The sequence below is a fragment of the Pedobacter ginsenosidimutans genome (assembly GCF_001442625.1).
Classification (GTDB): domain Bacteria; phylum Bacteroidota; class Bacteroidia; order Sphingobacteriales; family Sphingobacteriaceae; genus Pedobacter; species Pedobacter ginsenosidimutans.
In genome coordinates, this window is sequence record NZ_LMZQ01000004.1 from 1 (window position 1) to 57,671 (window position 57,671).

A 57,671-nucleotide genomic window follows, 5' to 3' on the forward strand; every position below is an offset into this window, starting at 1 on the left:
AAAACAGTTTTTCATTTTCAGGATTGCAGGGTGCACAAACCTTTGTTCATAAACCCGATTGCAGCGAACATACCGATTCTTCATCGGTATAAAGCGTAAAGCGGGACTGCAAGCCTCCAAGAGCCACAAGCCACTCATTTCCTAAATCTAAAATGCTTTTGTATGGAGCGTAAGGCCAGTGCAAAACATTAAGCTTCTTCCCGTTTTACGCTTTTACGCTTCGCTTCCTCGTGCCTCGTTGCTGCAGGGTAACGCTGCAACCGGGGCTAAATGGCTAAAACAGTTTTTCATTTTCAGGATTGCAGGGTGCACAAACCTTTGTTCATAAACCCGATTGCAGCGAACATACCGATTCTTCATCGGTATAAAGCGTAAAGCGGGACTGCAAGCCTCCAAGAGCCACAAGCCACTCATTTCCTAAATCTAAAATGCTTTTGTATGGAGCGCAAGGCCAGTGCAAAACATTAAGCTTCTTCCCGTTTTACGCTTTTACGCTTCGCTTCCTCGTGCCTCGTTGCTGCAGGGTAACGCTGCAACCGGGGCTAAATAGCAAAAACAGTTTTTCATTTTCACGGTTGCAGTCTGCACAAACCCTTGTTCATAAACCCGATTGGAACGGATGCCGATTTTTCTTCAAAACTGGCAGGAGGGAAAGCGGGACCGAAGGCTGCCAAGAACTGCTGCACCTTCATTTTCTAACCATAAAGAAATTATCCTTAAAATGTCTTAAATGTCGGTTGGTGAGAACACCAACCGACAGCGTATTATATCTTATTTAATCAGGTTATAAAGTTCATCCAGCTTAGGTGAAAGTACAATCTCTATTCTTCGGTTTTTACTTCTTCCATCTGCATTTGCATTGGTACCTAATGGCTGGAATTCGCCCTTACCTGTAGCCGTCATCCTTACACTTTCTACCTTCTCATTCTCTGTTAAATAACGTACTACAGAGGTAGCCCTCAACACACTTAAATCCCAGTTATCTTTAATCTGTCCCAGGTTATTTATTTTCTGGTTATCGGTATGACCTTCAACAGCAATGTTTATCTCCGGTTGTTGTTTTAATACGTTGGCCAATTGGGTAAGGGCCTGTTTTCCTTTTTCATCAATAATAATACTTCCGGAAGGGAACAATAGCTTATCCGTTAGCGAAACATAAACCTTACCATTTTTAATCTCTACGGTTAAACCACTTTTGGTAAAGCCCAATAAAGCCTGCTGAAGTTTTTCTTTCAATGCATTGGTTGCCTCATCACGTTTACGCAAAACTTCTTCTACTTCCTTTAAACGTTTTTCGCGGGCAGCTAAATCTCCAGATAGTTTGGTAATTTCTGATGACGAATTATTTTTAAGCTTTTTATAGCTTGCATCCATTTCATTGTAATTTTTTTGCAGATCGCGAAGTTCTTCAGCCATTAAGGTCGTATCCTTTTTAAGCTTACCTACTTCTTTTTCTAAATTTTCGATTTTAATTAAGCCTTCGTTAAAAGCAGTATATAACGAATCTTTAGTACCCAATAAGGCTTTGTACTTTTTAGGCGAAAGAACAACACAAGAGCTAATTGAAGAGATAAACAAGAGAAGCGCAAATGCAAAAAAGGTATTTTTCATATTTATTGTCAAGATTTGAGTATCAAGTATCAGGAACTTTTATAGTTTGAACATTGACTATCGGTTATTGATTATTTTGGGTATTGTCATTAAAAATTAACAGTGATCATTGCTCAATGGCATTCCGTAAAAATGCAACTAATGGTTGTACTGTTTTAAAAGAACTTATCAACTTATTAACGAGGTTTGGTTTTAAAAATTCTTCATCTTCGATTTTTGTGGTGGCCTCGAAGCTTTTCAATTTTAAAAATTCGATATTTGGATCTGCAGGATCATAACCCTTGGGTGCATTTTTAAGTGCATTATCAAAACCCAGTTTAAAGTTTTTCTTAAAGGCTGCGTTGTTAATAATTTCTTTAAAATCGCCAATATTATAATCAATCTCTTGTCTGATCAATTTTAAATGAGGCGCATCTGGCATCCAGTATCCACCGGCAATAAAGCTTTTCCCTGGTTGGATATGCAGATAATAACCGGGCTCGTTTCCCCCTTTTTTGGTGGAGAACCATATGCCGAAGTTATTTTTATAAGGATCTTTATTTTTGCTGAAGCGCACATCACGATAAATGCGTAAAAGGCACTTCTTTGGATCCATCTCTGCCGAAAGCATTGGGTCTGCTTTGGCCAACTCTGGAATAATACTGGCTACAAGCTCGAGTACATTAGCCTTTGCATTTTCATAAACTTCTTTGTTGGCGGCAAACCATTCGCGGTTGTTATTCTCCGCTACATCTTTTATAAAACTAAGGGTCTCTTTTTTTAACATACAGGCATTGGGTTAACTGGTTAATCGGCTAATTGTTTAATCGCTGAATTTAACAATTAACCAGCTTATACGATTTAAACGATTAACCAATACTACTTATCATAATAGGGTTTATACTTAATGTTCGGCGATAAAACATGGAGCAGTATAATTCTCGAATAGCGATAGTTAAACGGATACAGGATAAAACAACCTGCAAAAATAACAATCAGATAAGGCCAGAAAGTTTCATCGGTAAGTGGGCCAAAAATTAAATAGGTGATGAAACTGGCAAAAAGCATTTCGATTACATTCATCGCATAACTTACGTACATAGCGGCATAAAAGTAGCCTGGTTCGATCTCTATACGTTGAGCGCAATGCCCACAGATTTCTTTGGTATGCTGAATGTTCCAGCCATACATACTGCCTGTAAAAATATCTCCCCTACGGCAATGCGGACACTTACAATGTACAATGGCGTAAAGTTTTGAGGTAGTTTGCTCAGACATACTTTTAATTTAAATTAAAAGGCTCCTTTTTCATATTAAGGTGCACATTCTTTTTGCGGTATTTTTTATACCATACCACACCAACAATAACGGCCATTAAATAAGGAAGAGATAAAAGATACAATACGCCTGTATTTAAGCCTGCTGTTTGTGTATTCCCGTTTTTAACACCTTGCTCGGCATTAATGGTACACATAGAACATTGGGCATTAACATTGGGGCTTACCGCGAATGTAAATACCAATACAAACAGGATAAAAATTGCTTTCTTCTTCATTCGTTACAAATATAAGCATAAAACGGTTGGAGGGGTTTAAAAATTATGTCATAAAAAAACCCTTGCTTTTTAGTGCAAGGGTTGGCTCACTGATATAGTTTATATTGGAGAAACTCACTTAAATTATTTTCGTGCAGCTATGCTACTATTTAAATAAACTTCCATATCCAGCATTGGTAAACCAACTTAACTGTCGGTAATAATCTATATTTTTATCCTTAACCAAAGGCAAATAAGTACTTAAGCCGCCAAATTGATCTATAGGATTATCCAAGAATCTTTCTGTGGCCCCCTTATAAATAACAGCTTTATTAAATTGCTGTTCAACGGGAGAATAATCACCAATGTTAAAATTTTTATGCAAAAAATCTAAAAAATCATATGCTGGCACAGGAGAGTTAATATCAAAACTCAGATTTTGAACTCCGGCGCGGTTATCATTAATATTTCTGGGTGGTACTAGATCTAATAATTTTTTCACAGCTGTAGCTAGATCATTTAATTCATCAGTCTTAATTAACGAAACCGAGGCCGATTGATAAATACCTGACCTGCTCTTATACGATTCTAAATATTGCTGACAAATTAATTTATAGGCATCTACGTTACCAAATAGCAAAGGTGTAATTTTATCATAGGGAAAACTATAAGAAAGTGTTTCAGTTGGCGATGCTATGATATATCCTGTATTATGCCTTAACTCATAAGCTACTTCTAGGCTGCCCATTGAGCAGGCATCAAAGAGAATAAATTTCAAGTCATCTGGCAAAACCCTTTTCAGGTCGATAACATCCATTACTTCCCCCCGATCGTATCCAAATGATTTTAATAATACTCTGCCACCATACAAGATTGGTCGTACAGGTGCATTCTTTTGAGGGGGAAACCAGGAGCTACCGTGCGACCATAAAACTAAACCAAAAGAATGCGACGGATAATCCTTTTTAGTATCTATTATAACTTTTTTTAAAAAATCGGGATTAGAGGTATTTTCGTTTCCATACGTTTTAACCGTATCACTTACAATATCATTTGTTTTATCATATTTTATCTTCAAAAGATCTGACCGATATCCAGATGTTTTTATAAGTACAAATAAGTCACCATCTAGGTCTTTTGCAGACATTTCCATTTCATTTATACTATTGATAGCAGCATTTCTTAGATTATTATTCGCTGCCATATAAATAAGCACAGTGTTGCTAGCAATTTTTATATTCCCAGAAGGTATATCTTTTCGACATCCAATTAAAATTATAGCGCATAAAATAAATATTATTTTACATACTTTATATGAAAATTTTATTATCACTTATAGTAGTTTAAATTTGTATTATAATTTATTGATTTATAAGTAAAAATACGAATAAAAATTTTACATTGAAACAATATTGTTATATTCGCTTTAAATATTTAAAAATAAAATTTATGAAAAAAAATCTATTAATGCTCTTCATTGTATTATTAACGATGAACTCATGTAAAAAATCAACCGCTCCAGAGCCGGGAGACAAACCGCAAACAGTCGCGAAAGACGTAAGAAACTTTGCTAATTTTTTAGAAAAATTACGTATATCAAATAACACAAAAGGTATACTTCTAAAAAATGAAAACCTTGAGCAAGGAGAACCAATACTATCGTTAGGAGCAGATCAATATCTTGAAACTTTAGACCCATCCGCTCAATTGCAATATTCCGAAATGCAAAACTTAACTGAGCAAATTGTTCCACCATTAACTTTAGATAACGAAGTAGATGAAAATTTAACTACAGCTCAAGCGCTTATTGAAGCAAAAGCAAATGTGGCTTCAGTTTTAAATATTCAAAACTTCACTGCACAGGCAGAAAATCAGGATATTGCTTTATCTGCAAATCTAGACGAATTGTCATCAAGTATAACAAACATTGCTAATGATGAATTAGAAACTGCTTTAAATACAGATGAATCAACAATTGTTAATGAAGAAGCTGCGGTGGAGGAAGTAACAACGAGGCTAAACAATAGAATTCAGACCTGTATTAATAATCATGTCCAAACCTCAAATTACAACCTTGGTTTGACATCTACTCAAAGAACTAGAATTGCCGTAAGCTCGCTATATGCGCTAGAAACATTACAAACGCCACAATTATTGGAAGAAGTAAGCATCGCAGTAAATAATTCTTTGGATGAAGCTTTGGTTTTAGCAACGGTTTCTGTTCGTGATCAGGTTCTAACTAAAGGTTTTTTTAGTAAAATCGGGAATTTCTTTAAAAAGGTTGTAAAAGTTGTAGCCGTAGTTGCATGGAGTGTAGTATCAATTGTTGGAGTAACAGTATTGGCCTATCTAGCAGGAGAAAGCAATGGTGGTCCAAACTATAACCCAAATAACGATCCAACTGTAATTGGAGCTTTTATTGCTGGCGTAAGTTACGTAGCTAAAAATTCCAAAAAATGGTGGAGATGGGCGCTTAGATAAAAGGCTCTTTATTCATAAACGCTATAACTTCATTTAAATCTCCAATTAAAATAAATGAGAATATTATTTAAAAGATTGATCTTTATTAGCGCGCTCTTTACGTTTAACAATGTTTATTCACAAGAAGCTAAAAAAGATTGGAACAGGCCTAGTTGGAGTATATCTTACAAATTTGGTATAGCAGATGGAACTACAAATGATTATTTTAATAATATTCACATTGTAGAGTTGAAAAAATCTTTTAATATTTCTAAACCAATTTCGCTAAATATATTAGGAGGCTATACACATTCAAGTGGCCTGAAAGGTTCAAATATTAATATTGTTTCGTTAGGAGGGGGTATTTCATTATACCCCATCTATTTAGTAAGTCTCATTTTTAGTGAATCTTATGACATTAAGAATGATAACATATATGTGGATTTTGGACTACAGGCTTTATTAAATAAAAATGATTTTGATCTTATTTATTCATTGGAAGCTAATGTATACAGATTTAAATTCAAAAATAATCAAAGTTTATCGCCAAAACTGGCTTATAATATTATTATGTCAGATAAAGAGATTAATCCAAATCCAATCTATAAGGATTTAAAATATAATATGCTTGGATTTTATTCTATAGGTATTGCATATAGCTTTTAGCATTACACAAAGTTTTCAAGAGCCTGCATCATATAATGATCAGGCTCTTTTTTTAACCTTACCACCAATAAAACCACCATTAACTGATTTCAATAGGAAAGTTGTCATTTCAAAATCTTCCTTTGTTTTTTGGAGTAAGTAAGGCCTACACGAATTTCCGAGGAATCAATCTTCTATTCTAGTTGGTGCTACCATAAAGATGGCACATCCAATGAAAAAGTGGCTTAGCAAAGATTGATCCTACAAACCTATCATTTCCTTAAACACTTTGTCATTTATATTGATTTATGAAACAAATAACCTTGAAAAGAAGTTTTCAGATTTATAAGCACATAAATTGAGCAATTAATGTCGTATATAATTTTTAGAAAAAGAAGGAGATATGCCATAAAAGCATCATAAAACTAGCTGCCATCGTTACTAATCAATGAACAAAACAAACTCTCGGGGATCCAAAGATAATTTACAGTACGCAATACCCGATCCAGAATTCACAAATTACTTATATAATGAAAATGCATTAATGATGATAAATTAAGCTTTTGAATGATCGTATTAAAAGCAAGAACTAAGTACAAACCATTGAGTATACTTACATAAAGCAATGTTTTGGTTAGAGGTATTACTTCCTAAGTAGGTCAATTTTATATTAAAAAACCCCCACTTTTGAGGGTGAGGGTTCGGAGAGAGGTGTTATTAGTACTTATTCAAATGTGATCCAGCTCCTTGCATCTGCAACAGCTACCATATCGTATACCTTAGTATCAGTTTGTATAACATAAAAACCACCCTGTTTCAGAAAATTATTAGTTGTATTAGTGATAATAGGTCGTATAGCAACTGGTGCAGTACCATAACTACCATCTTGTACATAAGAAATCTTTCCATCAACGCTTACCGTTGGTATTATAGCAGGCCCATAGGCTCCATAAGCTGTACCTAACCAAAACCTAACAGCCCCATAGTTTTGTCCTGTAATTTTTGGATAATAATCAATAGAAAAGAAATTAGGAATTGTTCTTACTCCATAGGCATCAATTACGCCATCAACAGTAAACCCGGTATAACATTCACTATAGGTTCCATAAACAGGGTTAGCTAAAAATCTAGCTGCAACGGTAACATCATATTTTAATGGTGCAATTGCTTCTTTTATTTGCAGTGCCGCACCACTATTTGTACTTGCATTAATAAATCCTGTGGCTGCATCAAATGAAACCCCATTTAAACTAGTTATAGTTGATGTTCCGATAACTAATGGTTCAAATAAAATTAATGAACTACCAGAAACAAAATAATTACTTTTAACGGTTTTTAAAACTCCCGCATCAATATAACTAAATCCAAGAACTCTCCCATTCGGTTCTAATCTTACCTCGCAATCTAAATCACCTACCCTAGCACGTTTAAAATAGGTTCTTAGCCTTGATAAGGTTGCCTCCATATTATCAGGTGCTTCAAATGCCGAAGAATTATCTGTAACAGATTTTGAACGTACCAAAACCAATTTACTTTTATTAAAAGTTCCCTCGAGCTTTATGGTATCAGCACTTGCAGAAAGAAAGGCAAACTCAAAATCAGAATAGAAGCCTTCACCTGTTTCTCCGCCAAATTTACTCGGTGTTGGATCTGCAATAAGGTGTAAGGTTGAATACGTATCAAATAACAATGTTGGTCTTTGTAATGCTTTTAAACGATATGAGCTTTCACTTGGTGTTGTAGCATAATCTGCAGACATTGTAGTTCTGTTTTTATCGGTAAAGCTGAACAAGAAGGTGGCTGTAACTTTAGAATCTGTTAACAAGTATCCTTTCCAGCCAAATTGTGCTCCAGCCAACTGAGTTTGATATGCCTTTAGTGTTTCAGATAAACGGTCATCAACATTGCCAAGTATTGGCTCTGTTTTGTCTTTTTTACAAGAGCCTAAGGCCAGTGCAAATAAGAATAAATATAATAAATGCTTTTTCATCATTTTAATTTTAGATAATTTACAATGTGCCAAATAAGTAAGAAGTTGCGTCTGCGGTTTTTACAAGCCCACCAAATATACTTTTCGATTGAGGCACGATATCATCAACCCAACGAACGTTAAATTGTTGATTATTAAAATAAGTCAATAATGTTGGTATGCTGGCCTCGATTGCCCTAGCATTTGCATTTGTTGGTTGTGGATTTGTATACGTTAAGGTAAGTACACCATTAACATTGGTGGTAGTGTAGTTAAAATCAGCAACAAAACCAGCACTTAACGCAGCAGTTGGATCCATAAAATTCACTCTCAAAATCATTCTGTTTGCCGTAGTAAAAATTAATGAAATATTATCAATGTAAAGTCCCATGCCATTTTGCATACCGGTATTGGCCGTATTATAAGCTGTTAAGAATTTAGCTGACAAACCTGTCAATTTTTGAGGGTTTACGGTAATTGTACCATAAGTTTTTCCTGGGCCTAATAAGCTATTAAAATCTGCGGTTGGAGATTGTGCTTCAATTGCGGCCTGTGTTCTAGTCTGTAAATCAGCCAAATCTATCCCCCAACTATCTTTCATATAAGAAATTACGATAGCTTTTTTTCTTAGCAACTTAGATCTGGCATCGGTGTTTTGTTCATAAACACCTTTACCATTCCTTTTAATATACAAACCGTCGTAAACAAAAAGATTGTTGATAATATTATCAAAATTGGCAGCGCCACCTTCCAGTAATGTTGATAGCGTCTCAACAAAATCATCGTCTTTATTTGATCTTGAATATGGTGTTACAAAGCCCTTACCCCAGAAATCATTTTCATACAGTATTTTATCTAGTGCAGCTGTAGATGAATAAGCACCTCTAAAAATATTAAACCATGTAGCAGTATAATCTGACGGTGTTATTCTTTGATAATCAGGTGTTACAGCAATGTTCTGATTTAAAATATGCCCAAACTCATGGTGCATAGTATGTAAAATTTGTTTAACCGCAGGTTTATTTGCAGGATTAAAAGTGTTTAAATCAAGTAATACAATTTTTCTGCCTGCTTCCGCTGTTCCCAAAGTGATTGTCCCATTACTATTGTAAGATGGACTTCCCGCTAAATAAAACTGTTTTTGCGTATAAGTTTTCATAAAGTTTGCGCCTTTTACAGCAACATAAGGATCAATCCAGGTTTTCTTTATGATATCCATTATAGGCACTACTAACTCCTCTTTAACTGGAACAACATTTTTATAGATTTCACCTAATTCAGACCGATCCCATTTATACTTAACTTCTATATTATATGGAGTTGTATAATTTGTACTGATCCACTCATCTACTGGGCCCTTTGTCCAGGTATCTCCTCCAAGGCCAACCAGGTTGGCACTTAAATCGTCTTTTTTGCTACATCCTGCTAAAAAGATTGTTGCCAAAGCAACTATGGATAATAATAATTTCTTTTTCATAATATTCTTATATTATAACTAACGCGGATTAGCAGTCAAACCAGCCGCTATCGCATCTTGTGGAATTTGAATTAATCTTTTTGGATCATTTACACCCAGGGAAATTGTAGTCTGACCATTTGCCGACACATGTGATATTGGAATTTTTAATCTTACAATATCTAGCCACCTTAAACCCTCATGCATATATTCTTGGCGTTTAAAATTCAGAACAGTTCCTACTAACGCATCTTTTACGGTTAACGTTGGGAAGAATGACGTTGCTTTAGTTTCGGTGAATTTGTCAGCCGTAGCAGAATAACCAACAATTCGTTTTGATAAATAAATATCAAGATCAGCAATTGCTTGACTATTATTACCTAACATGATATTTGCCTCTGCCCTGTTAAATAATACTTCTTCTGCCGTTAATAAAGGCACCATGTTATAAGCATCTCCAAAATTGGCGCTGATGGTTTGTTTTACAAAATGTTCTCTAAATTTTGGAATATTATAAACGGTTTCATTACCTCCAAAGATTTTAGTTGTCATGGCTAAGGCTTTTCCAGTTGGGTTATTACCTGCATTAAAAACCGTTGCTCTTACACCAGAACTTAATCCAAAATTGTAGCCGGCATAGTTTCTCCCCCAATAAGAATTAGCCTCTTGCAACAATAAATTTGATGGTTCCGTAGAATTCGTATATAGCGCTTGTAATTCATAATATCCTAATACATTATAGGTAGTATTCCATGCTCTCAAATTGTCTGCAATCGTCGTTCCTGGAAAAACCGCATTTGCATGGTCAATTACCTTTTGGTAATCTTTCTTAAATAAATAAAACCGGGTCGCAAATGCATGAGCTGCTTGTGTAGTAAAGTGATACTTAGGAACTCTATATGAATTGTTTTTAATTAGAGGTAAGCCCTCCAATAAATCCTTTTCTATATTTGCATAAACGCCAGCAACAGTTCCCCTTGTGTAATTACCTTCAACTATTTTCTGTGGCAATGTTACATATGGAATTCCAGGATCAGACGCTGCAGTTGCTGGATCGTAGGCTTTAGCAAAAAAGGTTACTAACATGAAATGCACGTACGCCCTTGCAACTAATGCCTCTCCTCTACTTGCAGAGTATTCTGCAGTATTGCCAGCCTTATCAATTGCCTCCAATGCATAATTTGCCGCAGCAATAGCTTTATAACAAGAATTCCAATAAAATGGCGGCGTGTCTTCCGATGTAGCATCTATCTGATCTATATAATTCCATGGAGAAGAATTTGGTAAATCTCTACCTGTTGTACCCTTATCACCAGCATTATCACTCATTGCCTCTGCAAAGGCAAGATAATTGCCGTGTGGATATGCGTTTGCTAATAATTCTGCTACTTTAACAGAGCTGTTTAACTCAGTTCGATCATCTGGTTGATGCTCCAAAAATTTCTTACAGCTCGAAGATAGCAGCAAGCTTGAGCATACGATATATATGAATATTTTATTCTTTTTCATTTCTTTTCAATTTAATTAGAATCCAACTTTTAGAGAAAGCGTATACTGTTTTGGAATTGGTAACGCTACACCACCTGAGGCAAAAAATTCCGGATCCTGTCCTTTAAGTTTTTTATCAGAATAAATCAACCAAAAATTATTTGCCACTGCACTTATTGATGCATTGTTTGCGCCAATAGTTTTTAGGATTCTTGCAGGCAATGCGTACGACAGCGATAATTGTTTTAAACGAATAAAACTTCCATCTGCCACCCTGGCTGTTGAGTAGTTATAAGTATTATAAGGATACGTTCCGTCAATATTAGCTGCTGCTTCAACATCAAGAATAGATGGGATGTTTGTTTTCAATTCATCGCCTGGTAATGTCCATCTATCTTTAAACTCATTAGGCAAGGCATCTAAATCTGAATAAGAAGTGGCAAATACAGGGTTTAGCCTAATTTTATTTCCTGCAGAGAAAGTAAATAAAGAGCCAAAAGTAAATCCTTTATAACTTACACTATTGTAAAAACCACCTGTCAATTTTGGGTCTGTTGGACCTTCATACTTTAAGTATTTAGTTTCAAGGCTCTGCATATAAACATCACCACTTTTCTCACCCTTTTCATTGATAAATTCAGGAATTCCCGTATCATGATTTAAACCTGTAAAATCTACAGAGTACAACCCCCTGTATGGAAAGCCTTGCAGTGGTCCACCATCTGCAGTTACCAAACTGAATATACTTTGAGGGCTTGAAAGTTTAGTAACCTTGTTTTTGTTATAGCCAAAGTTAAAATTACTTCTCCAGCTCCATTCAGCAGTTTTAATAATTGGCCCACTTAATGTTACCTCGATACCTTTAGTATTCATATCAGCATAATTCGCAGTAGTTAAATACTGCCCGCCAATTCCTGAAGTTCTTAATGGACTGATTAAATCGAACCCGTTCCTGTTATATAAATCAACAGTTATATTTAACTTATCTTTAAAAAAGCCCAGATCAAGACCAATGTTAGTCTCATATTGTTTTTCCCATGTTAAATCTCGGTTCTCAATATATTCGATATTCATAACAGATTCAGTTTCATTCGTATACGGCCTTAAAGAACTTCCATTCCTTAAAACTAATGCCGAGTTGGTAGCGCTACCCAAACTTGCTGTTAAACCATATGTCGCTCTAATGGTAGCACGGTTTAGGATCTTCATCAGTCTTTCATTTTCGAAAAACTTCTCTCTATCTATATTCCAGGCACCAGAAATATTCCAGGTAGGTAACCACCTAGCAGTAGCTGAACTTCCCAACTGATTTGAACCATCATATCTACCAGTAGCATTAAATGAATATTTACCATCGTAAGAATAGGCCGCCCTTGTCATAAATGCGGCGAAACGATCGTATCTATGATTCATTGAATAATAATTCAAATTATTCAATGTAGCCTGTTTCACAATATTTGGATCAATAAATGGAACTCCGCCTTTATCGTATTGATAACCATAACCGATCATGCTCTTGGTTTGGCGATCAGCCATTCTCATTTCCTGAAAAGCATAAACATTAATTAAGTGCTTCTCATCGATGGTGTTATCATACTCTATAGAGTTCCTAACCATATACGATTTAAGAAAATCATCAGTTGTATTATAAAAGCCACCATAAGGAAGCACAACAACAGGTTGTAATTCTGGATGTTCGGGATCACGGAACAAGAATCGATTATTATCTTGAATATAAGAATCACCATTCGCTCTATAGGCATTTGCCATATTAGAATTTTCTTTTACTTTATGTTCATTGCCACTTTTTACATATCGCATCGATGCTAAGAAATCGTACTTAAAGTGCTTCACAAACTTATAGCCCAAACCACCTTGGAGTTTAAAATCCAACATACTTAAGTCCAACGAATTATTATCCAGCTCATTCAGAATATTAAAATTGGCAAAGTTTCTTGTAAAGTTTTCCCTGTTCCCGTTTTGGTCAAATGCAGTTAAAGTTCTACTTGTATTTAATGCATAACTAAAAGGATTAATATCAAAATCTCTAGAGTATGTTCCTTCAACAGGGTTACTAACACGGCCCACAGTGCCAGGAGCCTTTTGGTTACGGATTGATCCTGTAGTAATAAAATTAACTGAAAGTTTATCTGAAAGATTAAATACAGCGTTAACATTTGCAGTATAACGTTCTACATCATTTCCAATAGCCCAACCATTATCGTTTAAATAACTGGTTGAAAAATACAGCTGAGATTTTTCAGTTCCTGATGAAACACTAATGGCGTGCTCTTGCATTAAAGAGTTTTTGAAAAGTACATCAAACCAATCTGTATTTGCAGTTGCATAGCGAGATAAGAATGAATTTCTTGCTTCAGGGGTATTTGCTAAAGCAAATGTACCAGAACTTGCATCGTATGTATTAATTAATTGATACATTTTGGTAAAAACACCTCCGTCTGCAGCTCTCGAAGCACTAGAATGATTTAACCATCCTTTGCGTGCCAATTCTGAATAAACAGACATTTGATCAGAAGAATTCATAATGTTATAACTGTCATACGTAGGCTTTAAATAGGTAGAAAAATTACCTGTATAAGAGATTAACGGTTTACCAATACGTCCTTTCTTTGTTGTTATAACCACAACACCGTTCATTGCGCGTGCACCATATTGTGCAGTCGCAGCCGCATCTTTTAAGATATTGAATGATTCAATATCGTCTGCGTTTATACCAGCTACAGAGGATCCAATCAACGTACTTACATCTCCTGATGATAACTGTTCATTGGAGATATTAACAACATCCTCCAAAATCACACCATCAACCACCCATAATGGTTTATTATCTCCAGTAATTGAGGTTGCACCGCGAACACGGATTTTTGGTGCCGCTCCAAAAGTACCAGAAACATTTTGTACTGAAACCCCAGCTACACGACCTTCGAGCATACGACTTACGTCCGTAATACCATCTTGTTTAACATCAGCTCCTTTTAGTGCTGTGGCAGCTCCGGTAAATAATTTCTTATTTAAATTCTGATAACCTGTTGAAATAATATTTACATCTTTAAGTTCATTTGCATCTTCTTCTAATACTACATTTATAGAAGTTTTAGATCCAACTTCAACCTCTATTGTTCTATATCCAATAAAGCTAAAAACTAATGTGGCTCCTTCTTTTACTGAGATAGAATAATCACCAGAACTACTTGTTGATACAGCGTTCGCAGCGCCTTTTTCTCTTACACTTACACCTGGAAGTACTGCGCCATTTTTATCTTTAACTTTTCCGGTTACTTTAACAGCAATAAAATAGCCTAATACTTTATCAAAAACCGACTTTTCCTTTAATTTGATCAGAATAGTCCTGTCTTCTACTGTATAGGTTAGCTCTCTACCTGAAACAATTTTGTTCATTACCTCTTCTACCGTAGAATTATTAAAATCTACATTTAAAGTAGTTGAGGTTTTAATTTTATTGGTCGATAAAAGAACGTCATAACCAGATTGTTTTCTGATCTCTCTAAAAACCTTTTCGAATGTTACATTTTTTTCTTTCAACGTAACCAGCTGGCCAAATGAAGCTGCACTAACCTGCACGAGCGAAGCAAGCATTATGACCGTAATTAACTTCATCATTCGTAAAAATTTAGGTATGTAGCCTGGAGGCGTACATAAATTTTTAATATAAATTTTGTACATTTATTAGTCTGTTTTTGTGCGAAGCGCAATTAAGTTTAGACGCCAAATAGCGTTTCGCGGTTAATCCAAGAAATAATTAATTAATCGGCTCCGGTATACCGGAACGAACGAACAGATAAACAGAAGGGGTGTTAGTAGCACTCCTTTTTTGTTACCCTTGTTCTTTGATAAGGCTAGATATTTTGTCGAGGTATTTTCATAGTTTGATTAGGTTAATTAGTTGATTAATTTAAGATCTTTTATTTTAAGACAAAGGTTAGTCAGGCCCCTGTCTGCTGGTTCTATTCTTTATAAACTATAATTTTATTGGCCTTAATATCAAAGCGGACCTGGCCAGTTTGTTCCAGCTTTGTTAAAACTTTGGATATTTTCTCAAAACGGCTTACCGTTCCATAGTACATTACATTTTTTGCATCTGCATCTGCATATTCCACCTCAACATTATACCAACGCGCAACTTTACGCAGAATACTTTCCTGTCTTTCATTGTCGAACATAAAGTATCCGTTTTTCCATGCTATTGATTCATCTACATTCACTTCCTTTATATCAATGCCAGAAATAGATACTAATGATTGCTCTCCTGGCTTTAAGATTTCGCTTTCATTGGTACTTTTATGAGAAACACGTACACTTCCTTCAAGCAAAGTAGTTTTAGTTACAAGTTCATCCTTATAGCTATTAATATTAAAATGCGTACCCAATACCTCAACAGACTGCTTATCGGTTTCTACAATAAAAGGATGGGTTGCATTTTTAGCTACTTCAAAATAAGCTTCGCCGTCTAGTTTAACAACACGCTGTTTAGCGGCTCCGATATTTAACGAATACTGAATTGAAGATGCTGCATTTAGCCAAACTGTAGAGCCATCGGGCAACTGGATTTGCCATTCGCCACCATTTGGAGTCGAAATGGTATTTAATCTGGTATCATTTGTACTTTCTGATCCAGCCACGTTATATACCAACTGGCCATCGGCAGTTTTGGTGATAGAGAAACCGGCTTCTTTGGCAACGTCGCCATTCATCGCATCTGAAAGTGAAATTTTCTTTCCATCGGCCAAAGTAAGAATAGCTTTATTTTTTCCCGGTGCTACATCAGTAGCAAAAACGTGTTCTTTCTTTTTCTGTAAAGAGAGGTAAGCGGTGAACGAAAACACGATAAAAACAACTGCAGCGGCAGCCCATTTTAAACTCCTCAGTAAAATCCGCTTAGGCGATCGGGTTGGTTTGTCTACCGCCAGAATTTTATTTAGAACCGGATTCCATTTTTCATCAACAACATTAACCGCATGTTCTTCTTCTGCGATAATCATTTTCACGATTTCGTCAGAAAGCAATGATGTGCTGTTTTCTGCTAAAACTAAAAGTTCTTCCCTTTCGGCCTGGCTTAAGGTCTTAGCTGTAAACTGTTGTAAGAGATAATGTATACGTTCTTCCATAAAGATTCTGATACTAAGAAGCAGCAAAAGAAAATTAGGACTATCGGGACATCAATTTTTTCTATTTTATTTTCAAAAAGAAAAAAACTATTGGGAAAAAGAATACAATCCCATGCTGATCGAGGTGTATACGTATCGATTTAAGGGCAATTACAAGGGCATTTTTAACAGTATTAGGCGAAATATTGAGCATTTCTGCAATTTCAGGTATAGTTTTACCATCACGTCTGCTCAATTGGTATATATTTTTACGTTGATCAGGTAATTTTTCGACAGCAATTGCAATAATTTTTGTTACCTCGTTTAAATTAATAGTTTCTGCGGTATTGTTATGGCTATTTTGTTGTTTGGCCACAAATGCATCAACAACTCTATCTTCTTTTAATTTTTTACGCAGGTAACTTAAACATTCATTAGAAACGTATTTATATAGATAAGCCTTCACATTCGCTACATCCGATAATTTATCGCGATTTAGCCAAACCCTTAAAAATGAATCTTGAATAATTTCTTCGGCGGCATCATCTGATTTGGTAAACTTGGTGGCAAAAATTTGGAGTACAGGAAGGTATTTGAAGAACAAAACAGAAAAAGCCTGCTCATCCCCCTCTACGATTTTTTCTATAAGCTTACGTTCATCTTCTATCCTTCCTGGCGCCATAAATTAGTCGATCTACCTCCTCACCTACAAATTTATAAGTGTTTTCTGTGAGATGTAATATACATAAAAGTGAAAAAAAAATTGGGTTAAAACAAATATCTTCCGTCGGCAAAAACGACTATAACTAAAAAAGCCTTACATTTTAAGTAAGGCTCTTGTTATTTTGTTTAGACTAAAAATCCTTTAATACTGATAATATGGCGAAATCATCAAATAAACCACTACGCCTGTAATGGCTACATAAAGCCAAAGTGGGAAAGTAATTCTTGCAATTTTTCTGTGACGATCGAAACGCTCGGCCAATGCCCTTACATAAGTTACCAAAACCAATGGAATAATGGCTATCGACAATAGGATATGCGTTAACAAGATAAAAAAGTAGGCATACTTAATAGCTCCATCTCCGCCAAATTTGGTAGACGGGGTAGTCATATGATAAGCAATATACATTACCAAGAACAACAAAGAGCAGCCTATAGCCGTTTTCATCAGGTTTTGGTGCAGGTTAATCTTACCATTTTTAATGGCCCAAACCGCAACGATCAGCAGTACAGCTGTAATTCCGTTAATGGTTGCATATATTGGTGGCAAAAAAGGTAGAGTTGGCGCATCTATTCCCAGATCCTTTAACTTTACCACAAATAAAAAGGCCACAGCTACCGGTATAAAAATGGAAAGAATGATGATCCACTTGTTATACTTTTTCTCAATTGGGGAATTTTCCATGAGTATTTAAATCTCTTTTATATTATTATTTTTTGTATCGACTTCGGGCTCCAAATGCTAAAGCCCTAACCGCTAAGCCAATTACCTGCCGTCTTTAACGTTCCTTAAATACTCGGCAATAAGTACTTTTATTTCATCCTCCAACCTGGCATTTGCTTCAGCATTGTCGGCATCATAAATGCCGCGTATACGGTGTAGATTATCGATAAGTACTATTTTATTGCTAAAAATGAAATTGGCTTTCTCTTTCGTTTCATCTGCAACTACATCAAGTAACAAGCCTTTTCTGATTAACGAATAAGTTTGAATGGTATCACCAATCAGAAAATCCCATTTTCCAGCTTTTGCCTTAAACTGTTGGGCAAAATCTTTTATTCTACCTTTATCAAGTGGATCAACAGACAGGCTTAAAAACTTAACCAAAGGTTTTTGTTCATACCCATCGGATAATTTCTTGATGTATTTACTTGTTTCCTGGTTGTTGGCACTAGTATAAAATAAATTTAGTACCACAATCTTGTTCTGCAACGATTTCCAGGTAACGGTATCGTTATGCTGGTTTATGAGTTTAAAATCAGGAATCTTATGGTAAATGGTATCTGGGATTTTCTTTCCTTTTACACTGTGGAAAGTTGATGCAACTACTTTTTCACCAAAGATGGGTAAACTCTTATACCTGTTCTTTGCAAAGTGTGGCAATAAGTAAAAAAACAAAAATCCCGGTATAGCTAAAATGCTTACCAGGATTATTACCTTTTTGATAGGACTTCTTTTCATTAATGGTTCATCATGTGGATGTTTAAAAACCCACCTTCTATCAGCATTAAAACAATAAAGTAAATAATGAAAATAAATGATACCGTTAATGCAAGCTGTAAGCCTAATTTCTCAAACTTTAAGTGCATAAAATAAGCTACGATATAAAATGCCTTTACCAAAGTTAAAGCGATATAAATGTAGTTACCGATATGCTGAGGAATATGATGCCCTGGAATAAGCCAAAGTGCTATAATAAACTCAATACCTGTAATTAGCGATAAGATACCGGCAACTTTCCAGATTTTAGCTTTATTCATTCCTGCATGTTCGCCATGCTCGTGGCCTTCTGTTGTATGTGCGTGCTCTGACATAAAAATATTTTTATAATATGATAAATTAAACCAAATAGAAGAATGTAAATACAAACACCCATACTAAATCAACAAAGTGCCAGTATAAACCCACTTTTTCTACCATCAAATAGTGTCCTCTTTTCTCAAAACTCCCATTAATGGTCATCACTAATATGATGATATTAATTAAAACACCAGTAAATACGTGAAAACCGTGGAAACCGGTAATGGTGAAGAACAGGTTAGAAAATTGTTGCGCCGATACTAAAGATACCTCACCTGTAAATAAATGATGTAATGTTGCCATTGGAGGAATTTTTCCCCATCCAAAACCTTCATGAAATAAGTGTGTCCACTCCAAAGCCTGGCAACCCAGGAACATAAAACCACCAATAATAGTAGCAACCATCCACCAGATTACTTCTTTTTTTGCACGACGGTGACCAGCCTCAACAGCCATAACCATGGTTACAGAACTAAGAATTAATATAAAAGTCATGATACCTACAAAAACTAACGGGGCACCGCTTTCTTTTAATCCAGGGATTGATTGGAAAACCAAATCCGGATCTGGCCACGTTAATTTAGAAAAACGCTGAGCGCCGTAGTAGATCAATAAAGATGAAAAGGTAAAAGCATCTGACAAAAGGAAAAACCACATCATGATTTTACCATATTCTACCGACCACGGAGAACGACCACCATTCCATGGTCCGGTTTTAACTTGATCTAATTGTGATACTGCATTCATTTGGAAATAGTATAATAGTTTGTTAACAAATTTAACGGTTCAAAAGTAAAAAAACATACAGATATATCCATAATATATCTATAAAATGCCAAAAAATAGAAGCAATTTCCATTCTATACTGGACTTTGGCAACAGGAAGGCTTTTATAGCTCCCTGCTAAAGCATTAATAATAAGGCCAACACCACCAATAATGTGTAATAAGTGCATGCCAGATACCACATAAATAAAAGATATCGCAGCATTGTTTCCTACAAGGGTTGCCCCGGTTCTAACCATACTTCCCCAGGCATTAAACTGCATTACACCAAAAGCGATGGCTAATATTACGGTAATCCACAGCATATTGCGCTGTAAGCTAAAGTTCAGTTTCCTTAAAGCTTTTGATGCCAGCACCAAGGTGATGCTACTGGCAATAATTACCAAACTAGAGTAAATAAAAGCATCAGGTAAAACTAAACCATGCCCCTTTCCCTTCGAAGCGGCAAATACCAGATAATAACTGGTAAAACCACCAAACATAATTGTTGATGATACGACAAATAACCAAACAATAAATTTCCTTGGTTTAGGGTCAAACGTATCCTGCATCTTTTCCATTGTTAGCACCATAAATTATTTTGCTATAAAATTTAATAATAAGCCCAACTGTACCGCCGGGATGTAAAAAAACGAACAGAACATTACTTTCTTGGCATCGGCCAATTCCCTGTTCATTAAAAGTTTAAAAGCGAGCCAGCTAAATATAAGCCCGGCAATTAAAGATAAACCTGCGATGTAATAACCGCCAAACCCATAAATGGTTGGCAATAAACTTACCGGGATTAAAATCAGCGTGCTTAAAAAGGTAAGCAGTGCCGATGTTTTATCTCTTTTCTTGGTTGGCAATAACCTAAAACCTGCTTTCTTATAATCATCATCCAAAACCCAGGCAATTGCCCAGAAATGTGGAAACTGCCACACAAACTGGATTAAAAATAGAATGCCTGCAATGTAATAGTCAATTTCGTGGAACATTTCTGCTTTTAAACTGCCGAATGCTGCTAAATATCCAATTAGTGGCGGTAAAGCCCCTGGAATGGCACCTACAAAAACAGCTATTGGCGATTTTCTCTTCAATGGTGTATAAGCAAAGGCATACAACAGGATCGAAAATACAGAGAGTAAACCTGTTTCCAGGTTTAATTTACCCAATAACCAGGTACCCAAAAATGCCATAAAAACCCCCAGGATCAATCCTTGTCCGGTAGTCATTCTACCTGCTGGCATAGGGCGGTCTTTAGTTCTAGACATTAACTTATCTAAGTCTTTCTCAATAATTTCGTTAAAACAGTTTGCAGCAGCGGTTACTAAAAAACCACCGGCAATCAATATTAGCCAGTTTCCCCAATCGATACTAGGGATATGGCCTCTACCCACCTGCATTTTCTGTCCGATCAAAAAAGAGATCGATGCCGAAAACACCACCGTAAACGATAGCCTGAATTTGATAAGTTTAGAAAAATCTGAAAGATATTGCTTCAATTTTCTTAAATATTATTGTTTATATGTACTTGTTCGGTAAACCAATAAGTACAGGTAAAACTGTAAACTAAATAACAGCGTAGAGAATAAAATATGCAATGCCTGCGCTGCCGGTGGGAAAGCTATATATGCTAAAGCGAAACCACTTAATAACTGTATGAGGAGCGTTATTAATATAAACCTTGCAGTTAACAACGGTGCAGCCTTACCACTAAAACGGTCTATAACCATTTTATATACTACTGCATTTGCAATTACTACGAGTATAGCTAAATCGCGGTGATAAGAGAATACTTCTCCTACTTTCGAAATCCATATATTCTTGCTTCCGTAAGAGAGCGACTTTGCAATCACATCTACTGCTTCTCTAACCTCGGTTCCTAAAACAATCTGAATGATACTGATTACGAGGGTAAAGAACAAAAATCCCTTTAGCCATGCTATACGGTACATAATTACCGAAGGCACTTTATTCAATTGCTTCGCATAATTGTAGGTATAAATAGATATCGCTAAAATAACCAGTGCCAGCAACATGTGTACAGTTACCACCCATTGCGCCAGGTTGGTAGAAACCACTATCGAACCTAACCATCCCTGGTATCCCACTACAAAAAGATTCAGGATACTGAGTAGAATAATTCGTTTGGCTGTTTTGCGGTAAGCAAATGAATACACAACTGTTAAAAACAGGAAGATCCCTGCGGCTACCCCAGCTAATCTATTCAGGTATTCGGTCCAGGTTTTTGTTGGATTAAACTCTTCAGGTATGGTGATACTCTTATCATGCCTAATGCTATCAGCTAAGGCTACCTTACCCATGCTTTCCAGATATTTGGCAAACTTTTCATTCTTCTTTAACCTACCTGCTACATATTTCTCTTTATAATTGGCAGGAAGTTGCGATACATCAGTTGGCGGAATGTAACGATCGAAACATTTAGGCCAATCCGGACAACCCATGCCCGATCCGGTACTGCGCACAATACCACCGGCAAGTATAACCAATAGCGTAACTATGATGGTTATAAGATTAATTCTAATGAAACGTTGTTCTGATCTGCTGACCATATATCTATTAAGATGAAAAGGGTATCCGGATAAGCAGAAACTTAATCAGATACCCCTTTTAAAATTTTATTTTAAGCTTAAACTAGCCCTTGTTTTCTCCAACAGGGTTAGCTAATTCCCAATCTTGCTGTATTTTTTCTGCTTCTGCATTTCCTTCAAAATCGTGAGGCAAGTTAGAGCTCATGGTTTGAGAGAAAGGAACAGTTTGAGGAATAAAATCTGCATCATGTCCTGGTTTGCTATAATCATATGGCCATCTGTAAACCGTAGGAATTTCTCCCGGCCAGTTACCGTGTAGGTGTTCTACCGGAGCAGTCCATTCTAATGTATTCGATTCCCAAGGGTTTTGAGGAGATACTTTTCCTTTAAAGATTGAATAAAAGAAGTTAAACAAGAACGCTACCTGAGCAAGTGCTGCCATAATAGCTGCCCATGTTACAAATACGTTAACCGTTAACCATTTCTTCATAAATTCAAACTCGGTAAATGCATAGTAACGACGAGGTACACCATCTAAACCTAAGAAGTGAAGCGGGAAGAATACCAGGTAAGCTGCAATGAAAGTTAACCAGAAGTGTAAATATCCTAATTTAGCGTTCATCATTCTACCGAACATTTTAGGGAACCAGTGATACACACCCGCAAGCATACCAAAGATTGCTGCAGATCCCATTACCAAGTGGAAGTGGGCAACAACAAAGTAGGTATCGTGTAAGTTAATATCTAATGAAGCATTTCCTAAGAATATACCGGTTAAACCACCAGAGATAAAAAATGAAACTAAACCGATAGCAAATAACATTGCTGGAGTGAAACGGATGTTACCACGCCATAATGTAGCTAAATAGTTAAAGGTTTTTACTGCCGATGGTACCGCGATGATTAACGTTGTAATCATAAACACACCACCCAACAATGGATTCATACCAGTTACAAACATATGGTGACCCCATACGATGAATGATAATACGGTAATTCCAATTAACGAGTAAACCATTGCATGGTAACCAAAGATTGGTTTACGTGAGTTTACTGAGATTACTTCTGATGAAATACCTAAAGCTGGCATAATTACGATATATACCTCAGGGTGACCTAAGAACCAGAATAAGTGTTGCCACAAAATTGGCGAACCACCTTCATTTGGTAAAATATCCGTACCCATAACGATATCTGATAAGTAGAAACTTGTACCGAAACTACGGTCGAATACCATTAACACTACCCCAGCTACAAGAACAGGGAAAGATAAGATACCTAAAATAGCGGTCAAAAAGAAAGCCCAGATAGTTAATGGCATTTTCCAAAGATCCATACCTTTAGTACGCATGTTTAAGATTGTACTTACGTAGTTAATACCACCCATTAGCGATGATGCCACGAAAAGTACCATACTTACCAACCATAAAGTCATACCTAAACCAGAACCTGGCATTGCTTTCGCTACAACCGATAATGGCGGATAAACCGTCCAACCACCAGATGCAGGACCTGTTTGGATAAAGAATGATGACATCATGATCACGCAGGCCATAAAGAAGAACCAGTATGAAAGCATGTTCAAGAATGGCGATGCCATATCTCTTGCTCCGATTTGAAGCGGAATAAGTAAGTTACTAAATGTACCACTTAAACCTGCCGTTAGTACAAAGAATACCATGATGGTACCGTGAATGGTTACCAAAGCCAGGTAGAAATCGGGTTTAATACGGCCACCTTCAGCCCATTTACCTAAAAATGTTTCTAAGAAAGGGAAATTTTGATCTGGCCATGCCAATTGAATCCGGAATAAAATTGATAAGCCCATTGCTATTACCGCCATAATAATACCGGTAATTAAAAATTGCTTAGCAATCATTTTATGATCCATACTAAAGATGTACTTTGAAATCAAAGTCTCTTTATGATGCCCATGATCAGCGTGATCGTGATTGTGTTCGTCGTGTAATGCTATTGTTGACATAATTCGTTCGCTCCTGCTTAATATTATTTATTTAAAGCCATTTGGTTAGTTTTCACAGCTGCTGAATCTTTAGCTGCTGAATCTGCTACTGATTTTACAGGTGCAGGTGCCACTGGCAAATTAAATTGTTTTCTTAAATCGTCGTTTAAGTATGTTTTCTGTTCAGCTATCCAAGTTTTGTACTCAGCCTCAGAAACTACACGTACAACTTTTTGCATGTTGTAGTGACCTGATCCACAAATCTTAGCACATAAGAAAAGGTACTTAAAGTTAGGATCGTTAGTTTCTTGCTGCATTTCTGCAGTAGTTTTTGTAGGCGTAAACTCAAATATAGTTCTCATACCTGGTACGGTATTTAACTGTACTCTGAAGTGTGGCATGTAAAAACTGTGAATCACATCTTTACTGGTTAAGATCAATTTAACTGGTTTACCAACAGGAAGAACCATTTCATCAGCCATCTCATCATCGCGAGAGTTTATATCTTTGAAATCGATACCCAATGTATTGGTAGCTGTAGTTAATTTGTAATTTTTGTTACCTACTATTCCATCAGCTCCAGGATAACGGATAGACCATTTAAACTGCTCAGAAGTAACTTCTATCTGTAATGGTTTGTTGTTTGGATCTTCAACTTTGAAGAAAATAGATCTCCAGGTTAAGAAACCCATTAATACCAAAACAGTTAATACTAAAGCCGGAACGATTGTCCAGATTTTTTCGATGGTATTATTGTGTGGGTAGTAGTAAGCTTTTCTTTTAGCTGAGTATTTATAGATATAAGAAAATCCGAATAATAAGATGTGTGTAACTACAAATACAATAGTAGTAATGATTAATGTTAAATTAAACATTTCATCAATTTTCTTTCCATGCTCAGATGCCGCATCAGGAAGTAACATTGCCCCATGTACTGTATATTCCCAATATACACCATATAACCCGATCACTAAAAACAGCGCAAACAAACTTGCGTGTACCCTGTTCCAGTTAATGCCAACAGGTTTACCTTGTGCTTCGCGGCTTAATTCATATACTTTTATTGCTTTACCAATAATTGCAATGAATAAGCATACGGCAAGGAAAACCAGAATATAAAATATTACCGATTTATAAACCTCGCCCATATCAACTTTCGGTGCCGCGGCAGCACCTGCTGCTGCATCTTGCGCAAATACGCTAGTGTTTGCAAAAACAGTAATCAATACTGCTAAAGCTGCGGTCGTTTTATTCGTTATAAACTTTCTTAAACTCATTTTCTTAAAAGTAGTACGCTGTACTGCTAATTATAATAATAATTAAATATTTGCTTTATCCTATCACCACTACAGTTGATGATGCAAACTTTCTTGTAATAATGGGTGGTTCTTTGCAATTAATGGTTTTTTGCTTAATGATGTTAAAACCGTAAAGGTAAACAATCCTACGAAACCTATTGCAGTACCAATTTCAATGATACCAAAACCATTATGTCCTTCTTCTACGGCTCCTGGCATAATCATTTGGTAGTAATCTACCCAGTGACCTAAAAGTACCACAATAGAAACAAACAACAATTTCGCATCTGTTCTTTTGTTATCTCTGTCCATTAATAATAATACTGGCGCTAAGAAGTTCATGGCCAGGTTTAAGAAAAACCAGAACTTGTAATATTCAAAGCGTTTGTAGAAATATACAGTCTCCTCAGGCATGTTTGCATAGTAGATCAATAAGAATTGAGCAAACCATACATAAGTCCAGAAGATAGAGAAACCGAAAATAAACTGACCTAAATTGTGTAAGTGGCTATTGTTAACCCATTGCATATAACCAGCTCTTCTTAATAAGATAAGAATAATGGCGATAGTAGCTAAACTGCTTACCCACATAGCGGCGAAGTTATACCAGCCGAACATGGTTGAGAACCAGTGTGCCTCTAATGACATTACCGTATCGAAAGCAAAAATCGGCGTTGTAAAACCGTAAATTACCAAGAAGATACAAGCATTTTTAAAGCTTTTTCTGTAAGAATTTAAACCACCTGCTAAATCTTCGTTGTACGAAAACTTAACAAACATGATCGAAAATATACTATAGATACCTAAGAACACCACCTGGCGGCCTAAGAAAAAAGGTACATTTAAGAACACTGATTTACCAGCGATAATAGAATCATAATTAGCACTCTTTGGATCAGTTAATCCATCAGCATGCCAGTGGTGATATAGATTATGTGTATATAAACCTGCCGAAATTACTACAACAAGTATTACAGCTGCAATAGGCAATGTTTTTGCCATAGCTTGTGGTACACGTAAAATTGATGCAGACCAACCTGCTTGAGCTACATATTGAACAGCCAGGAAAAATGTACCCGACATACAAACGCATGCAAAGTAATATGCCATAAGCAACAGGTTAGCAAAAGTACGCTCGTGCATTACTTTATCGCCGGCTAAGAAACCGAACAATACAGCCGCAATACCGATAACGATACCAACAATGCTTAAGGTTTTTACTTTACCTGTAAACTCAAACTGTTCACTAAAATTAATATTGTGAGTTCCCATTTATATTCTGCTTTACTATTGTCCTTTTTGTAATTGTTGAACATACATCACCACTTTCCAACGATCTGTTGGTGAGATTTGCGAAGCATGCGAGCCCATGTTATTTACACCGTATGTAATGGTGTGGTAAATTTTACCTGCAGTAAGATCAACCATGTTACCACCTCTAGAAGATGCACCCGTTTGATAAGCAGGTACACCACTAAATTTCTCAATTTTAACTAAGTGTCCTTGTCCATCTCCCTTTTCTCCGTGGCAAGGGCTACAGAAAACGGTAAATAAGTGTTTACCCTGAGCTAAATTAACAGTATCTACTGGTAAAGGGTTAACCATACTCACACCTGCTGCTTCATATCCTTCTTTTGTATTAGGATACTCATCATATTCAGTAAAACCTACTGGTTTAGTATGTGCAGGTGGTAACTGAGCTGTTTTACCATCTTTAAAATTTTTGTTTGGCTGATCTGGATTGTAAGCAATCGGATCATACATGTTTCTGGCATATTCCAAGCCAGTACTGCGTTTATCTTTACAAGCAGAAAAGGTAGCTGCAAAAGCGATAGCTAAAAACGCAGTGTAAACAAATTTATTCTTATTCATAGCTAATGTACTTCCTTTCATTATACTTTATTTCTAAAGCACCTGCATCTTTTAATAATCCATCAATTACAGTATGTTCTACATTGTCTTTTGCATCAACTGCAATAACAAAACGATCATCAGTAGCACGTAAATCCATCACTCTTGGTGCTCTTCCCGGAAATAAGTGCGTAGATGCATAATAAGTTAACACCATACCGAAAGCACAGAATAATACTGTAAGCTCGAACATTATCGGAATAAAATCCGGTAATGCAAATGATGGTTTACCACCTATGTTTACTCTCCAATCGATTACTGCGCAGAAATAAATCAAAGCGAATGCACAGCAAGTACCGGTAATACCAAAGCAAAATGCTGCGATATCGATTCTAGATCTTTTAATTCCTAATTTGGCTTCTATTCCGTGTATAGGCATCGGTGTGTATACATCATGAATGCTGATGTTATTTTCCTGAAGTTTTTCGATGCCGTGCATCATTTCGTCAGGATCGCCAAAGCTGCCTAAAATATATTTGATATCACTCATTGTTATATTTTTGCGTAATCTTCTTGTTTAACACTATCAAATTTTTCTAAAGACTCTACGTATTCTGCAACGTATTCTTTATTCTCATGCCCTTCTTTAATTTGTTTCATTTTGGCTTGCTCACTTGCAGTTTTTAATAATAATTTAACCTCTGCTATAGCGATTGATGGCAATACTCTTAAGAATAATAAGAATAAAGTAAAGAACAAACCAATTGATCCTACGAATACACTGATATCAACCCATGTTGGATAGAACATTGCCCAACTTGATGGAATATAATCACGGTGTAATGAAGTAACGATAATTACGAAACGTTCGAACCACATACCCACGTTTACTACGATTGACAAAATCCAGGTAGCTTTAATGCTTAAACGGATCTTTTTGAACCATAACAACTGTGGAGAGATTACGTTACAGGTCATCATCATCCAGTACGACCACCAGTAAGGACCGGTAGATCTGTTGATAAATGCGTATTGCTCATACTCAGAACCTGAATACCAGGCGATGAAGAACTCAGTTAAATAAGCCACACCTACGATTGATCCGGTTAAGATGATGATTTTATTCATCGACTCGATGTGGAACATGGTGATGTAGTTTTCTAAGCCCAATACTTTACGTGCAACCAATAATAAGGTTAATACCATCGCAAATCCTGAGAAGATCGCTCCAGCAACGAAGTATGGAGGGAAGATGGTAGTGTGCCATCCCGGAATTACCGATGTTGCAAAGTCCATTGATACAATGGTGTGTACCGAAAGTACAAGTGGTGTAGAGATACCTGCTAAGATTAACGACACCGCTTCGAAACGTTGCCATGTTTTAACGCTTCCACTCCATCCAAATGAGAAGATAGAATAGATTTTTCTACGTGTACCCACTGCACGGTCGCGGATGGTAGCGATATCTGGCAATAAACCTGTGTACCAGAATAATAATGATACAGAGAAGTAAGTCGAGATCGCAAACATATCCCACACTAATGGTGAGTTAAAGTTTACCCAAAGTGATCCAAATTGGTTTGGTAAAGGTAAAACCCAATAAGCTAACCAAGGGCGGCCCATGTGTGATACAACATAAGTTGCGGCACAGATTACGGCGAAAATCGTCATCGCCTCTGCCGAACGGTTGATGGAGTTACGCCAGTTCTGACGGAAGAGTAATAGTACTGCCGAAATTAGTGTTCCAGCGTGACCGATACCTACCCACCATACGAAACCGGTGATATCCCAAGCCCAACCAACTGTTTTATTTAAACCCCATGCACCGATACCGTTCCAGAAAGTGTAGCTTACTGCTACTACCCAAAGTAAAGCACCTAATGAGGCAACGATGAAACCAATCCACCAAGCCTTGTTCGGCTTGTTCTCTACCGGGCTTAAAATATCATCCGTAATTTTTGCATACGTGATGTTATCTCCGGTAATTAATGGTTCTCTAAGTATTGATTCGTTATGTCCTGACATAATTTGTATTTTCTTTATACTAAAGCTTACGCTTGTACTGTTGTATCTGTGTTTCTAATTTTTGTCATGTATCCAATACCCGGCTTCACATTGATCTCTTCTAATACGTAGTAAATACGCTCAGAACGTAATGCTTTTGAAACCTCTGAATTTGGATCGTTTGCATCACCAAATACAATCGCATTTGCTGAACAAGCTTCCTGACAAGCCATTTTAATATCGCCATCTTTTAATGGACGTTTCTCCAGTTTAGCTTGTAATTTGCCACCTTGTATACGTTGAATACACATAGAGCATTTTTCCATTACCCCTCTAGAACGTGTAGTTACATCAGGGTTTAAAACTAATTGGGTAAACTCGTTATTTAAATAGTTATCGAAACGTGAATCATTCCAATAGTTAAACCAGTTGAAACGACGTACTTTATACGGACAGTTATTTGCACAGTAACGTGTACCTACGCAACGGTTATAAGCCATGTGGTTTAAACCATCACTTGAGTGTACAGTTGCCAATACCGGACACACTGTTTCGCAAGGCGCGTGATCACAGTGTTGGCATAACATTGGTTGGTGAACCACAGAAACATGATCTAAGTCTTCTAACTTAGCAATTTCTTTCTCTCTGGTTACATCACCAGCTGCAGTTTCGTAGCTGTAATAACGATCGATACGGATCCAGTGCATTTCACGACGACGGCGAACCTCATCACGACCTACAACAGGAATATTGTTTTCTACGTTACAAGCAACAATACAAGAACCACAACCTGTACAGGCATTCAAATCGATTGCCATAACCCAGTTGTTACCTGGTTTTTCGTATTGATCCCAAAGATCGTAATCTTTATGCTCGCCTTTTTCGTTACCAGCTCCAGGGTTTTTCAAGTACTCCTTAAAAGTAGCTTCTTTAATCACTGCACGGCCTTCGAAAGAGTGGTGAGTTTGTGTTTGAGCCAATTCGTAATAACCGCCGGTTGGGCTAATGGTTACCGAAGTAGCATATTGGAAAGTTCCATTTACAAAGGAAACAAAAGGGAAAGCATTTTTACCTACATCGTTACCCGCTTTACCAGTTTTGGTACGGCCATAACCTAATGCGATAGATGCAGTTCCTTGTGCTTGTCCTGGCTGGATCAATACCGGAAGATCTACTGAATATCCGTTGCTGCCTTTAACTGTTACAACATCAAATTCTTTAACTTTTAATTTCTCAGCAAACTTAGGTGCAAGTGCAACATAGTTATCCCAGGTTACTTTAGAAACCGGATCAGGTAACTCTTGTAAGAATGCGTTGTTTGCATTTTTACCATCGCGCATCGGGATGCTTTCGTAAACCTGTAACTCTACTTCCTTAGCTAAAGCTTTGCTGCTATTCGCAATCGAAGTAGCAACCTGCGCTAAAGATTGTGTGAATGAATATGCCCCAGCAGTTTTTGCTGTTGCAGTAACCACTCCTTTTTCTAAAACTTCTTCCCATTTCAAACCAACAGCTGGTAACATTTTAGCTTCCCAGTTGCTGCGTACAAACTGATAGTAATCTTTAACAGGAGCATCAGCCCAGGTTAATAAACTCTCTTCAGCCTGGCGGCTATTGAAAACAGGGTTGATAGTTGGCTGAACGATAGAATAATATCCTTCGTAAGCGTTTGCATCACCCCATGATTCTAAGTAGTTATGGTTAATTGCAATAGCATCACAAGCGGTTGCAGTTTCATCAGCACGATCAGAGAATGAAATTTTAGCAGGAACCTTAGCTAATGCATCAGTAAATGCTTTTGCATTTGCAGCATCGTAAACCGGGTTACTGTTTAAGAATAAAACAGCACCAACTTCGCCACGGTTCATTTCAGCAACCAAGCCATTAAATTCGGCATCGTTACCTGCGTATAAATAACAAGGGTTATCTAAATCGATAGTAGTACCATAACTTCCGATAGCGGCGTTAATGGCATTTACTAAAATCTGAGTAGAAACATCGTTCGAACCACAAACTACAAGGCCTTTACCTTTAGCTTGTACCAATTCTTTAGCTACCAATTTAATTACCTTATCGGCAGTGGTATTGTTACCTAACGTTCCGCCAGGTAAAGCACTACCGGTAATTGCATTATATAAAGCAATTAAAGCAGGTCCCTCTTCCGATAATTTAACCGGAACACGGGTATCTGCATTGGTACCTGTTAAGCTCATTCCACTTTCGAACTGAATGTGGCGGCTCATTTTTTTATTTTCTAGCGATTTGTAGTTACGGTTAGCAGTATATTGAGCAGTAAACTCTTCTCCGCTAATCCAGGTACCTAAGAAATCGGCACTGAAACTTACAATTAAATCGGCCTTATCAAAGTTGTATTTAGGTAAAACTGCTTTACCGAAACTGTTTTGGTTAGCCTGGATAATACCAGTATAAGAAACCGCATCGTACTGAACCAATTTAGCAGCAGGATATTTTGCAATAAACTGTGCAATAACTGCATTAGTTGATGGGCTGTTTACGGTTGATGCTACAATACGGATTTTCTTTCCACCTGCCTGTGCTTTTGCCAACTCGCCTTTTACAAAGCTGTCGATTTTTGCCCAGGTAGTTTCTTCAACTTTTCCGTCTTTTACTAAAGCTGGTGCTTTTAGTTTAGATACATCATATAAATCTAAAACCGAAGCCTGCGCTCTCGCATCCGTACCGCAGTTAAATTGACCCGCATTTGGATTTGGTTCAATTTTAATCGGGCGTCCCTCTCTTGTTTTAACTAAAATACTCTGGCCATTAAAGCTCGAAGTATAATAGTTAGGAATACCTGGAGTAACCTCTTCAGGTTTTACCAGGTAAGGAATAGATTTATGAACAGGGGCAGTTTGACAGGCTGCCAAAGTTACTGCACCTAAACCAAAACCTAACGCTTTTAAAAAGTCGCGGCGTGGGGTAACGGTACTTAACCCTGCTTCATTTAAAACATCTTCTATTGGAAGTGGCTCGGCGAATTCGTTTTTGCTATTCTTAACAAAATCGGGTGTATTGTTATACTCCTCTAAGCCTTTCCAGTATTTTTTGTTGCTTTCCATTTAAGCTATATTACTGTTTATTCGAACGTTCTTACTAAACTCTATCTATTAATAGTGGCATTTACCACACTCTAAACCACCCAATAACGCTGGTGTAATTTTCTCGCCTTTTTTAATCTTCTCGTGCGCTTCGATAACCTTAGCGTAGAAAGCATTATTTTTCTGACCAGAAATATCTGTTTCTTTATGGCAGTTAATACACCATTTCATGGTTAATGGAGAATATTGGTAAATTTCTTCCATTGTATTAACCGGACCGTGACAAGCGAAACATACAGGTTCTGTTGGTTGTAATCCTTTTGCTTTACGGATTGCATCTTCTGCAACAACTACGTGTTGAGAGTGATTGAAGTAAGCAAAATCAGGCAGGTTGTGTACACGTACCCATTCCATTGGTTTAGCTTTACCCTCATCATATTTCTGTGTTTCAGGATCGTAACCTAAAGCATTATAGATTTTTTTGATCTCTGGAGAAATCTCACCATCATATTTATCTCTTGCCTGAACAGCTTTATGGCAGTTCATACAAACGTTTAATGATGGAATAGTTGCATTTTTAGATTTAAATGCTCCATTGTGGCAATACTGACAATCGATCTGATTGATACCCGCGTGCAACTCGTGAGAGAATTTAATTGGCTGAACTGGTTGGTAACCGGTATGAACACCAGTATTCCACATGCCCATCCAACCGAATGAACCTAAACAGATGATTAAACACAAGATAAAGAACATCACAAATTTTTTGTTTTTGAACATCTTGCGCACACCAACCTTTAATGGCACATCTTCTTCGATCTCGATACCTTGTTTCTGTAAAATCAGGCGCTCTAACAATTTAGAAGCACGGCCCAAGATTACTAAAATAATAATCGCCAATACAACGATAGCCACAATACCTGCAATTGATAAACCTGAAGTACCGCTTTCTGCAGCACCAGCCTTAGGTGCATTTGGATCAACAGCCGCTTTTGGCTCACCTTCTTTAATGTATTGTAAGATGTCTTTGATCTTGGTCTCATCCAATTCAGGAAAAGAAGTCATCGCCACCTTATTGTTCTCATTAAAAACTTTAACAGCAGCAGCATCACCAGAAGCGATCAATGCAGCACTGTTCGGGATCCATTTCAAAAGCCATGCTTCATCATGACGATCGCTTACACCGGTTAAGGCTGGACCAATCAATTTAGCATCTAACGCATGGCACGAAGAACATTTTGCTTTGAAAAGCGTTCTTCCTTCTTTAGCATCCTGCGCATTTACGGTAGAAACCGCTATTACGGAAATTGCTGAAAATACGAATAACGACTTCCAAACGCTTTTTAAAATCATCGAGATATCTCTCATAATGAACACTTTATACTTATTTAATTTACTTTTTGTTGTGAAATTGATGCTGAACTAGGGGTAGCCCCACCAAAACTTGAACAAAAGTATAACTTATTAATAAATCCCATGACATAATAGTGACTGGAAATACAATTTATAATCATTCTAAACAAATGTCGTTTCAAGCCATTCAGGCAATAAAAATGCCCATTTTTGATATCTTATCTCCAATGGGCATACTAGAAACCAATTTGGTTTATTTATTTTTAATGATTATTGTTTTAATATCCAGGCAAACATTAACGGTGCAACAATTGTCGCATCACTTTCTACAATAAATTTTGGGGTGTGTATATCTAATTTACCCCAGGTAATCTTTTCGTTCGGTACAGCACCAGAATATGAGCCATAAGAAGTAGTCGAATCTGAAATCTGGCAGAAATAACTCCAGAAAGGAATATTCTCCATTTCCATATCCTGATAAAGCATTGGTACTACACAAATAGGGAAATCGCCGGCTATACCGCCACCAATCTGGAAGAAACCAATTCCTTTGCCTCCGCTGTTTGCAATATACCAGTCGGCCAACCAACCCATATATTCAATACCACCTTTTACAGTAGTTGCGGTAAGTTCTTTTTTCATCACATACGATGCAAAAATGTTTCCCATTGTAGAATCTTCCCATCCAGGAACCACAATTGGCAAATTCTTTTCAGCCGCAGCAAGCATCCATGAATTTTTAGGATCTATTTCATAATATTGCTCTAAATCGCCGCTTAGAAGCATTTTGTACATAAATTCATGCGGAAAATAACGCTCACCTGCAGCTTCTGCATCCATCCAGATTTTTTGGATGTGTTTTTGTAAACGGCGGAAAGCCTCTTCTTCCGGGATACAGGTATCGGTAACACGGTTGTAATGGTTCTCTAAAAGATCCCATTCATCCTGCGGACTTAAATCGCGATAGTTTGGTACACGTTTATAATGTGAATGTGCTACCAGGTTCATAATATCTTCTTCAAGGTTTGCACCAGTACAAGAAATAATGGCCACTTTATCCTGGCGGATCATCTCTGCAAGTGAAATTCCCAATTCTGCAGTACTCATTGCACCAGCAAGTGTGATCATCATTTTACCACCTTCATCTAAATGCGTTTCGTATCCTTTAGCCGCATCCATCATTGCCGCAGCATTAAAATGGAGGTAATTACGCTCCATAAACTGAGATATTGGTCCTCTTGTATTGCTCATTTCGTTTTGTATTGTTTGCCGCAAAAATAGGTATTTAGGCCGAAAGGTTAAAACGCAAAAGCGTTTAGCGTTTGGCGCATAGCGTTGGTTTAGTCTAGAGTCCTTAGTCTGCAGTCTAAAGTCGATTAAATTCTATTAGAGGCCGTCTTCCTGAACTTGTTTCAGGATCTTTCATGAAAATTGTATTTTTTTATTTGAAAAGCAGTTGCTTAGTCCCTATTAAAGGTAGTCCGGCTTTCCGGTACAAGTCCGCGGCTCGTACCTCACCTGTGGGCTTTTCCCTATAATCCGGTTTAGGTGGCCAATATCTTACAATTATTAAAGTTTGTCCCAACCCATAGCTACAAAACACAGATCTGTATGGCTTCTCGCAACCCCAAATAGTACGGCAAGCCACGCCACCCAAACCCGACCGTAGCGAGATGCCCCATTTTTTTCAATTAGGGGCAGAAGCGGGGGCGGGACAGGATAAACCTAAGTGCTATTGTACCTGCTTTCCAAAAAAACCAACAAATAACTATTTAATACGATAGCTGGCGTCAAATTCGTTAACCAAAATGCAGTTTTCAACTGACAGTTTGCAGTACCAATGAACAAATGACCAGTGAACGAATGAACTATAACTAAATTTCCTTTTCTTTGTGACAATGAAAAAATATTATCTAATTATTTTACTTGCGCTCATTTCAGGAAGTTCGTTCGGACAGATGAAACTGATCAAAAAGATGCTCTCAAACGAAAAAGATACTACCCGCAAAGCAAGTTTTTTACCTCTACCAGCTTTTGGCTATAGTCAGGAAACAGGATTTGAATTTGGCGTTGGTGCCATTTATTCATTTTACATAGACCGTAAAGACACGATGAACCGCAGTTCGAATTTCGCCTTGAACACAACCTATTCTACCAAAAAGACGGCTAATTTTATGCTTAAAGGCGATGCCTGGACGAAAGGAAATAAATATCATTTTATCGGTGATATCCGTTTCAAAAACCAGCCATTTAATTTTTATGGTATTGGCAACAATGCAATAAAGGCAAATGAAGATAAACTAGACCAACGGGTATTTAAAACACTTTTCGATGCCGAAATGAACACTTTACCTAAAGCTTATACAGGTGTTTCGCTAGGTTTTGAGAATTACCGTTTTATAGATAAAGAAATTGGTGGCATTTACAGTACCAATCCTCAGATTTTAGATAAAGATGGTGGATCAGTAGCCTGGATTGGTACATCGCAGAGTTACGACACACGGAATAGCAACAATTATCCAACAAAAGGCTTTTTTGGTAGGGCAACGTATCAATATGCGCCTGATTTTTTTGGCGGAGAAAATTTTAATGGCTCACAGATTAAGGTAGACCTTCGTGGTTTCTTTAGCCTGGCACCAAAAATAGTTTTAGGGGTACAGGGCATTTTTTATACAATTCAGAGCAAAAGCACCCCATTTTACCTATTACAACAGTTAGGCAACGACCAGATGATGCGCGGTTACTATAGTGGCCGCTACCGCGATGAAAACCTGATGGCAGCTCAGGCCGAAATCCGCTACCGTTTTATGAACCGTTTTGGCATTGTCGCTTTTGCAGGTACGGGTAAAGTATTTGCAAACGGTGAATTTAATGCTGATGGACTAAAACCAAACTTTGGTGTTGGCGGCCGTTACTTTTTCGATCCGGCAAAAGGTTTGAGTGTTCGGGTAGATTATGGTATAGGCGAAAAATTGCCAAACGAAAAACGCCAGGCTGGGTTTTATATCAGTTTAGCAGAAGCGTTTTAGGGAAAGGGGGGGTAGGGCCTTGAAGTGTCATCCTGTTCGTTTAGTTACCCTGCTCGTTTTGTCATCCTGAGGCTTAATTTATTTCATAAAAATCAATATAAATAACCGCAAATTTTAAGGAGACAGACGATCTCGACGTATCGTCATTTCGACCGTAGTGGAGAAATCTTTTAATTTCATTTTAATAATTTGCTTCAAAATCTCTCTCCTGAAAGTTCGGGATTGCACTCCAGGAGATGACGCCCCTTGTAGTAGAAGGATTTTACAGCAAATAGATGCTGAAACAAGTTCAGCAGGACGATCACTGCTAGTCGGAATTTTCAATCCTCAAACAGCACATGATCAAATCCCTAATTACTCCTCCTCCGCTCCTCCCCATTTCCTAACTTTCTATCCTGCTGTTTAATTTTTTCATTGCCAAAATTATAGTGGAAGTGATCCGCAGCTAGCGGCTATCATAACAATTATCCCGTCTTCAGATTTTTAACCCTTAAATTTTATTATTATTTTCTATGATAAATTTCTAGCGCAATTCTTTGCGCTCCGCCCCAAGCAAAAGTTCACTTGACCTTCCTTTAAATCAATACATTAATCTCTCTACAAAATAGTGAATGCACCAGTCATCCACCACAATCCCCCAATCACAAGGACTTGTGCCAGATAAAGTTGGGTTAATATTTTGTTTCCAGTTCAGTGATAATTAACTTCGGATCACTAGTAGAATATTTGAATAAAATAGAATCATTTACATTTAGCTTTTTAGGGTTGTAATCCCATCCACCAGAATATATATAATTTATTCCCTCAATATTGTAATTAATTTCTATGCTATGTCCTTTGTAAGAATGTATGTCTGTAATGATTCCCTTTGAGTATTTATAACCTTCTTCAACTTTTTCTATTCTATCTATTTTTTGTTGATTCGCATTACTTGCAACCCAATATAAAAAAGAGCCAATTACGGCTATAATAATTATAAATACCAAAACTACCTTTAACTTATTCATAGTTTAACAACCTAGTTTTTATTTTATCGTTTGTAGCATTTTATAGTACCTTATTAACAATTTAACCAACAACCCCAGCAGACAGTTCATGACCTAAGTAATAAACCCCGTTAGTCGAGATTTGTAATCCGTATTCAGAACTAACGATTTTTAATCCTAAAACCTTATTATTATTTCCCATGATAAAGCGCCAAAATTTTCCCGTCAGACTTCTGTATTTCAATATGTGGAACACCACCATCCATACCTTTTTCTAAGGTTCCATCAACCATCCAAATTTTGCCATCCTTTAATGCTGGAACAAAAGGTTTCTTTTTAAGCACTTTCTTTCCATAAATCCTGACAAAAAATATCTGCGCAAGTTGAACGGCGGTTGTGCTATCAGGAACATAACCTTGGCTAGGATCCCACTCAATATGATTCTCTTTGTGAGTACAATCTGTAAATAAAATTATCGATAGTATAACTAAGAATAACTTTCGGATGATATGCATTTATTTCTATAATTTGATTTACTAAAAAGGCTGATATTTTTTTTCATTTATAATACAAAATCACTCTATAATAACTAAAGTAATATCCTTGATGGAAGCTTTATACCGTGACAAGTGTCCTCTTTGCTTAGCATCAATTCTTCCATGCAATATCACAGTTTTATTGTACATTTTTTTGAAACTTTCTTCTTTTCCAAAAAGATCTATTTTAGTTTCAGTTGATATTAAAGGACATTTTAATATGAAATCATCGTATTCAACCCACAATGCACTTTCACTATTAATATGAAATCCTTTTGCATAAAGTGCAGATTCTTCAAATCCCGTTTTATATTTTCCCTTAATCTCTACATATTTACCGTCATACATATCTATGTTTATCAAAAGCTTATCCATCTCTACCTTACGATATATTATATCTTTATTACATACACTTCTGTAAATTTCAGGTTTCAATGAGCAGGATGCCATCCCGATTACCAAAATGTATAATAAATTTCTATAACGATTCATTACGATTTAATTTAATAATACCTGTATAAATGTAACCAGAAGATTCTTCCATTCCGCTACTGATGAAAAATCGATATGATCTGGTCGAAATAACGATTTATTCTACAGCCGCTATTTCCCAATCTTACCTTTTACATTTCTCATCATCAATTACTCCTCCTCCGCTCCTCTTCATTACCTGGCTTCCTATCCTGCTGTTTAATTTTTTCATTACCGAAGTTATAACGGAAAGTAATCCGCAGCTGGCGGTTATCGTAATAGTTATTGTACTCCTGCCTGATGTTATTTACCAAACTGTTAAAACGGTATTGATTGGTTTTTAAAACATCGGTAGCGGTAATGGCCAATTGTATCTTTTTGTTGAGTAATAACGTTTTTATACCCATATCTAGGTTATATTGGTTTTTATTCTGGTTCAGTCCATCAACCGCAGGAAATTGATACCAAAAACTGGCTTCACCTAAAATGGTTTTCGATGGGTTAAAAACAAACTGGTTTAATGTAGAAAAATAAACACCAAATCCGTTCAGGTTACTTAGGGTTTGCGTGATGCTGGAATTTGATGTGTTATAAAAAACATCAACCTGATTGATACTTTCCAAACATTTCAACACATTAAAAGTAACTGCATTGCTGAACTGATAATGATACCCTGTAATAAAGTTAACAGGTTTGGCCACCTGAATATTAGTGCCAGCATCAATAAAATTTACATCATTAAAGCCGTTTGTGGTATGACTAAAAGATAGTGTCGTAGTGAAGACATTATTGTAAGTGTGAGAAATTTCGATGTTGTTGTTATAAGATGGTTGCAAAAAAGGGTTCCCTTCGGTATAGGCAAATTGGTTGCTGTACCAGCGGAAGGGATTTAGTTTTCGATAAGCAGGGCGGTTGATCCGACGGCCATAATTAAGCGCAAAAGTACTTTTATCATTTGCACGATAAACAATGTAAAATGTAGGGAAAAGACGGAAATACTCATTTCGATTCTGTTCATTAACCGATACGCCATCAATCTGCGTATATTCTCCCCGCAACCCAACCTGAAAATCCCACTGTTTTATTGTCTTGCTGAAATTAACATATAAAGCCTGGGTATTTTCCTGATAGTTGAAAAGGTTGGTTTGGGCGGGGTCTAATCCATAAACAGCATTACGGACTTTGTAAAAAGCAAGATCACTCTGGTTCTTGATAAAGCTCAGTTTTGTACCGAAAGATAACTTAAAGGTTTTATAGGGCAAGTCTACATCGGCTTTTAAGGTATATAAATCTATATTTTGTTTACTGGTTGATAGGTATTCGGCAAAGGAATTCGGAATAACTTCTCCATTTTGGGAATAACTTGTATTGTTAAAGAATCTATTTTTATTATCGCTGTATTTAAACCAATCGCCATTTATGATCAGTTGTTTCCCTGTAAAATCTAAGGCTTGTTTTAAATAAACATTGGCAGAATGGTAATGGGATCTGATTTTGGCATTGGCATCAGAATTCAATACCGAGTCTAAACCGTTGGTTCGGTTATAAACCGTGGTTTTAATATTTTCCTCAGAATGGAAGTTGGTTAAGCCACCGTTATATGATAAACCCAATACTGTTTTTGGGGAGGCCTGATAATCAATTCCGATCTGTCCGCTGGGTACCGTTCTAAAATTCCGGTCCTTATTTACAATATTCCAGGTCTGTGTGGGATAAAAAACATTACTTTGCTCAAAAGGAACAAGAGATCCTTTTCTGACATTGAAATTTGAGGAGAGCGTAATTTTATTTTTTCGATAACTCAAATTTCCACCAACAGATGTTGTTGCATGAGTAGCTTGTGAAAAAATAGTATTAACCGACCCTCTAAAGCCTTCGGCAGTAACTTTCTTGAGCACAATATTGATCAAGCCGTTATTTCCCTGTGCATCGTATTTGGCTGGAGGATTGGTAATCACTTCAATCTTGGCGATGTTGCCTGATGAAATTGATTTTAAATAATTCGACAGTTCATCATCCGATAAGGGTACCAGTTTATCATTAATCATCACATTAACCTCCCCTTTGCCCACCAGAGAAACCTTATCATTTAAAACCCGCACACCAGGCACTTTCGAAAGTAATTCCAAAACATCGGTTCCGATAGCAGAAACGCTATTCTCTACATTAAAAACGGTCCTGTCGATCTTTTTTTCGATCAATGCTTTTTTAGCATTAACCTGAACATCGGCAAGAATAACAGGAATTCTTTGGAGCTGAAGATCAATGATGGTATCACCAGTTATTGTAACTAACCTGCTTACGCCTTTAAAATTGATTGCAGAAAAAACAACCGAATATTTCCCCGATGGTAATTTGAATTGGTAAGTGCCTAAACTATCGGTTTGGGTGTAAAATACTTTATTTTGAGGTGCTGAAATTTTAACCGTAACAAAGGGTAAAGTTTTAAACTCCTTATCCGTTACCTTGCCCGAAAGATTAAACTGTGCCCGGGAAGAAAAGCCAGAAAAAACAGCAATAAAAAAGAAAATAGACCGGAACATCTAACGGTTTAAATCAGTACCGTATAATTTGGCTTTTTTTGTTCTTATATCAAAAAATAAGCTATCGGCTCTCACTTTAGTATTGCCCGAGGTCATGGTGGCGTCGTTAACAAGTACTGTATTATCTTTTTTATTGTAAACAATTTTAGATCCTGACAACTTTATCTCGTTATAGAACAACCTTGCATTTCCAAATAGAGATACGATAGATCTATCTTTACTCATTTTAACAGAATCGTTGGCAAAATATTCTACTTTGTCATTCAACTTTGTTAAAAAATCCTTCTCACGCGCAACATCACGTATATTCAATCCAAGCTTACCCTCTCCATTTTCAGCCCTATAGCTTCCGTCTTTCAAATTAAATACAATTATTTTAGCAGTTGCAGATCCACCTTCTTTGGCTTTTAACACTGCATTTTTGGCGGTCATTTTACCATTAAGTTGATCCAATTCTACATATTCAGCTTCTAACCTACAGTTCACAATATCGATAACCGCATTTTCCATGTAAGAAACTTTATTCTTAACATCACCGATTATTTTTTTGAATGAAATGATTTTGGGCTCAACAGGCACGGCAACTTTTACTTGTTCGCTTTTTAAAAGAGCTACCTTCTGTTTGCCATCGCTAAGATAAAACCGGTTATAAAGCGCTTCATTTTTGATCATGTATTTTCTAGGTTCAGAATACAGCACAATCATTTTATCTGTACTATAAGTATGTTTTGAAACCAACTTTTCTCCAATAAATTTAACCAGGACCTTATCGCCAGCTTTAAAATTGTCATCCTTTATGTTCAGTGTTTTAAGGTTTAGGTTAATGGTAAAAAACCCATCATTCAAAACAATCTTTTCAATCTTACCATTGGCACCTTTTTGAATAGATTTAATTTTAGAGGAAGCAAAACGTGCTTTATTGGCTTCATATAAAAAAGCGTGTTTTTCTAAATTCCATTCATAGATTAGATTTCCATCTAAGGTGGTAACCTTTGTTGCATTATAAATTGGCCCATTCGTCTCTGCGATAACCTTACCGCTTTTATCCATTTTCTTCATATTAAAGCCTTTACCCATGATGTAAGCTATGAGTTCATCGCCAACCTTAATTTTTTCTTTAAAATTGGTGGCTTCAATCGGATAAATCTTTCCATCAGATAATAAGTCGAATGTATAAAAACCTATGGCTTCTTTTTTGATTTTAAGCACTTTGCCTTTCAATGTTCCTTCATAAAAATCTTTCGAAGGTTTGCTTTCCTCCTTTATGTGCTGTGCATACACCACCTGTACGGCAAATAGCCAAAACAATCCTACGGCAACTGGTAATGCCAACAGGTATATCAATTTTTTCATGTTTTTGGATTTAGCGTGAAACAACATTTTAATCCGGTCTTTAATCGGGCTCTTTACAAAATTGTGGATCAAGGGCATATCACTTTTGCTGATCGCCAGTTTTAACAGGAGGTTGGCGTATTCCTGATTGCCAAAATCTGTAGAAGTGATTTCATCTGCTTCATATTCATGTATCTGTTCTAAAGCTTTATCATATAAGTAAACAACAGGATTAAACCACAAAACAGCTTTAAAAACCATTAAAACAATTTTATCTATCGAATGGTACTGCCTGGCATGAACCTGTTCGTGTTTGAGCAAAATCGATAAATCGGCTGTACTTAAATCTTCATCATTTATAAAAACATAATTAAAAAAAGAGCAGTTGGTAAAACCTTCTGTTTTGGTAATCAGCTTTAGGCCATCTCCATTTTTAGTGTACCTATTGGTATGCTTAAGCAAGCTGCACAAACGCCACAGGCAAACCAACAGTAAAAGTGAAGCCGTAATACCATAAACGTAATACATTACCGCCATCCAGTCGATTTTATGCACTACCCCTGGCTGGTACTTCACCATAACGGGCTGAATAAGCTGAACAGGCGCTTGAATTACAGGGTTTATTTCAGGTATATTAACCGGAGCCTCCGTTTCCACTACTGTTATTTCGCGCTTAACTTCGAACTGCAAAGCCGGAATAATAAAACTAAGAAATAGCGTAGCCAGCAAATAAAATCGGTTGATTTTAAAGAAAGTCAGTTTTCTTAAAACCAGCAGGTAGAAGCCAAAGAATAACACCGTACAGGCGGTAACTTTAAGCAAATAGGTTAACCATTCCATAACTGTTAATTAACTAGCACCCACGTTTAGAAAAAGTCACAAACCCATCCAAAATCAAATTACTGATCCTTCGGATATTTTTCTCATGATTGATGTAATCAAGAGTCTTACTGTCTGATATATTTCCAAGCTCAATTAAAACTGCAGGTATTTTAGATTCGCGGAGCAACAAAAGATTTGCGTTTTTTAATGAATCTCTTACTTCCATCCCTTTAAGCTGTTTCAGATTGCTTAAAATTCCGGCACCCAGATCTTCCGCAGTTTTAATATTGCTGTTCAGTTTCGAAACATAAACTTCAATACCACCGAAAGGTACAGCCGCATTTGCAAGTGTTGCATTATGATGAATGGAAATAAAAGCTGTAGCCTCTTGTTTTGGTAAACGATCGCGAAGTGAAATAAACTGGTCAGAATTCCTGGTTAATATTACTTTAATCCCTCTTTTTGCTGCTTCTTCCTTTAGGATTTTTACCGCCCTTAGGTTTAAGTCTTTTTCCTTTTGTCCATCCAGGGCACTTACAGCTCCATCTTTTCCGCCGTGGCCGGCATCAATAACCAATGTAGGTTCTATTTCATTAAAAGCAGTATTCGGATTAACCTTAATATTGCTGTTTAAATAGTTCATTGCATAAACATTTGGCTTTGTAGGCACATCCGCAGAAGCCTGGTTCCCTGCTGATGTTTTCTCAACAATAATTTCTTTGCGGTTTATAAATGCCATACAGCAAATCATTAAAACCGGAACAATGGCTAAATAGGCAAGCTTTTGCAGCTTGGCGTTTGGTTCTTTATACAACATCATGATTCTATTTTTTAGTGGAAGTTTACTAAAACTATTAATGGCTAAATTTTTAGCTGGCATAGCCAGATTTAAAAGTAAAGAAGCATAAACCTTCTTATCTGCAACTTTCGAAGTTTCACGATCGGCCAGAAATTCGTGGTTATGATCAATCGCATTCCGCCAGAAATAAATAATGGGGTTAAACCAAAGGATTGCAGTAACGAAATTGACTAAAACTTTGTCGACAGCATGCAACTGCTTCACATGAACCAATTCGTGTTTAATTACCAGGCTCTTTTCTTCGTGCTGCAAAGAAGAGTCGACAATAATCTGGTTAAAAAAAGAACAGTTTTTTATGGTTGATTTCGCATCGACCAGGATAACAGCTCCACTCCTATCAATGGCATGTTTGCGCAACTGAGTTTGAATACGCGCCATCATAAAAAGCATTTTAAAAACAAGGGCGACTAAAACTAAGCAGTAACCATACATGAGCGCTTGATCCCAGTTTATGTTAGTGTTAGCAGCATTACCTGCATCTACAAAATCCTGCTCAACAAAACCATCGTTGCTGTAAGCTATTTTTGAGGGAATCTCCTGACTGGCAACGATTACTTCCTGACGGTTTTCGATGGTAACTGCCGGAATACTAAAACTTAACACCAGCATCATTAATAAATAAGCACGGTTCAGGTTGAAAAACGTGAGTTTAGCCAATAAGAACTGATAGGCTGCAAAGAAGATTACGGTACAGGCCGATACTTTTAATAAGTAAATTAAAATCATGACTTTGGATCTTGGTTAATGATTTTTTTAATTTCTTCTATATCCTTTTCACTTAGTTTTTCTTCTTTTACCATAAACGATAAAAGGCTGGTTGGAGAATTATCAAAATAACCTGAAAACAATTTCGAAAAGGTAGTTTTGGCATATTCATCTTTTGTAATCGCCGGAAAATATTCGTAAGTTTTTCCATAGGCCTTATAATTAACATAGCCTTTCTTCTCTAAAAGCCTAACAATGGATGAGATGGTATTATAAGGTGGTTTAGGTTCTTCTTCCAGTTCATCGATAATATCTTTAACAAATGCTTTTTGCAGTTTCCATAAAACCTGCATAATGCGCTCTTCTGCTTTGGTTAATTCTTCCATACCCAAACTTATAACTTATTTTTCAGTTTTACAACTAAAAAACAAGTTATATTACTGAAAAATCAGTTCAAAAACATAAAATACTGATTTAAAGGCACATAAAAATAATATTAGTTTATTTGAAAACGTGCATACTATGGTTCTTGGCGAGTGAAGCCCTGCCATTCGCTATAGCCCTCATAAAAAATTCGGGGCTACCGCTGCTGTCAGGTTTATAATGAAAGGACTGCTCCTGAAATGGTGCCCAAAGGCATCTATCCTTGGTATCTAAACCCGATCAAAGTGGTTCCGGTTCTTCACCGGAAGTAACGGAGAGCGGGACTGAAGCCCGCCAAAAGAACCGGACTGTTCATTTCCCAATCCTAACATTCACGTTTTTTTTATTTGAAAACGAACGGCTTGTAGTTCTTGGCAAGTGAAGCCCTGCCATTCGCTATAACCCTCATGAAAAATTCGGGGCTACCGCTGCTGTCAGGTTTATAATGAAAGGTTTGCTCCTGGCATGGAGCCAAAAGCATTTAACCTTTGTAACTAAACCCGATCGAAGCGAGATGCCGATTCTTCATCGGCAGAAGCGGGAGCGGGACTGAAACCCGCCAAAAGAACCGGACTGTTCATTTCCAAAAAACTGTTGTAATTGTTGAGCATAAATCTTTCCACGCCTCCACTCCTGCTAAAATATTGAATTTTAAAGATCCTTCACTGCGCTCAGGATGACAAAAAATAGCGGTATGATAGATCTCTTCTAGTTAGTCGGAATTTGCAATCCTTATTTGCTTAACCCTGCCAATGCATTAATGGTTAAGGCTACAATAACCGTATTGAAGATAAAGGCAATTAAACTGTGCAGCAGCGAAAGTCTTCTAATCTTTCGATCAGAAATTTCTACATCCGAAACCTGGAAAGTCATGCCGAGCACGAAAGAAAAATAGGCGAAATCGATAAAATCAGGTTCATCATCGCCTGGAAATTCAAGTCCTGCTCCTTTTTTGTTTGAATGTCCTTTCTTACTATCGCCGTAATAAAGATGTGCATAACGCATGCTAAAAGTGGTATGCACCAAAAACCACGATAAAAACATACCTGTTATGGCCACTACCAGATCGATTGGCTCAATATCCTTATTAATTAACAGCAAAATTACCGCAAGTAAACCCGCAAAAGTAGATACTACCACAATGCCAAAAATTTCGCCCCGCGTTTCATCCTGCATTTTGGCCTTAAGATGGGTCTCGGCTGCAGAAGTATGAAAAAACATATACCAGTGCAGCGTAATCAGGATTAAACAAAATATATCCCAGCCGAACATGATGTGTGTAAGTACACTCATTTTAAAAAAAAACGAAACCAAATAAAAAGTAATCCCTAAAAAAAGACTAATCAACAAAATAAACAGCGCTGACCGTTTTTGGATACCTTCTAATTTCGGTTCGATTTCCATTTTCTAAAATTTAAGCTTAAAGTGTTCTTTTGCCTGTCCTTTTTTAAAGTAAACCAGGCCGATCCAGAACAAATCTACGGTTACGGTAACATCAGGATGGTTTTTAATTTCAGCCCAGGCTTCTTTCATACCTTCGCTCCAATAAATATCGTCAAAAATCAGCAGTGAATCTTCATTAATTTTAGGCAAACACCAGTTAAAATAATTCAGGGTAGCATCCTTGCGGTGGTTACCATCAATGTAAACGAAATCTAAACTTGACTGTTTGGCAATAATATCGGGTAAGATCAAATCAAAATTGCCCACATGAAGCTCGATATTCTCTAAATTTAAATCCTCGAAATTTTTCTTCGCCACCTCTGCCGTTTGCGGACAACCTTCTATGGTAATTACTTCTGTATTAGCACTTGTTGTGGCCAGATAAGCCGTTGTAATGCCAAGACAAGTGCCTAATTCTATAGCACTTTTAGGATTTGTATTTTTTGCCAAGCGATAAATCAGTTTGGCCAAGCGTGGACTTTTCAAGGCATTCTTCGCGATCTGACTTACCTTTTTTGTATGGTTCTTATTAAGGTGAGAACCCGCACCAAGGTCTGTAACAGTGATTATCGAATCGTCATTAAAAAGTTTTTTTCGTTGTTCTTCTATATTTTTGTATTCAGATTTGTCGGTAAAATCGTAAATTACCTCATCAGCGAGCTTGTACACGAATGGTGAGTGCGTTCCATGTCGGCTTTTTGCTGTTAAACGGTGTTTAAGGTAATCTGTAATAAATTGAAATAGCATAATATTGCAAAAGTAATTAAACACTGCAAACGTAGGTATGTTTTATGGAAAATAACGCAGAGATAAGTGCTTTAGTAAAATTGTTGGATGATCCTGACGAGGAAGTTTTCCATCATGTAGAAAAGAAACTGCTTGAATATGGCGGCGAAGTAGTACTTTTTTTAGAAAATGCCTGGGAACAGTCTTTCGATGGCTTGTTGCAGGAGCGAATTGAAAATATTGTTCATCAGATCCAATTTAAAACGGTTAAAGAAGATTTAAGCTTATGGTATTTAAGCGGTGCTTTTGATTTATTACAAGGCGCTTTGATTATTAACCGGTACCAATATCCGGATTTAGATGAGCAAAAGGTAATTAACCAGATGGAAGAAATTAAAAGAGATATCTGGTTGGGCCTTCAGTACGAAATGAGCTCGGTTGAAAAAGTGAAACTGATCAATCACGTTTTATATCAACAATATGGTTTTGGTGGCAATACCAAAAACCATCACGACCCTCAAAATTCTTATTTAAACCAGGTTTTAGAAAGTAAAAAGGGTAATCAGATTTCGCTGGCCATTATCTATTCAACCCTGGCACAGAAATTAGATCTTCCTGTTTATGGAATAAATTTGCCGCAGCACTTTATTTTGGGTTATATAGACGACAGCAAGCAGGAAGGAAGCGAATATGGCGTACTTTTTTACATCAATGCTTTTAACCGTGGTAATATCTTCGGCAAACATGATGTTGATCAGTTTCTGCGCCAGCTTAATTTAGAGGCCCTGCCCGAATATTACAGACCTTGCAGCAATACCGATATTATCCGCCGGGTAATCAGAAACCTGATTTCGGCTTATGAAAATGCAGGAGCTACCGATAAAGTTGCCGAATTGAACGAACTTCAAGATATTATTGCCGAAAAATAGTTTACCTAGATCCCATGCACAAAAGAAAGCTTATCGCCCCTACTGTACTGTTCTGCATTACAGCCATCATCTCCTTATCATTTTTAAGTATCCAATCAAAAGCCCAAAAAACAGTTAAACCAAACGTTATTGCCTATTACACGGGGCAAAATTCGGTGATCGATAGCTTTCCGATCGAAAAACTGAGTCACCTGATCTACAGTTTTGGGCACTTAAAGGGCGATAGCTTAAACATTAACTCGGCTAAAGATTCTGCGCTGATTACCAAAATGGTCGACTTAAAGAAACGCAATCCCGATTTAAAGGTGATGATTGCAATGGGTGGTTGGAGTGCCTGCAAAGATTGTTCGGAGGTTTTCAGCAGGGCTGACGGAAGAAAAACATTTGCCAAAACCACTAAAGAAATACTCGATTTTTTCCATGCCGATGGTATAGACATTGATTGGGAATACCCGGCAGTAGCTGGCTTTCCCGGACATCGATATACTGTAGATGATAAGTATAACTTCACCTTATTGATTAAAGAACTGCGTAAAAAACTGGGCAAAAAGGCCGAAATAAGTTTTGCAGCAGGTGGTACAAAAAACTGCATCGATTCTTGTTTTGAATGGGATAAAGTAATGCCGTTGGTAAACCGGGTTAATGTTATGAGCTACGATCTGGTAAGCGGATATGCAACACAAAGCGGCCACCATACCCCCTTGTATGCTACCACTCAACAATCTTTATCAGGCGATTACGCTGTAAAAGCTTTAATCGGTTTAGGCGTACCCGCACAAAAAATTGCATTAGGGGCAGCATTTTACGCCCGTATTTTTGAAAACACTGTTGATGCAAACCAGGGATTATACCAGCCTACCAAATTTTTAAGCGGTGTTTCTTTTAAGGATTTTAAAAAGCGGTTCAATACAGAAAATGGCTATACTTATTATTGGGACGAGAAAGCCAAAGCTCCATACTATTATAATCCACAAACAAAATACCTCGCCACTTTTGATGATCCTAAATCAATTTCATTAAAAACTAAATACGTAATCGATCAAAAATTAAATGGCATTATGTTCTGGGAATTAACAGATGATGCTTATACCGATGGACTATTGGATGTAATCGACAAAACGATAAAAGGATTATAGTGGACTACCAAAGGTTACCACCCAGTAATTTTGGGCCATGCCTACACCCGCTTCTTTACTTTTAGCATCCATCATGGCTTTACAATGGCTTACACTATTTTTCCATGCCGTAATTACCTGATCTGCCTGACTATATCCCTTAGCTAAATTTTCTGCTTTAAAATCACCTGTATAACCTGCATTTAATGCCCGCTCTGCAGGGGTACCGCCTTCAGGAGATAAATGATCAAAATAGTTTTGTTGTGCCATATCTTTGGCATGAGTTATTGCGGCATTTTGCAGTTGGTTATTTAATGATAAGGTGGGTACTGGGGGCATGTATGCTGTACCACAATTACACCCACTTCGCCTTAGGAGATTAATTTTAGCAATTACCAAATTAACATCATCCTCTGGCACAGCCACTTCGTCCTTTTTACACTGCGCAAATAAAATGCAGAGCAGTATACAGGCAAACATGCATAGGCATTTTTTCATATTTATTTTATGCTACAAAAGGAGGCAGCTATAAAGCTACCTCCAAAAGTGATGTTTATTTTTTATAAACTAAAAAGCTCTTTCTCTACCCATATAAACATTTTTACCTGTGTAGAAAGTATTGCCAGAGGGGCCTGGAGAGCCACTATCGCCTTCCATTTGCATATTGATAATTAGCCACATTGGTTTATTTACCGAATTACTCATGGTATGCTTGGCTACCCAAACATTATCGATATAATAATGGCAATCTACATCTGTTGCACTTACCTTATTGTACCAACATTTGTAATTATGGTAGGAACCCGCATTAGAAACCGTTGTGAGTTTATTCTCCCAACCACCGTCATAAGTATTCTGCCAATTTGTGTTATTGCCTTTAAACTCCATGATATCACTTTCAGGTGGCCATGAATTAACGCCGGTAATCCAAAAAGCAGGCCAGGTTCCTTTACTGGTTGGTACAGCAAAATCGCCAGAAATGGTATAACTAGGAAACTGATCGTTAATTATAACCTGTTGTTTGGCATAACAAGCGCCTGAATTGTACCAAATAGCAATATTGGTAAAACCGTTAGCCGTACTGTTTCCTGGCGATGAAGCCAGGCGGGTAGCTTTAATGGTGAGTACACCTCCGCTTAACGAGAGCTGGTTATGGTTTGAGGTACTCCCAACCATGCGGGCAGAACCATTATGATCGGCACCCCAGGGATAATTATAATTCCACTGTGCCTCAAAATTAGTATAGTTGGCAAGAGAATTACCATCTATTAATGTTTCCCAGGCTTTAACCTGTCCGTTTTCTTGTTTAACTTCTTCTTTCTCTTTCTTACAAGATAAAAGTGATACAAACATGCATGTAAATAACATACACCATTTCATTTTTTCATTTCTCATTTTTTTTGAATTTGGTAAATATTTGGTTAATTGTAAGGCATTAGGATATGATCAATCAGCTGTAAATCAATAATTAATAAACAAAAAAGGTTTCAGCGAACACTGTATGGGAGACAAGGTTAGTTGATATTTTTTCATAAGATTTGGTTAGGCTACAAACATAATTTCAATTTTAAAATTGACATGCTTGTAAGCAAAGATATACGCAGACTGATCAAAAAATAAGGGGCTAAATCGTAAAAAAAGAGTGGTAAAATGATCGTTTTTGCATCAATTTTTCTTAATATGTTTTTTTTCTGTTTCTGAACGTTTAGCTGTTTAATTTTGTTGACGGCTAAAAATCCCACAAAAACAAAAGCCTGATCACGGTCTATGATCAGGCTTCTTCTATTTTTCTACCTTTATTATAGGTCTTATTTAAGATATTGTCTATTTACAATTATATACCAAATTAAAAATTGCAGAAGATTCGTTTAATATTGTTCCGTCATCCAATTTCTGTTCACTTTTTACTGAAGTATATATTGCATTTCCTTTAGCATCAAATTTATAACTGTAATCAGAAACCAGCTGACCACCTAAGTTTGATAAACGTTGTATAGATTTTATGACTACATTTTTAGAATGTTTACCAAAGTAACCACCAGGCATATAATCAACAATCACTGAAATTGGATCTGACGTTTCATATGGATTAACAGCTAATTGACTTGAGTATTCGTATGTGGTTGTTTCTATTTCGCCATCTTCAGCATAGGTAATTTTGCTTTGTGTCAGGTTCCCATTCGAATAAGTAAGTTCGGCAGTAGAATTTAAATTCTTATCTAAATAACTCTTTATTACACTTAGGTAACCATCAGCATTATAAGTATACGTTCTGGTTACCGGAAGGCTGACACCATTTACATTAAAAAAATCCGAATTATAGCTCGAAATGGCTTTCCCACCAGAGATGGTTAGTTCTGTTCTTTCGCCGTCAGGTAACACACCCGTAATTTTTGTTTCAGTATAGGTATATATCCTGCTTTCGCCACCACTGGTAGCTTTACTCAGTTTACCAGATGCATCATAAACATAGTTAATGGTATATTGGCCCAATATCCCCAAATCAGCATTCACTGTAGTAAGTTTGCAGCCATTTCCATTAGGATCGGGCTTGGCATTCCAATTAATTTCTTTTTTACAACTTGCTATTGATATGATAGCAATAAAAGCTACCATAACATATTTAATTGTTTTTTGCATTAAAATTTCTGGTTAAGAGGTTAAAATATCAGCAAAGATATTAAAATTTCTCTCTTTTCATCCAGTCAGCCAACAAGTTAAACCAATCTACATCCGAAGTTCTGTTGATTAAGCCAAAACCGTGACCACCTTTCTCGTACAGATAAATATCGGTATCTACCTTATTCTGTTTTAACGCTTCGTTCATTAAAATACTATTTTCGAAAGGAACAGTTTTATCATCTTTAGCATGCACAAAAAAAGTTGGAGGTGTTTTCCTGGTTACATTTTTATTGGCTGAAAAATAGTGTTTTAAACTATCAGCAGGACTTGGACCCAATAAATTCTTCATCGTACCAGTGTGCACAGATTCTTCAAAACTGATTACAGGATAAATTAATGCAGCGAAATTTGGCCTAAGATCTATCTTTTCCGGGTCGGCAATTTTTAGATCATTATAATGGGCAACCAAAGTTGAGGCAAAATGCCCCCCCGCTGAAAAACCCATAATTCCAATCTTGTTGGCTTTAATCCTATACTTTTTTGCATTTTTCCTGATCAGATAAATGGCCTGCTGTGCATCCTGCAATGGGCCATAAGTTTTATCAACCATAATCTGATCGCTCGGTAAACGGTACTTCAATACAAAAGCGGTAACCCCAATCGCATTAAATCTTTTGGCTACATCGGTTCCTTCATGGCTAAATGCCAAAGCACCGTAACCACCGCCCGGGCAAATGATTACTGCAGTTCCTGTTGCGATATTTTTAGGTGCTTCGAAAACTGTAAACGTAGGTACCGAAACTTTGGTAACACTCAGTGTACCATTTGCACGTACCTCTGTATTTTCTACATAATCTACAGGTGTAGTTTTAGCGCCAGGAATTTCACCTGAATATAACGGTACAACTTCTTGGGCATTCGAATAGTTAACTGCCATAAACAATAACATGATAAGGATGGATGATTTTGCCATTTGTTTTAGATTAAAATTCCATTAAATATGCTTTTAAAAACCCGTTAATATCGCCATTTAAAACCGCATCAGGATTGGAGGTTTGATAATTGGTGCGGTGATCTTTTACCCTTCTATCATCCAGCACATAACTCCTGATCTGCGAGCCCCATTCGATCTTCTTTTTCGATCCCTCTACCGCAGCAATTGCTTCATTACGTTTCCGTTCCTCAATTTCATATAATTGAGATTTTAATAAACGGATAGCATTCTCCTTATTCTGCAACTGCGATCGCGACTCCTGGTTTTTAATAATAATGCCTGAAGGTTTGTGGTATAAACGCACAGCTGTTTCAACTTTGTTTACGTTCTGTCCGCCTGCTCCACCAGCCCTAAATGTTTCGAATTCTATATCCGCAGGGTTAATATCAATCTGAATGGTATCGTCAACCAGGGGATAAACATAAACAGAAGCGAAAGATGTATGCCTACGGGCGTTTGAATCGAATGGAGAAATCCGAACCAAACGATGTACACCATTTTCGCCTTTCAGGTAGCCATATGAGAAATCGCCATCAAACTGAAGCGTTACCGATTTTATACCGGCAACCTCCCCTTCCTGGCTGTCCTGTTCGGTAATTTTATAACCATTCTTTTCACCCCACATCATATACATGCGCATCAGCATATAGGCCCAATCACAGCTTTCCGTTCCACCAGCTCCGGCAGTAATCTGTAAAACGGCAGAAAGTTGGTCTTCTTTGCTACGGAGCATATTTTTAAGTTCCAGTTCTTCTACGGCAGTTTTACTGATCTCGAACTGGTCTTGCAGTTCAGCTTCTGAAGCATCGCCCGATTGAAAAAACTCAAACATTACCGCAGCATCTTCAACCGCATTATTGGTTTGGTTAAAGCCATCCGTCCATTTTTTCTTTGAACTGATTTCGGCAAGAATTTTTTCTGCTTTTTTTGGGTCGTCCCAGAAATCGGGCGCCATTGTTAACTTTTCTTCTTCGCGGATGGCGTAAAGTAGCTCATCAACGTCAAAGATACCTCCTCAGCGACGTTACTCTGTCCCTTAAATCTTGAATATTTTCTTTGGTCATGGTAACAAATATAGCAATAATGAGATACTATTAAGGTGACGCTAACCAAAACCTTAACTATCTTCATTTTTTAGAGTGAGGAAATAACAGTAATCTTTTTATAACTAAGAAATTAAGGTCATTAAAAGGTCTTCGATCAAAACCTTAACTATCTTCGGTTCTTAATGGTTTGGAAATAATCTAGGCACTTTTACTACTGAGGAATTAAGAACATTAAGAGAACGCTAATCAAAACCTTAACTGTCTTTATTTCTTAATGGTTTAGAAACATCCAGATACTTTAGTATTAGATCAGACTCAAACTAAATTACTTGCATTTTAACCTAAGACACCCATAAATTAACTCACCTGATAACGTAGCTGTTAAAACTTGTTAAAATCAAAAAACGAACAATCAACTAACTATTTAATTGATTAATTTCCGAAAATATTTACAGATCAATGGGTATTCGTACAAACTGCTTTTCATTTTAGTGGTATAACCTTTTATTGATCGGGCCATATTTAAACTAATATTAATCTCTAACCAACATCAAATGAAAATGCGCTCTATTATTTTAGGGTATTTGCTTTTCTGTTCAGTGGCATCAGCACAAACCGGAAAAATAGATAGTTCTGAAATGGTTACCTTACGTATCGACCCTCAAACTGCGCGTGGCGCAGCTGTTTCTCAGGTTTTTAGCGAAGTAGAATTTATTCCGCTCGAAACCACTAAAGAAAGCCTTTTTGGAAACATACATCAACTAAAAATTGTAGATGATAATTATGTGATTTTCGACTACGACACGAAGGCAATCTTAGTTTTTTCGAAAGATGGCAAGTTTAAATCCAAAATCAACGCAAGCAATATACAACCAGAAAAAAACGGTAAAAACAAAACAGAGTTCAATAGCTTCACAGTAGAAAAAGAAAACAATATCAATTATATAGTAGTTTTTGCCCACCCTCGCGCATTCTATTTTGATTTAACTGGAAAACAGATAAAAAAAGTAATGATTAAAGATTACTATAAGCAAAATACAAGTCGGGATTTTAAAATCGCAAATAATAGCACATCAATACGGCCAGATTTTAAAGTAAAAAAAGGAAAGGATAGCACGTTTTACGAACTTGGGATAATTAACAAAACCGATTCTGTTGGATATTTCCCATATAATATAAAAAGATATGAAACCGATGAATTTTGGGGATCAGGTGAGCGTTTCTATAAATACGGAGTTGAAAATGAAATGTTTTATCTCAACTACTATTCTTATAATATCTATAAAGCCAGTCCTTCCAAACTTTCGCTGGCCTACCATATTATATTCCCAGCTGCTAATTCCTTACCGAATGACTTCACAACCAATCCGGTTTATGTTAAAAAACGGGGAGAATATTTTAGAAACAATCCAAAGATTTTTTATGGCTTAAGTAACACTTATTTAGTTGGTAATAATCTTTACCTCAAAATGCACAATTATGGTTGGGACACAGGAATGAAAAAGGCCCTTATTTACAACTTAAAAACCAGTGAGCTAACCTCTGTGCAGGATCTGGAACCCGATTCTTTATCGTTTTTTTTACCCGTTACTGATGCCAGTGGTAATTTCTATGATTTTATAAATAATGGCTTTCATATGTATGAAAATGGTTATTTCTACACCAATTATTCATCATTGGCCATGTTTACTTTTAAAGAGCAGAGCGAGGGTAAAACTACAAAATACCCGCCCAGTTTAGAAACTTATTTTAAAACCCAGAATAAAAAGAGTAACCCCATTATCATTAAGCTTAAACCTAAACAAAACTAATACCCCCATCTAAATGCACCATCTTCAACGCTACCTCACCGTATTTTTAATCGTATTCTGTTTTTACAATTCGAAAGCCCAACAAGCTAATCTTACACAAGTTGGGGCAGTAAAAGGGGTAATTAGGGATACCACACATAATTACAACTTAAAATCGGCAACAGTATCGTTATTTAAAGGCGACAGTACGTTAATGAGTTATCAGTTAAGTAATAACTATGGCGAATTTAGTTTTAAGAGCCTGCCCCTCAATGTTAAAATGCATATAGAAATAAGCCATGTGGGCTACCGGATACTTCGAAAAAGTTTCACCATAATGGATGGAAAAACTGCGCTGGATTTAAAAACATTAATTATTGCAACAAAAGAGAACAATTTACAGGATGTAGAAATTAGGGTGGCGCCTATTACCATGAATGGCGATACCCTTGAATTTAATGCAGCAGCTTTTAAATTAGATAGTAATGCTGTAGTAGAGGATCTTTTACGTAAAATACCCAATGTAACCCTTTGGGGCGATGGGCAGATTACTGTTAACGGCCGTGAGGTAAAGAGTTTGCTGGTAAACGGAAAACAGTTTTTTGGTGGCGATTTTAAAATGGCTACCCAAAACATTGCAAAAAATGCTTTAGATAAGATACAGGTTTATCGGGAACGGAACGAAAGCAACCCGCTCGATAGTACCTTAACCGTAAATTTAAAGCTCAAGAAAGGTAAAGACATTGGTTATTTCGGCAAAATAGGTGCAGGATATGGCACCACCAAAAAATACGAAACCGATGCAAGTTTTAACCTGTTTTCGCCAAAAATGCAGCTGGGTATTATAGGCGCGAGCAACAATATTAATAAAACAGCCAATAGCATTAGAACACTAACTGCCAACAGCACTTTTAAAGGCTTAAATACCAATGTAGAGTATCAGCCCGATTTCAGACAATCGGGCATTAACCAGCCGAATATTGGTGGTGTAACTTTTACTTATAATTTTATTGAAAAACCTGTGTACGACAAAAAAAGCACATTAAATGCGAACTATTTTGTGCAGAACAAAAACAATGAAAATATATCTAATGCACAAACAACCACATCTATTAATGCTACAGATAAAATATACGATACCAATACCACCAGCGGAAATACAGCATCAACCAATCAAACCTTTGATTCGAGCCTCGAATTTGCTAAAAAGAACCACCGTTTAAATATTAACCAGTCGATGTCGTTAAACAACGGTACATCAAATAATGAAACACAAAGAAGTGCTTTCGATGGCCAGAATGTGTTAACGAGTACCAATAATACAAAAGCACAAAATAATTTTAACAATAAAGGCTTTAATCTTGGTATACGGTATGGCCTGTCTCCTAATTATATGACCCGAAAAGCGCATCGTTTTAACGGTCTTAATGCAAACTATCAGTTATCAATAAATGATAACGATAACCACCGATCAAATTTGACTGCTTTCAGATCATTTGTAAATGCAGCTGCGAATACAGATTATGATAGAAGATACAATACACAGCGGGAAGCTTTCAACCAAACCTTATTACTGGAGCTTCCTAATTTAAAATCGTTTTTGTTTGGTCGTAAAAACCTTGCTGACTTCGATTTATCTTTAAAAAATAATTTAGAACTAA

Annotated in this window: 48 protein-coding genes (1 of these 48 running past the window's edge); 7 read left to right on the plus strand and 41 right to left on the minus strand. The window is 36.8% G+C overall.

Going from position 1 to position 57,671, the window contains the following annotated elements:
* Nucleotides 1-771: 771 nt before the first annotated feature.
* The 5 genes from ASU31_RS07085 to ASU31_RS07105 all read right to left on the minus strand — a co-directional run bounded on the left by ASU31_RS07085 (nucleotide 772) and on the right by ASU31_RS07105 (nucleotide 4,457).
* Nucleotides 772-1,611, minus strand: a complete 840-nt coding sequence (locus ASU31_RS07085; RefSeq protein WP_057931683.1) for an OmpA/MotB family protein — start codon at nucleotides 1,609-1,611, stop codon at nucleotides 772-774.
* A 106-nt stretch (nucleotides 1,612-1,717) separates the two neighbouring features.
* Nucleotides 1,718-2,377 (minus strand): DUF2461 domain-containing protein, encoded by a 660-nt coding sequence (locus ASU31_RS07090; RefSeq protein ID WP_057931684.1) that lies wholly within the window; start codon nucleotides 2,375-2,377, stop codon nucleotides 1,718-1,720.
* A 92-nt stretch (nucleotides 2,378-2,469) separates the two neighbouring features.
* Entirely contained in the window at nucleotides 2,470-2,868 is a 399-nt protein-coding gene (locus ASU31_RS07095; protein WP_057931685.1) for a hypothetical protein, read from the minus strand.
* A 4-nt stretch (nucleotides 2,869-2,872) separates the two neighbouring features.
* Entirely contained in the window at nucleotides 2,873-3,145 is a 273-nt protein-coding gene (locus tag ASU31_RS07100) for a hypothetical protein (protein WP_057931686.1), read from the minus strand.
* Nucleotides 3,146-3,290: 145 nt separating this feature from the next.
* A complete protein-coding gene (locus ASU31_RS07105) occupies nucleotides 3,291-4,457 on the minus strand; it encodes a clostripain-related cysteine peptidase (protein WP_157257943.1) in 1,167 nt (388 codons plus the stop codon).
* A 116-nt stretch (nucleotides 4,458-4,573) separates the two neighbouring features.
* Between ASU31_RS07105 and ASU31_RS07110 the strand changes: the two genes are divergently transcribed.
* Together ASU31_RS07110 and ASU31_RS07115 are read left to right on the plus strand one after the other, a co-directional pair.
* Entirely contained in the window at nucleotides 4,574-5,605 is a 1,032-nt protein-coding gene (locus tag ASU31_RS07110) for a hypothetical protein (protein WP_057931688.1), read from the plus strand.
* Between the two features lie 54 nt (nucleotides 5,606-5,659).
* Entirely contained in the window at nucleotides 5,660-6,250 is a 591-nt protein-coding gene (locus ASU31_RS07115; RefSeq protein ID WP_057931689.1) for a hypothetical protein, read from the plus strand.
* A gap of 703 nt (nucleotides 6,251-6,953) precedes the next feature.
* Here the strand turns inward: ASU31_RS07115 and ASU31_RS07120 are convergent.
* From ASU31_RS07120 to ASU31_RS07225, 22 genes are all read right to left on the minus strand, one after another.
* Entirely contained in the window at nucleotides 6,954-8,219 is a 1,266-nt protein-coding gene (locus tag ASU31_RS07120; RefSeq protein ID WP_167346164.1) for a DUF4302 domain-containing protein, read from the minus strand.
* 19 nt (nucleotides 8,220-8,238) lie between these two features.
* The gene (locus ASU31_RS07125; RefSeq protein ID WP_057931691.1) at nucleotides 8,239-9,675 is read right to left on the minus strand and encodes a zinc-binding metallopeptidase; all 1,437 of its coding nucleotides are present in this window, start codon (nucleotides 9,673-9,675) and stop codon (nucleotides 8,239-8,241) included.
* A gap of 18 nt (nucleotides 9,676-9,693) precedes the next feature.
* Entirely contained in the window at nucleotides 9,694-11,163 is a 1,470-nt protein-coding gene (locus tag ASU31_RS07130; RefSeq protein WP_057931692.1) for a RagB/SusD family nutrient uptake outer membrane protein, read from the minus strand.
* Nucleotides 11,164-11,178: 15 nt separating this feature from the next.
* A complete protein-coding gene (locus ASU31_RS07135) occupies nucleotides 11,179-14,784 on the minus strand; it encodes a SusC/RagA family TonB-linked outer membrane protein (protein ID WP_083505299.1) in 3,606 nt (1,201 codons plus the stop codon).
* Between the two features lie 344 nt (nucleotides 14,785-15,128).
* On the minus strand, nucleotides 15,129-16,289 hold the full coding sequence (locus ASU31_RS07140) for a FecR family protein (RefSeq protein WP_057931694.1): 1,161 nt from the start codon (nucleotides 16,287-16,289) through the stop codon (nucleotides 15,129-15,131).
* Nucleotides 16,290-16,350: 61 nt separating this feature from the next.
* Complete coding sequence (locus tag ASU31_RS07145) at nucleotides 16,351-16,950, minus strand: RNA polymerase sigma-70 factor (protein WP_057931695.1); 600 nt, start codon at nucleotides 16,948-16,950, stop codon at nucleotides 16,351-16,353.
* A 183-nt stretch (nucleotides 16,951-17,133) separates the two neighbouring features.
* Nucleotides 17,134-17,676 (minus strand): DUF420 domain-containing protein, encoded by a 543-nt coding sequence (locus tag ASU31_RS07150; RefSeq protein WP_057931696.1) that lies wholly within the window; start codon nucleotides 17,674-17,676, stop codon nucleotides 17,134-17,136.
* A gap of 81 nt (nucleotides 17,677-17,757) precedes the next feature.
* Nucleotides 17,758-18,453, minus strand: a complete 696-nt coding sequence (locus ASU31_RS07155) for an SCO family protein (RefSeq protein ID WP_057931907.1) — start codon at nucleotides 18,451-18,453, stop codon at nucleotides 17,758-17,760.
* Nucleotides 18,453-18,806, minus strand: a complete 354-nt coding sequence (locus ASU31_RS07160) for a cytochrome C oxidase subunit IV family protein (RefSeq protein ID WP_083505300.1) — start codon at nucleotides 18,804-18,806, stop codon at nucleotides 18,453-18,455. Before ASU31_RS07160 ends, ASU31_RS07155 begins: the two co-directional genes overlap by 1 nt.
* A 25-nt stretch (nucleotides 18,807-18,831) precedes the next feature.
* Nucleotides 18,832-19,539, minus strand: coding sequence for a cytochrome c oxidase subunit 3 (locus ASU31_RS07165; protein ID WP_057931697.1), 708 nt, complete (start codon nucleotides 19,537-19,539; stop codon nucleotides 18,832-18,834).
* 31 nt (nucleotides 19,540-19,570) lie between these two features.
* Complete coding sequence (locus ASU31_RS07170) at nucleotides 19,571-20,137, minus strand: cytochrome c oxidase subunit 3 (RefSeq protein ID WP_083505301.1); 567 nt, start codon at nucleotides 20,135-20,137, stop codon at nucleotides 19,571-19,573.
* A 15-nt stretch (nucleotides 20,138-20,152) separates the two neighbouring features.
* A complete protein-coding gene (gene cyoE / locus ASU31_RS07175) occupies nucleotides 20,153-21,061 on the minus strand; it encodes a heme o synthase (protein WP_057931699.1) in 909 nt (302 codons plus the stop codon).
* A gap of 12 nt (nucleotides 21,062-21,073) precedes the next feature.
* Nucleotides 21,074-22,132 carry a COX15/CtaA family protein gene (locus ASU31_RS07180; protein WP_057931700.1) on the minus strand — a complete coding sequence of 353 codons (1,059 nt, stop codon included), beginning with the start codon at nucleotides 22,130-22,132 and terminating at the stop codon, nucleotides 21,074-21,076.
* Nucleotides 22,133-22,214: 82 nt separating this feature from the next.
* Nucleotides 22,215-24,095: a cytochrome c oxidase subunit I gene (locus ASU31_RS07185; protein WP_209434969.1), complete on the minus strand. Its 1,881-nt coding sequence runs from the start codon at nucleotides 24,093-24,095 to the stop codon at nucleotides 22,215-22,217.
* A gap of 23 nt (nucleotides 24,096-24,118) precedes the next feature.
* Nucleotides 24,119-25,351: a cytochrome c oxidase subunit II gene (locus ASU31_RS07190; RefSeq protein ID WP_057931702.1), complete on the minus strand. Its 1,233-nt coding sequence runs from the start codon at nucleotides 25,349-25,351 to the stop codon at nucleotides 24,119-24,121.
* Between the two features lie 69 nt (nucleotides 25,352-25,420).
* Nucleotides 25,421-26,644, minus strand: a complete 1,224-nt coding sequence (locus ASU31_RS07195) for a hypothetical protein (protein ID WP_057931703.1) — start codon at nucleotides 26,642-26,644, stop codon at nucleotides 25,421-25,423.
* A 15-nt stretch (nucleotides 26,645-26,659) separates the two neighbouring features.
* Nucleotides 26,660-27,265, minus strand: a complete 606-nt coding sequence (locus ASU31_RS07200) for a c-type cytochrome (protein ID WP_057931704.1) — start codon at nucleotides 27,263-27,265, stop codon at nucleotides 26,660-26,662.
* Complete coding sequence (locus tag ASU31_RS07205; RefSeq protein ID WP_029275887.1) at nucleotides 27,237-27,773, minus strand: DUF3341 domain-containing protein; 537 nt, start codon at nucleotides 27,771-27,773, stop codon at nucleotides 27,237-27,239. The genes ASU31_RS07200 and ASU31_RS07205 overlap by 29 nt, the downstream gene beginning before the upstream one ends.
* 2 nt (nucleotides 27,774-27,775) lie before the next feature.
* Complete coding sequence (gene nrfD / locus ASU31_RS07210; protein ID WP_057931705.1) at nucleotides 27,776-29,248, minus strand: NrfD/PsrC family molybdoenzyme membrane anchor subunit; 1,473 nt, start codon at nucleotides 29,246-29,248, stop codon at nucleotides 27,776-27,778.
* 26 nt (nucleotides 29,249-29,274) lie between these two features.
* Nucleotides 29,275-32,307, minus strand: a complete 3,033-nt coding sequence (locus ASU31_RS07215) for a TAT-variant-translocated molybdopterin oxidoreductase (protein ID WP_057931706.1) — start codon at nucleotides 32,305-32,307, stop codon at nucleotides 29,275-29,277.
* A gap of 48 nt (nucleotides 32,308-32,355) precedes the next feature.
* Entirely contained in the window at nucleotides 32,356-33,654 is a 1,299-nt protein-coding gene (locus ASU31_RS07220) for a c-type cytochrome (protein ID WP_057931707.1), read from the minus strand.
* A gap of 255 nt (nucleotides 33,655-33,909) precedes the next feature.
* Nucleotides 33,910-34,890, minus strand: a complete 981-nt coding sequence (locus ASU31_RS07225; protein WP_057931708.1) for a deoxyhypusine synthase family protein — start codon at nucleotides 34,888-34,890, stop codon at nucleotides 33,910-33,912.
* Nucleotides 34,891-35,537: 647 nt separating this feature from the next.
* Between ASU31_RS07225 and ASU31_RS07230 the strand changes: the two genes are divergently transcribed.
* The gene (locus ASU31_RS07230; RefSeq protein WP_057931709.1) at nucleotides 35,538-36,668 is read left to right on the plus strand and encodes a BamA/TamA family outer membrane protein; all 1,131 of its coding nucleotides are present in this window, start codon (nucleotides 35,538-35,540) and stop codon (nucleotides 36,666-36,668) included.
* Nucleotides 36,669-37,339: 671 nt separating this feature from the next.
* Here the strand turns inward: ASU31_RS07230 and ASU31_RS07235 are convergent.
* The 9 genes from ASU31_RS07235 to ASU31_RS07275 form a co-directional block, all read right to left on the minus strand.
* Nucleotides 37,340-37,675 carry a hypothetical protein gene (locus ASU31_RS07235; RefSeq protein WP_057931710.1) on the minus strand — a complete coding sequence of 112 codons (336 nt, stop codon included), beginning with the start codon at nucleotides 37,673-37,675 and terminating at the stop codon, nucleotides 37,340-37,342.
* 170 nt (nucleotides 37,676-37,845) lie between these two features.
* Nucleotides 37,846-38,169 carry a YbbC/YhhH family protein gene (locus tag ASU31_RS07240; RefSeq protein ID WP_057931711.1) on the minus strand — a complete coding sequence of 108 codons (324 nt, stop codon included), beginning with the start codon at nucleotides 38,167-38,169 and terminating at the stop codon, nucleotides 37,846-37,848.
* Nucleotides 38,170-38,229: 60 nt separating this feature from the next.
* On the minus strand, nucleotides 38,230-38,682 hold the full coding sequence (locus ASU31_RS07245) for a hypothetical protein (RefSeq protein WP_157257944.1): 453 nt from the start codon (nucleotides 38,680-38,682) through the stop codon (nucleotides 38,230-38,232).
* A gap of 146 nt (nucleotides 38,683-38,828) precedes the next feature.
* A complete protein-coding gene (locus ASU31_RS07250) occupies nucleotides 38,829-41,204 on the minus strand; it encodes an outer membrane beta-barrel protein (RefSeq protein ID WP_057931713.1) in 2,376 nt (791 codons plus the stop codon).
* Complete coding sequence (locus ASU31_RS07255; protein WP_057931714.1) at nucleotides 41,205-43,376, minus strand: M56 family metallopeptidase; 2,172 nt, start codon at nucleotides 43,374-43,376, stop codon at nucleotides 41,205-41,207. It lies immediately after the preceding gene.
* Nucleotides 43,377-43,389: 13 nt separating this feature from the next.
* Nucleotides 43,390-44,943: an N-acetylmuramoyl-L-alanine amidase gene (locus tag ASU31_RS07260; protein ID WP_057931715.1), complete on the minus strand. Its 1,554-nt coding sequence runs from the start codon at nucleotides 44,941-44,943 to the stop codon at nucleotides 43,390-43,392.
* Entirely contained in the window at nucleotides 44,940-45,308 is a 369-nt protein-coding gene (locus ASU31_RS07265) for a BlaI/MecI/CopY family transcriptional regulator (RefSeq protein ID WP_057931716.1), read from the minus strand. The genes ASU31_RS07260 and ASU31_RS07265 overlap by 4 nt, the downstream gene beginning before the upstream one ends.
* A 769-nt stretch (nucleotides 45,309-46,077) precedes the next feature.
* Nucleotides 46,078-46,749: a DUF1345 domain-containing protein gene (locus tag ASU31_RS07270; RefSeq protein ID WP_057931717.1), complete on the minus strand. Its 672-nt coding sequence runs from the start codon at nucleotides 46,747-46,749 to the stop codon at nucleotides 46,078-46,080.
* A 3-nt stretch (nucleotides 46,750-46,752) separates the two neighbouring features.
* Entirely contained in the window at nucleotides 46,753-47,535 is a 783-nt protein-coding gene (locus tag ASU31_RS07275) for an O-methyltransferase (RefSeq protein WP_057931718.1), read from the minus strand.
* A 44-nt stretch (nucleotides 47,536-47,579) separates the two neighbouring features.
* On the opposite strand from ASU31_RS07275, the gene ASU31_RS07280 reads away from it, so the two are divergent.
* Together ASU31_RS07280 and ASU31_RS07285 are read left to right on the plus strand one after the other, a co-directional pair.
* Nucleotides 47,580-48,443 (plus strand): transglutaminase-like domain-containing protein, encoded by an 864-nt coding sequence (locus ASU31_RS07280; protein WP_057931719.1) that lies wholly within the window; start codon nucleotides 47,580-47,582, stop codon nucleotides 48,441-48,443.
* A gap of 14 nt (nucleotides 48,444-48,457) precedes the next feature.
* The gene (locus ASU31_RS07285) at nucleotides 48,458-49,579 is read left to right on the plus strand and encodes a glycoside hydrolase family 18 protein (RefSeq protein ID WP_083505302.1); all 1,122 of its coding nucleotides are present in this window, start codon (nucleotides 48,458-48,460) and stop codon (nucleotides 49,577-49,579) included.
* On the opposite strand, the gene ASU31_RS07290 is transcribed toward ASU31_RS07285, so the two are convergent.
* The 5 genes from ASU31_RS07290 to prfB form a co-directional block, all read right to left on the minus strand.
* Nucleotides 49,574-50,056 (minus strand): CAP domain-containing protein, encoded by a 483-nt coding sequence (locus tag ASU31_RS07290; RefSeq protein WP_083505303.1) that lies wholly within the window; start codon nucleotides 50,054-50,056, stop codon nucleotides 49,574-49,576. The two genes, ASU31_RS07285 and ASU31_RS07290, sit on opposite strands and share 6 nt — an antisense overlap.
* A 69-nt stretch (nucleotides 50,057-50,125) precedes the next feature.
* On the minus strand, nucleotides 50,126-50,953 hold the full coding sequence (locus ASU31_RS07295) for a LamG domain-containing protein (protein ID WP_057931721.1): 828 nt from the start codon (nucleotides 50,951-50,953) through the stop codon (nucleotides 50,126-50,128).
* A gap of 429 nt (nucleotides 50,954-51,382) precedes the next feature.
* Nucleotides 51,383-52,198 (minus strand): hypothetical protein, encoded by an 816-nt coding sequence (locus ASU31_RS07305; RefSeq protein WP_057931723.1) that lies wholly within the window; start codon nucleotides 52,196-52,198, stop codon nucleotides 51,383-51,385.
* 40 nt (nucleotides 52,199-52,238) lie between these two features.
* Complete coding sequence (locus ASU31_RS07310; RefSeq protein ID WP_057931724.1) at nucleotides 52,239-53,153, minus strand: alpha/beta hydrolase; 915 nt, start codon at nucleotides 53,151-53,153, stop codon at nucleotides 52,239-52,241.
* Nucleotides 53,154-53,163: 10 nt separating this feature from the next.
* Nucleotides 53,164-54,238, minus strand: a protein-coding gene (gene prfB, locus ASU31_RS07315) for a peptide chain release factor 2 (RefSeq protein WP_131030342.1) whose coding sequence is annotated in 2 segments (ribosomal slippage) — nucleotides 53,164-54,177 and nucleotides 54,179-54,238 — 1,074 coding nt in all. Because the reading frame shifts where the segments join, the coding sequence is not laid out codon by codon here.
* Nucleotides 54,239-54,774: 536 nt separating this feature from the next.
* Here prfB and ASU31_RS07320 point away from each other — a divergent pair.
* Nucleotides 54,775-56,031 (plus strand): 6-bladed beta-propeller, encoded by a 1,257-nt coding sequence (locus ASU31_RS07320; RefSeq protein ID WP_057931725.1) that lies wholly within the window; start codon nucleotides 54,775-54,777, stop codon nucleotides 56,029-56,031.
* Nucleotides 56,032-56,044: 13 nt separating this feature from the next.
* Nucleotides 56,045-57,671 carry the 5' portion of a TonB-dependent receptor gene (locus ASU31_RS07325; protein ID WP_057931726.1) on the plus strand. The gene runs 1,199 nt beyond the window's last position, so 1,627 of the gene's 2,826 nt are visible here — the first part of the coding sequence; it begins with the start codon at nucleotides 56,045-56,047; the stop codon falls past the right edge of the window.

Coding starts and splice junctions, on each gene's coding strand:
- ASU31_RS07085 (WP_057931683.1), bottom strand. CDS start 1,611: ATGAAAAATACCTTTTTTGCATTTGCGCTTCTCTTGTTTATCTCTTCA.
- ASU31_RS07090 (WP_057931684.1), bottom strand. CDS start 2,377: ATGTTAAAAAAAGAGACCCTTAGTTTTATAAAAGATGTAGCGGAGAAT.
- ASU31_RS07095 (WP_057931685.1), bottom strand. CDS start 2,868: ATGTCTGAGCAAACTACCTCAAAACTTTACGCCATTGTACATTGTAAG.
- ASU31_RS07100 (WP_057931686.1), bottom strand. CDS start 3,145: ATGAAGAAGAAAGCAATTTTTATCCTGTTTGTATTGGTATTTACATTC.
- ASU31_RS07110 (WP_057931688.1), top strand. CDS start 4,574: ATGAAAAAAAATCTATTAATGCTCTTCATTGTATTATTAACGATGAAC.
- ASU31_RS07115 (WP_057931689.1), top strand. CDS start 5,660: ATGAGAATATTATTTAAAAGATTGATCTTTATTAGCGCGCTCTTTACG.
- ASU31_RS07120 (WP_167346164.1), bottom strand. CDS start 8,219: ATGAAAAAGCATTTATTATATTTATTCTTATTTGCACTGGCCTTAGGC.
- ASU31_RS07125 (WP_057931691.1), bottom strand. CDS start 9,675: ATGAAAAAGAAATTATTATTATCCATAGTTGCTTTGGCAACAATCTTT.
- ASU31_RS07130 (WP_057931692.1), bottom strand. CDS start 11,163: ATGAAAAAGAATAAAATATTCATATATATCGTATGCTCAAGCTTGCTG.
- ASU31_RS07135 (WP_083505299.1), bottom strand. CDS start 14,784: ATGATGAAGTTAATTACGGTCATAATGCTTGCTTCGCTCGTGCAGGTT.
- ASU31_RS07140 (WP_057931694.1), bottom strand. CDS start 16,289: ATGGAAGAACGTATACATTATCTCTTACAACAGTTTACAGCTAAGACC.
- ASU31_RS07145 (WP_057931695.1), bottom strand. CDS start 16,950: ATGGCGCCAGGAAGGATAGAAGATGAACGTAAGCTTATAGAAAAAATC.
- ASU31_RS07150 (WP_057931696.1), bottom strand. CDS start 17,676: ATGGAAAATTCCCCAATTGAGAAAAAGTATAACAAGTGGATCATCATT.
- ASU31_RS07155 (WP_057931907.1), bottom strand. CDS start 18,453: ATGAAAAGAAGTCCTATCAAAAAGGTAATAATCCTGGTAAGCATTTTA.
- ASU31_RS07160 (WP_083505300.1), bottom strand. CDS start 18,806: ATGTCAGAGCACGCACATACAACAGAAGGCCACGAGCATGGCGAACAT.
- ASU31_RS07165 (WP_057931697.1), bottom strand. CDS start 19,539: ATGAATGCAGTATCACAATTAGATCAAGTTAAAACCGGACCATGGAAT.
- ASU31_RS07170 (WP_083505301.1), bottom strand. CDS start 20,137: ATGGAAAAGATGCAGGATACGTTTGACCCTAAACCAAGGAAATTTATT.
- ASU31_RS07180 (WP_057931700.1), bottom strand. CDS start 22,132: ATGGTCAGCAGATCAGAACAACGTTTCATTAGAATTAATCTTATAACC.
- ASU31_RS07185 (WP_209434969.1), bottom strand. CDS start 24,095: ATGTCAACAATAGCATTACACGACGAACACAATCACGATCACGCTGAT.
- ASU31_RS07190 (WP_057931702.1), bottom strand. CDS start 25,351: ATGAGTTTAAGAAAGTTTATAACGAATAAAACGACCGCAGCTTTAGCA.
- ASU31_RS07195 (WP_057931703.1), bottom strand. CDS start 26,644: ATGGGAACTCACAATATTAATTTTAGTGAACAGTTTGAGTTTACAGGT.
- ASU31_RS07200 (WP_057931704.1), bottom strand. CDS start 27,265: ATGAAAGGAAGTACATTAGCTATGAATAAGAATAAATTTGTTTACACT.
- ASU31_RS07205 (WP_029275887.1), bottom strand. CDS start 27,773: ATGAGTGATATCAAATATATTTTAGGCAGCTTTGGCGATCCTGACGAA.
- nrfD (WP_057931705.1), bottom strand. CDS start 29,248: ATGTCAGGACATAACGAATCAATACTTAGAGAACCATTAATTACCGGA.
- ASU31_RS07215 (WP_057931706.1), bottom strand. CDS start 32,307: ATGGAAAGCAACAAAAAATACTGGAAAGGCTTAGAGGAGTATAACAAT.
- ASU31_RS07220 (WP_057931707.1), bottom strand. CDS start 33,654: ATGAGAGATATCTCGATGATTTTAAAAAGCGTTTGGAAGTCGTTATTC.
- ASU31_RS07225 (WP_057931708.1), bottom strand. CDS start 34,890: ATGAGCAATACAAGAGGACCAATATCTCAGTTTATGGAGCGTAATTAC.
- ASU31_RS07230 (WP_057931709.1), top strand. CDS start 35,538: ATGAAAAAATATTATCTAATTATTTTACTTGCGCTCATTTCAGGAAGT.
- ASU31_RS07235 (WP_057931710.1), bottom strand. CDS start 37,675: ATGAATAAGTTAAAGGTAGTTTTGGTATTTATAATTATTATAGCCGTA.
- ASU31_RS07240 (WP_057931711.1), bottom strand. CDS start 38,169: ATGCATATCATCCGAAAGTTATTCTTAGTTATACTATCGATAATTTTA.
- ASU31_RS07245 (WP_157257944.1), bottom strand. CDS start 38,682: ATGAATCGTTATAGAAATTTATTATACATTTTGGTAATCGGGATGGCA.
- ASU31_RS07250 (WP_057931713.1), bottom strand. CDS start 41,204: ATGTTCCGGTCTATTTTCTTTTTTATTGCTGTTTTTTCTGGCTTTTCT.
- ASU31_RS07255 (WP_057931714.1), bottom strand. CDS start 43,376: ATGGAATGGTTAACCTATTTGCTTAAAGTTACCGCCTGTACGGTGTTA.
- ASU31_RS07260 (WP_057931715.1), bottom strand. CDS start 44,943: ATGATTTTAATTTACTTATTAAAAGTATCGGCCTGTACCGTAATCTTC.
- ASU31_RS07265 (WP_057931716.1), bottom strand. CDS start 45,308: ATGGAAGAATTAACCAAAGCAGAAGAGCGCATTATGCAGGTTTTATGG.
- ASU31_RS07270 (WP_057931717.1), bottom strand. CDS start 46,749: ATGGAAATCGAACCGAAATTAGAAGGTATCCAAAAACGGTCAGCGCTG.
- ASU31_RS07275 (WP_057931718.1), bottom strand. CDS start 47,535: ATGCTATTTCAATTTATTACAGATTACCTTAAACACCGTTTAACAGCA.
- ASU31_RS07280 (WP_057931719.1), top strand. CDS start 47,580: ATGGAAAATAACGCAGAGATAAGTGCTTTAGTAAAATTGTTGGATGAT.
- ASU31_RS07285 (WP_083505302.1), top strand. CDS start 48,458: ATGCACAAAAGAAAGCTTATCGCCCCTACTGTACTGTTCTGCATTACA.
- ASU31_RS07290 (WP_083505303.1), bottom strand. CDS start 50,056: ATGAAAAAATGCCTATGCATGTTTGCCTGTATACTGCTCTGCATTTTA.
- ASU31_RS07295 (WP_057931721.1), bottom strand. CDS start 50,953: ATGAGAAATGAAAAAATGAAATGGTGTATGTTATTTACATGCATGTTT.
- ASU31_RS07305 (WP_057931723.1), bottom strand. CDS start 52,198: ATGCAAAAAACAATTAAATATGTTATGGTAGCTTTTATTGCTATCATA.
- ASU31_RS07310 (WP_057931724.1), bottom strand. CDS start 53,153: ATGGCAAAATCATCCATCCTTATCATGTTATTGTTTATGGCAGTTAAC.
- ASU31_RS07320 (WP_057931725.1), top strand. CDS start 54,775: ATGAAAATGCGCTCTATTATTTTAGGGTATTTGCTTTTCTGTTCAGTG.